The organism is Aurantimonas marina, assembly GCF_017183135.1.
Classification (GTDB): domain Bacteria; phylum Pseudomonadota; class Alphaproteobacteria; order Rhizobiales; family Rhizobiaceae; genus Aurantimonas; species Aurantimonas marina.
This window is the reverse complement of the sequence record NZ_JADDXW010000004.1, coordinates 1-55,926: the sequence shown is the minus strand read 5'-3', so window position 1 is coordinate 55,926 and position 55,926 is coordinate 1. Positions and strand designations below refer to the sequence as shown.

Genomic DNA, 55,926 nt, shown 5'->3' with positions numbered 1-55,926 from the left:
GATGGCGCTCCGGGTGCGCGGCGAGACCGTCGAGGAGATGGCGGGCGCCGTCTCGGTGATGCGCGCCAACATGTTGCCGGTCGCGGCGCCCCCGGCCGCCATCGACATTGTCGGCACTGGCGGCGATCACGCCGGCACGCTGAACGTCTCGACCTGCTCGGCCTTCGTCCTTGCCGGGTGCGGTCTCGTCATCGCCAAGCACGGCAATCGGGCCCTGTCCTCGAAATCGGGAGCGGCGGATGTGCTGGCCGCGCTCGGGGTCGATGTCGACCTGACGCCGGATGCGATCTCGCGGGTGCTCGCCGATGCCGGTCTCTGCTTCATGTTCGCTCCGACGCATCATGCCGCGATGCGCTTCGTCGGTCCCAGCCGGGTCGAGCTCGGCACCCGGACGATTTTCAACCTGCTCGGGCCGATGTCGAATCCGGCGGGCGTGACGAAGTTGCTGATCGGCGTGTTCTCGCCGCAATGGCTGCTGCCGCTTGCCGAGACCCTGCGCGAGTTGGGAACCGAATCCGCCTGGGTCGTGCATGGTGACGGGCTCGACGAAATGACCGTGTCGGGAACGACCGCGGTCGCCGCGCTGAGCAATGGCGAGATTCGCACCTTCACCGTCGAGCCGGAGGACGTCGGGTTGCAGCGGTCGCCCCTTGCCGACATCAAGGGCGGCGACGCAAACGCCAATGCCGCCGCATTGCTGGCGGTTCTCGATGGCACAAAGAATGCCTACCGCGACATCGTTCTTCTCAATAGCGCCGGGGCCTTGGTGATGGCGGGCAAGGCGGAGGATCTGCGTGGTGGCGTGGCGATGGCTGCCAACGCGATCGACGACGGCCAGGCGCGCGCCGCGCTCGGCCGTCTCGTCGCAGCAACGAGGAAAACCGGCGAGGCGTCCGCATGAGCGACATCCTTGAGAGAATCGAGGCATACAAGCGCGACGAGATCGCTGCCGCCAAACAGCACCTGCCGCTCGCCGATCTCGAGGCCTCGATCGATCCCTCGGATACGCCAAGAGGATTTGCGGCGGCGATCCGCAGACGGCATGCCACGGACGGTCTGGCGCTGATCGCGGAAGTGAAGAAGGCCAGTCCCTCGAAGGGCGTGATCCGAGAGGATTTCGATCCGCCGGCTCTCGCGGCGGCGTATGAGCGAGGGGGCGCAACATGCCTCAGCGTCCTCACCGATACTCCCTCGTTCCAGGGTGCGCCAGCCTATCTGACGGCGGCGCGGGCGGCGACCGCGCTGCCGACGCTGCGCAAGGATTTCCTGTTCGACACCTATCAGGTGGCAGAGGCGCGCGCCTGGGGCGCGGATGCGATTCTGATCATCATGGCCGCCGTCGACGATGTGCTGGCGCGCGATCTGGAAGCCGCCTCGGACCATTATGGACTGGATGTCCTGGTCGAGGTCCATGATGCGGAGGAGACCGAACGCGCGCTCAAGCTCCGCACGCCGCTGATCGGGATCAACAATCGCAATCTTCGCACCTTCGAGACCAGCCTGGCAACGGCCGAGCGACTGGCGGCGCTGGTGCCGGACGACAGGATTCTCGTCGGAGAGAGCGGCATCTTCACCCATGCCGACTGCCTGCGCCTCGCCGATCGGGGCATCCGCACCGTCCTCGTCGGGGAAAGCCTGATGCGCCAGGCCGATGTGGAAGCGGCGACGCGCGTGCTGCTCGGCGCGACCCGCCAATCGGGAACCTTGTCATGAGCGACACCAAGCAGGTCGGACTCACCCATCTCGACGCGGCCGGTGCCGCCTCGATGGTCGATGTCGGCGAAAAGGCCCACAGCGTGCGGGTCGCCGAGGCCGAAGGTTTCGTCGCCATGCAGCCGGCGACGCTGGATCTGATTCTCGCCGGCGAAGCCAAGAAGGGCGACGTCATCGGGATTGCTCGGATCGCCGGCATCATGGCGGCCAAGCGCACGCACGAGCTGATCCCTCTTTGTCATCCGCTGATGCTGGAGAAGATCGGCGTCGAAATAATGCCGGATGCTACACTGCCCGGTCTGCGCGTCACGGCACTGGCCAAGGTCAGCGGCAAGACCGGCGTCGAAATGGAGGCGCTCACGGCGGTTTCCGTGGCGTGCCTGACGATCTATGACATGGCCAAGGCTGTGGATCGCTCGATGCGCGTGTCGGGCATCCGGCTGCTATCGAAGTCCGGCGGCCGTTCCGGCGACTTCACGGCAGCCGCGTCGTGAGTCTCCTTCCCGTCGAGGAAGCCTATCGACGATTGGTGAGCAGCGCGTCGCCACTCGCCCGCACCGAAATTCTACCGCTGCTGCAGTTGTCCAGGCGCGTCCTCGCGGAGGATGTTCTAGCGCGCCGCACCCAGCCTTCCTTCGTCGCATCCGCCATGGACGGCTACGCCGTCCGCTCGGCCGATGCAACGGAGCCATTCCGGGCTCTACGGGTCATCGGCGAGTCCGCCGCGGGATGCGCCTTCACGGGGGCCGTGGAACCTGGCGAGGCAGTGCGTATTTTCACTGGAGCACCAGTGCCTAAAGGCGCCGACGCGGTTCTGATCCAGGAAAATACGCGAATGGAAACCGACGGCACGGTGCGTCCGACCGCCTCCGTCGATTTCGGCCAATATGTCAGGGAAGCCGGCATCGACTTCGTCGAAGGCGAGACCCTGTTGGCGAACGGGACCTGGCTGACGTCCGGCGCGATCGCATTGGGCGCTAGCGCCGGTCATACGTCCCTGAAGGTTCTGGCACGGCCGAAAGTGGCGATTCTCGCGACCGGCGACGAACTCGCTTTGCCGGGCGAGCCGCTGGGCGACTGGCAGATCGTCGCTTCCAATTCCTTCGGCGTCGCGGCGATGGTTGCGGACGCCGGCGGCGAGGTCATCGACTGCGGCATCGCACGCGACCGCGCGCCCGACATCGATGCGGGCCTGACGCGGGCAATGGACGAAGCAGCCGACATCTTCGTTACGATCGGCGGGGCGTCAGTCGGCGATCATGACCTAGTCGGCAAGGTGTTTGCCGCACGCGACGTCGCGCTCGACTTCTGGAAGGTCGCGATGCGTCCCGGCAAGCCATTGATGGCGGGGCGGCTCGACGAGCTGACGATTGTCGGACTGCCCGGCAATCCGGCCTCCTCCATGGTCGCGGCAACGTTGTTCCTGGTTCCATTGGTGCGCCGGTTGGCCGGATTTCCGGATCGCCCGCTCTACCGGCATGGGCTGCTTGGTGCGCCGATGCCGGAAAATGGCATGCGGACCGACTTCGTCCGCTCGCAGCTGGAGGTCGGGATGGATGGCGCCGTCCGGGTCATCCCGATGCCCCGCCAGGATTCCTCCCTCCTGTCGACCTACGCAAAGGCGGACGCTCTTCTCGTGCGGCCGTCTTCGGCGGCTCCGGCGAGCGCCGGCGAGGCTTGCCGCTTCGTTATCCTCGACGAATGGAAGGGTCTTGCGGAACACAACTAGAACAGATAGGTTTGTTCAGGTTTTGTTTTAGGGAGTTGCCTTGATGCTGACACGCAAGCAGCACGACCTTTTGTCGTTCATTCACGAACGGCTGAGGGACACCGGCGTGCCTCCCTCCTTCGACGAAATGAAGGACGCGCTGGAGCTTCGGTCGAAATCCGGCATCCATCGTCTGATTACCGCGCTTGAGGAGCGGGGCTTCATTCGGCGCCTGCCCAATCGCGCGCGGGCGCTGGAAATCTTGAAGCTGCCCGAAGCGATGCAGAATGATCGCCCCGCTCCGGTCGGCCGCGCCGGGTTTACGCCGAGCGTCATCGAAGGGAGCCGCGAGGTAACACGCAAGACGTCGGAGCCGGTTTCCCGGCGTGCGACGACGAGAGCTTCGGAATCGGCCACGGTCGCGATCCCGGTGATGGGCCGGATTGCCGCCGGCGTTCCCATTTCGGCGATCCAGCACACCACCCATTCCCTCGCCGTGCCGCCGGACATGCTCGGTGGCGGCGAACATTATGCGCTCGAGGTCAAGGGCGATTCGATGATCGAAGCCGGGATCCTTGACGGCGACACGGTGGTGATCCGTCGGGCCGATACGGCAACGCCCGGGGAGATTGTCGTCGCGCTGGTCGACGAGGAGGAAGCCACGCTGAAGCGGTTTCGCCGCCGCGGCAATACGATCGCGCTGGAGGCTGCCAATCCGGCTTATGAAACGCGGATCTTCGGCTCCGAGCGGGTCAAGGTCCAGGGCCGGCTGGTCGGGCTCATCCGCAAATACTGAGGTCCGGGTCGACAAGTTGGCAATCGATCGCGCCGAGCCAGCTGCCCCGGCGCCTGCCAGTTGGATCTGGCACAGTGTCGACCGGATCGAAGCATCATCATTCATCGAGGATGAGGCGGTCGACCTACTAGAATTTCAGATTAGTATTCAGCTCAGTCCTGTGGACGTACCAGAATATGCGGAACACAGCGTCATTCGTGCTCTGGTGCTTCCGAAGGTTCCCGTCCGCCTCGGGTGCACGGATGCGCAGTCGAAAGACGCTCTCCTCTCCGTCGAACAATCAGAAGAGATGAGTGTTCTACTTCCGGCGCTGGAGCGGCGCTAAGATCTCTGGATGACGTCTATTCTCTGGACTGACTACGACTGCCAAATCCGCGCCGCTGATCAAGGGCCCCTACCAGCCGTCGGATATATGGGGAAAACCAGTATCCGCTGTGGTATCGCTTCAATCGCAAAGGTGGGCTCAGCCAAGTCGACAAGCATCCGGAGCGACCGAGAATGGAGAATCGTGGGTTCCCTCACCGGCGACAGCCGGATCACGCGTCCAAGCTGAACGGCACAGCGTTGGACGAAGGGACGATCATCTGGCATGCGCTCGACCCGGCGGCGGCGCTGGACCAGGCCGACGCACGGCCCGAGGGGCTGTCGACGGTCGAGGCGGCGGCGCGGCTTGAGCGCTACGGTCCGAACGCCTTACCGGAACCGCCGCGACGCGGGCCTCTCGCCCGCTTGCTCGCCCAGTTCAACAATCTCCTCATATACGTTCTGATCGCGTCCGGGATCGTGACGGCGTTGCTCGGCCATTGGACCGATACGCTGGTGATCTTCGCCGTCGTCATCCTGAACGCCGTCATCGGTTTCTGGCAGGAGGGGCGGGCAGAGGATTCGCTAGCTGCCGTGCGCTCGATGCTCTCAGCTCAGGCCTCGGCATTGCGTGAGGGAGCGCGCGTGACCCTACCGGCTGCCGAGCTTGTGCCCGGCGACGTGGTGCTGGTCGAAGCGGGCGACCGCGTGCCGGCTGATCTACGGCTTCTGGAGACACGCGGGCTACACGCCCAGGAGGCGGCTCTCACCGGCGAGTCGGTGCCGGTGGTCAAGGAGACCACTCCGGTGGGACCGGATGCGTCACTGGGCGATCGAACCTCAATGGCGTTTTCCGGAACACTCATCAGCTCGGGTCGTGGCGTCGGTCTGGTCGTCGCGACGGGATCTCGCGCCGAGATCGGACGGATCGGCACGATGCTGGAGGGCATCGACGAGCTCGCCACGCCGCTGCTGAAACAGATCGACCGGTTCGCGCGGTGGCTGACCGCGGTGATCCTCGCCGCTAGCGGCGGCGTCTTCGCTCTCGCAGTACTGGCGCGTGGCTATGCGCCCGAGGATGCCTTTCTGGTCATGGTGGGCATGGCCGTCGCCGCAATCCCGGAGGGCCTTCCCGCTGTCCTGACGATCACCCTGGCGCTTGGCGTACAGCGCATGGCGCGTCGGCACGCGATCATTCGCAAGCTGCCCGCCGTCGAGACGCTGGGCGCCGTCTCGGTCATCTGTACCGACAAGACCGGAACGTTGACGCGCAATGAGATGGTGGTGCGGGCGGTGGTCATGGAGGCGGACGGCGAAGCGATCGCGGTCACCGGCGACGGCTATGCTCCCGACGGTGAATTGCGCGGCGCGGAGGCGCGATCGACCGTCGATGCGGCCGGCGCCCTTGGCAACTTCGCGCGCGCGGCCCTGTTATGCAACGACGCCCATCTGCATCGTGGTGGCGATGGCGCGTGGAGCGTCGCCGGCGACCCGATGGAGGGCGCGCTGATCGCCCTCGCCCACAAGGCTGGTCTCGACCCGGTCTCAGAACGCGCCCGTCATCGCCGGCTCGACGAGATTCCCTTTGACGCCGCCCATCGGTTCATGGCGACGCTGAACGTCGACGGTGCCGGAGGCAACACGATTTTCGTCAAGGGCGCCCCCGATCATGTCATCGCCATGTGCGCCAATCAGATCGCGGGTGGCGAGGTCGCGCCGCTGGAGCATGAGGCATGGTTGGAACGGATCGACGCATTGGCCCGCGAGGGTCAGCGCGTGCTGGCCTTTGCCGTGAGGTCCGTCGGCGACCAGGCGACGCTGGGCATGAACGACATGGCGGAGGGCTTCACGCTGCTCGGCATTGCCGGCTTCATCGATCCACCGCGTCCGGAAGCCATCGAGGCGGTCGCCGACTGCTACCGGGCCGGCATCGACGTCAAGATGATCACCGGCGATCATGCGGTCACCGCGCTCGCTATCGCCGGCCAGCTCGGACTCAATACGCGTGATGGCGTTCTGACAGGCAACCAGATCGAGGCGATGGACGACCGAGAACTGCATCGCCGCGTCGTGGACGTAGATGTGTTCGCCAGGGCCGCGCCGGAGCACAAGCTGCGACTCGTCGAAGCGCTGCAGGCGTGGGGCAAGGTGGTTGCCATGACCGGTGACGGTGTCAACGACGCCCCTGCCCTCAAACGCGCGGATGTGGGGGTGGCGATGGGCATAAAGGGCACCGAAGCCGCCAAAGAGGCCGCGCGCATGGTGCTGGCTGACGATAATTTCGCCTCGATTGTCGCCGCCGTCCGCGAGGGGCGCACGATTTACGACAACATCCGCAAGGTCATCGCCTGGACGCTGCCGACCAATGGCGGCGAGTCGCTGGTGATCGTCGGGGCGATCCTTCTGGGCTTCGTGCTTCCGGTCTCGCCGGTCCAGATTCTGTGGATCAATATGGTCACCGCCGTCGCGCTCGGCCTGACCCTATCCTTCGAACCGGCCGAGCCGACGGTGATGGACCGGCGGCCCAGACCAGGCAATGCGTCGCTGCTCGACATGGAAATGGTCTGGCGGATCGTCCTGGTTTCCATCCTGTTCGCGGGCGCCGTCTTTGCTCTCTTCTTCTGGTCGATCGAACGCGGCGACGAGTTGGCCTACGCTCGAACCCTGGTCGTCAACCTGATCGTCGTCATGGAAATCTTCTATCTGTTTTCCGTACGCTATCTGCACCTGACCTCGCTGACCTTCACCGGTGTCGTCGGCACCCCGGCGGTGCTGCTCGGCGTCGGCCTGACCGTCATCCTGCAACTGGTCTTCACCTACGCACCCTTCATGCGGGCCGTGTTCGAGACGCGGGCAATCGCGCCGGCGGATGGAGCGATCATTCTGGGAATTGGCTTGGGGCTGCTGTTCGTTCTGGAAGCGGAGAAATGGATCCGTCGCATGGTGCTGTGATGGCGGGGCAGCCTATCGTGCCCGCGCAACGCCCTGCAGTCTTTGCGGTCAAAGCGGCGATGCCGGACACCATCCCGCCGAAGGTATTGGTCGGAGCGTGATGGCATACTCGAGGTTGCGATCATGCCGCAGGTTCGCCCGTTCGAGCGTCGTGCATGCACCAAGCCCGCAGCTTCAGGGCAAATCTCGAGTGGTCACGGGAGGCGGTAATGGTCGAAGCGATCTTGACCTTACCGGCCGGGGTCCCCTAACCGAGTGGAGATAGGCCCAGCAGAGGGAAGCCAGAATGAGAAATCGCGCACTCATTTTCACGATCGTTCTCGTGGCGACGGCCCTTGCCATCTGGTGGCGTCTCGGTGGCCGAGGCGGGGACGGTGCCGGCGCTGGAGCAGCCCTGGCGGAGGTGATCGTTCCGGAACTGACCGCCGAGGAGAGCCGAGGTGAGACGCTTTTCAATACCAATTGTGCGACTTGCCATGGCGTCAACGCCGCCGGACGAGGCGGCAAGGCGCCTCCTCTCGTGCATAAGATCTATGAGCCCAACCATCACGCCGACGCAGCTTTCCAACTGGCCGTGCAGAACGGGGTTCGCGATCATCACTGGGGCTTCGGGAATATGCCTCCGATCGAAGGGATTTCGCCAAAGAACGTCAGTCAGATCGCCGCATATGTTCGCGCGTTGCAGCGTGCCAATGGGATCCAATAATCCCGCGGCGGCCGAATGGCATAATTCACGATTCATTGATTAGCTGGGATAGGGAATACTTAAGCGGAGATTGTTACCGTACTGCCATGAGGTTGTTGTTCCTGATCCTGCTCGTGACGGTCTTGGCGATGACGCACAGCGGCGGCGCGGTCGCCGCATCAGCCAGTGTCGCGCATCGCGGCCCGCTCATTGCGGACGTCCCGTCGGCAACGGCTGATGACGGCGACGGTCTCACCAGGGTCGTGGATTGCTGCGACGACGAAATCAATGCTTGGCACAGGATGTCCCAGTGTCCCGTGGACTGCGGGGTCACTCTGTCCGGATTCGCCGCGGCGACCCCCGACGACGGGCGAGAGCGGCTTTTCACCGGCGCCTTGTCGGCAGCTTCAGGGTGCCGTACTGGCTTATTTCGTCCTCCGATCAGCTGACGTTCCGCTTCGGACATCGATCGCGGTGTCCCCTCCCTTTGACGTAAGATGATCAGGATGACGAAAATGCTCTCAAGACGTGCTCTTCTTCTGGCCGGCTTAGGCGGTTTGCTGACCTCCGCGATGCCGGCTCTGGCGCACGGGCCCCGCCAGGCGTTCCAGCTCAATCCGAAATACCTGCCCCAGACGGTGAAATTTGGTGGCTACCAAGCGGGAACGATCGTGGTCGATCCGCGCAACCATTTTCTCTACCTGGTGCTCGGCGATGGTCTGGCACGACGCTACGGCGTCGGCGTCGGCAAGGCAGGACGCGCTTTCAAGGGATCCGCGCGGATCGGACGAAAGGCGAAGTGGCCGAGTTGGACGCCGACCAAGAACATGATCCGTCGTGAGCCGGGCAAGTATGCACGCTATGCCAACGGCGTACCCGGTGGACCAAGAAACCCGCTCGGCGCGCGCGCGCTCTATCTCTATCGCGGCAAGCGAGACACCTATTACAGGATCCACGGTACGACCGAGCCCTGGTCGATCGGACGGTCCGTCTCCAATGGCTGCATCCGGATGATCAACGATCATGTGATCGATCTTTATAACCGTGTTCCGGTCGGCGCACGGGTGGTCGTCATCTAAGCAAACTCGAGTGTCGGTGGCCACGCGGCCGGAAATGGGGTTGCCCGCCTCCGGCGGAATGCCGGGCGGGCCACCATTGCGCGACGGCAAGAGGGTCAGGCTCTCATCGCGGCGGATGTGCCTCGGCCGTCGTGCCCGAAGTCGGACGGCTCGACCCGAATGTCGGCCATTGCTGCTCGGGAACAGGCATTTGCGGTCGCTGGCGAGCACCGGAATCCGCCTATCGTCTTGTCGCGATTCTCGACATGCCCCGAAGATTGCGCCGGGTCAGCTCGACGACCAGCAGCGGCACGACGATCCACTGAAGCAGCGGTGCAAGACCGGTACCGAATGGCGGCACTAGCGGCATCAGTTCGGAATAGGACCAGCGGTTGGATATCTCGACGTAATAGAATTCGAGCCCAACGGTGATGACGAGGCCGACGGCCAGAAAGATCAGCAGCTGCCATCCCTTCTTGTGGCGTATCCAATGTCGCGTTCGCGCGGCAAGCGAGGTGATCCAGAAGGCGGTCAGGGCGATACCCACATCGCCGACGGTGGCGTAGGTGCAGATTTTCACGCCCTCCCAGTGCGGAAGCTCCGCCATTCCTTCGAAGGTTGGAACCTGCAGGAACTCCCAAATGAAATGGAAGGCGAAGGAGAACAGGGCGAACGAGACTTCGGGGACCGCCCATAGCCCCTGCCCCTTATCACACTGCTGCGGGTCTGACGTAATCATTCGGCCCCTTCGATCGGGTCGCTCGCGGCGCATGGGGCCGTCGGTCGGTTCGCTCGGCCCCGCCGGCTAACCTGATCCGTCCCATGCTCTAAACTTGCGTCGTAAATTGCCCCATCATCCCGGCGTCTTCGTGCTCCAGAATATGACAGTGGAATACGAACGGCAGACCCTCGCTGGTTTCAGCGTCGATGGAAACCGCAAGTTCGGCCTCTCCGTTCACCAAGACCGTGTCCTTCCATCCCCGTTCCTCGGGACGTGGTTCGCGACCGCCGTTCTTCAGCACTTGGAACTTCGCGCCATGAACGTGGAACGGATGCGCCATCTGGTTGGCGGCGATCGTCCAGTGTTCCTTTGCACCCACCGGCGTCGAAAAATCAATACGGTCGATCTCGTAGCGCTTGCTGTTGATGGTCATCACCGGGGAGCCGCCGACCAGACCGCGGACCATGTTCATCGGCCCCATGCCTTCGTCCAGGACGAAACGACGCCGCGTGCCGGTTGCCGCAATGGCAACCGCGGAGCTAGTAGGCAGGCGCTGCGGTATGGAGGTCACGGCGGCTTCCCGGCCGTCGTCGGGCGCAAGCGTCAAGAGGACCGCGCTCCCGGCATTACCGCCCATCATGCCCATGGATGATGACTGCGAGGCCGCCATGAGGCGTTCCTCGCCCTGCCCCAGATCGACCAGAAGCTCTATGCGTTCGCCGGGTGCGAGCAAGACCCTGTCCACTTCTATCGGCGCATCGAGCAGGCCTTGATCGACACCGATCAGTACGAGCGGCCGGCCGCTTTCGAGCGACAGATCGAAGGGACTCGAAGTTGCAGCGTTGATCAAACGCAGCCGCACGAGACCGCGCGGCGCCTTGGCGATCGGCCGAAGCTGACCGTTGACGAGAACCGCGTCGCCGCGAAAGCCATGCATGATGTCCATTATGCCCGGCTCGTATACCGCCCTGCCCGACCCATCGAAACGCTTGTCTTGGAGAATGAGGACGAAATCATCGACGCCATAGGTCCGGGGGAGTTCGATGCCGGCCTCGTCGTCGTCCTGCAGGATCACGGCACCGGCGAGCCCGGCATAGACATCAGGGGCCGTGCGGCCGTGAACATGGGTGTGGTACCAGTGGGTCGCGGCCGGTTGCCGGATCGGCAGCTCGACATCACGGCCCGCGCCCGGTGCGATTTCGGTCCCGGGGCCGCCGTCCGCCGAGCTGGGGACTGTCAGGCCATGCCAATGGAGGGTGATCGGTACATCGACGCCGTTCTCGACTCGAACCGGGGGGATCGTTCCGCGCCGCAGCAGAACAGTCGGCCCGAGATAGCTTTGATTGAACCCCATCGTCGAGGATGGGGCGCCGCCGGCGAAAACCGTCGCCCCGGCTTTGGCCTCAAGACGGATCGGGCCGGTGCGCCCGTCCAATAGTGGCGGAAGTCGGATATCCTCCTCCATCTTTCCCGCAACCACCTCGGCATTCGCGGCTGAGGCCAAGCCGGAAGTTGCCAGCCAGGCAAGAAGCGAGGAGCCGCTCACCAAGAGTTCGCGTCTGTTCATCTCAAATCTTTCTCCTCGCGGGACGACCTGCGGATTTGTTGGATTGGTATCGCATCTGAAGGAACCGCCGCCGCGCAGCGGGCCTTTGCGAAAATCGGCTTTGAGGAATTGCCGGCGTCAGAATTCCGTGTCCCGCTCCCCGTGGCGGCAGAATACATCGTAAAGGCTCGTCATGATTGCACGGATCTCCTCGCTCGCGAGCGAGTAGAAGATCGTCTGGGCGTCGCGCCGGGTGGACACCAGTCCCCCCGCCCGAAGCTTTGCCAGATGTTGGGACAAGGCGGACTGACTGAGACCGACCTCGCATACCAGGACCCCGACCGAGGCTTCGTCTTCGGCGAGCCTGCAAAGAATGCGCAGTCGATGGGCGTTGCCCATGAGCGCGAGGATCGCCGCGACACTGGCGGCACGGGCGTCCAATTCCAACATATTAGATTTGACTACTTTAGACATGATTCATATATGGCCCTCCTGCGGCGGTCGTTAAAGGGCCGTTTGTCAGAAGGAATCAAACGATGCCACCTTCCATTATCACCGAATTCACCCCTTGGGGCTCGCTGTTCGGCGGGGTCCTGATCGGTTTGGCAGCCGTCATGGTCATGGCGCTTTTCGGCCGGGTTGCGGGAATTTCCGGGATCACCGTCGGAGCCTTGCCAACCATTCGATCCGATTGGAGCTGGCGTCTGGCCTTCCTGGTGGGCCTTGTCGCCGCGCCGCTGCTGCTCACCTTCATTACTGGTGGGCCGGTTGTCCAGACTGTATCCGACGATCTGGTCGTGATGATCCTGGCTGGGCTCCTGGTCGGCTTCGGGACGATTTGGGGTTCGGGTTGTACTAGCGGTCATGGCGTCTGCGGTCTGGCGCGACTGTCGATGCGATCGCTGGTTGCAGTCGGAACTTTCATGACAACCGCCTTCCTTACGGTCCTCTTCCTCCGACACATCATCGGATAACGAACATGCGATTTATATTGGGACTGACGTCGGGCCTCGTCTTCGGTCTGGGTCTGGTAATTTCCGACATGTCGAATCCCGCGAAGGTTCTGAACTTCCTGGATGTTTTCGGTGCATGGGACCCCAGCCTTGCCTTCGTCATGGGTGGCGCATCCCTGACCACCTTCGTCGGTTACCGGCTGATCTGGCGGCGCGAGCGTCCTTTGATGATGCCGCGCTTCGAAATCCCGACGCGAGCGGATATCGATGCGCCGCTTCTGACAGGCGCGGCGATATTCGGGATCGGCTGGGGAATCGGCGGCTTTTGCCCCGGCCCCGCCTGGACAGCCTTGCCGCTGGCTGCGCCGGGTACGCTCGCTTTCCTGCCGGCGATGGTGGTCGGCATGCTGGCCGGCTTGTGGATCACCTTGCGGCTGAAGGCCAAAAGGCCAAGATTTGCGACCTGACTTCAAGCCGTAGACGTGGCTCATGATTTTTCAACGTGCGGTCAAATCTCGGGCGTCCCGATATTGGCGTTGAACGGCGGCGGACGGTGCGAGCCGCTGCGGAAGCATCAGCGCCGCGCCGCTCATTCCGCGCCGTTGACCGGCGTCTTCAGATAGGCGATGAGATCCGTCATATCCTCGACCCCAATCGACCACCGCGGCATCACCGGATCGAGGCGCTCGCCGCCGGGATCGACGCCGTCGGTGATGGCCCGTCGCAATGTGGCGTCGGTGTAGTCGTCGTGATCGCCGTGACCGTCGTCCTCGACCGCGCCTTCCGCCTCGGCGGCCTCATCGTGCTCGCCGAACAAAGCGGCGGCCGTCAGCGGTGGCACAGACTGCCAGAAACGTGGCATCAGGCGCCCGCCGCCCCGATCCGCGCCATGACAGGCGACGCATCCGCCGCCGGACATCATCATATGCATGTTTCCGCCCTGAGGCGTGATCTGCTGGCCCGAGGCACTGGTCGCGGTGAAATAAATTCGCTCGCCATTGCTGCGAAATTCGGACGGCCATGCGCTGCGATCGGTCAAGGGGCCGGAACCGAACAGCAGCTGCCCTCCCGCGAGCACGACAAGCAGAACCATTGCGATGGCGCCTATCCGGACGATCCGCCACAATAGGAGCCGATGTGGTCGGGTCATTCTGCGTCGTCCTCCTTGCATCGAAACCGGGTGGCTCGTGCCGCCGCTATCGCACCGCCAAACAATCAGCGAGCGAAAATCCGGTCAATGTCTGTTGCCAGTCGATATTTTATGCGTAAACTAATTTTCGTGTGGGGGCGGAAGTTCCGATGTCCACTGATTTCTGCCGCGGATCTTCGACGCTTCTGTCGGTCCGATCTCCGGCTGGGGACGGACCATTGTTAGCGACCTTTTTGAATGGAGATCAAGAGATGAGTTCGATCCGGGCCGCCACCATCGCCCTTTTGACCGCAACGGCCTTGTCCGGCGCGGCGATGGCCCAGACCGCCGACGACGGAAAACTGAAGATCGGCCTGATGTTTACCTTGAGCGGTCCGGCCGCGGTGCTCGGAGAGCAAGGCCGCGATGGCTTTCTGCTGGCGGTCGAGAAGATGGGCGGCAAGCTCGGCGGCCTGGAGACCGAGATCACCACCGTCGACGACGAGCTGAAACCCGATATCGCCGCCAACAAAGCGCGCGAACTGGTTGAGCGCGACGACGCCGACTTTGTCGTCGGGCCAATCTTCTCCAACATACTGATGGCGATCACCAAGCCGGTAACGGACGGCGGCGCCTTCCTGATCAGCCCAAATGCTGGCACATCGAATTTCGCCGGGACCGAGTGCAACAAGAACTTCTTCGTCACCTCCTACCAGAACGATCAGGTGCACGAGGTTCTCGGCAAATACGCCGAGGATACCGGCTACAAGCGCCTGTTCCTGCTCGCCCCGAACTATCAGGCGGGCAAAGATTCGCTGGCCGGCTTCAAGCATTCCTATAAGGGCGAGGTGGTCAACGAGATCTATACGCCGCTCGGCCAGCTCGATTTCTCGGCCGAGCTCGCGCAGATCGCCGCCGAGCAGCCGGACGCCGTCTTCACCTTCATGCCGGGCGGCATGGGCGTGAATCTCGTCAAACAGTACCGTCAGGCCGGGCTCGACAACATTCCGTTCCTGTCCGCCTTCACCGTCGATGAGACCACCCTGCCCGCCCAGCAGGATGCGGCCGTTGGCTTCTATGGCGGCGCCAACTGGGCGCCGGACATGGACAACGAGCAGTCCAAGGCCTTCGTTGCGGCCTATGAGGAAAAATACGGAAGCATTCCCGGCACGTACGCGATGCAGGCCTACGATGCCGCGCAGCTGATTGACAGCGCCATCAAGGCGGCCGGGGGCGATCTTTCCGACAAGGATGCCTTACGTTCGGCGCTTGAGGCTGCCAACTTCCAGTCCCTGCGCGGCGATTTCAAGCTCGGCAACAACCACTACCCGATCCAGGACTTCTACCTGGTCAAGGTGGCCAAGCGCGACGACGGCAAATACCAGACTGAGATCGCCGAAAAGATTTTCGACGACTACCAGGACAATTACGCCGCCGAATGCAAGATGCAGTAGCGGACTGCTGCTGAAGCTGGCGGGGGACCAACCCCCGGCCGGCGCCGAGCGGGTGTCGATCTTGACGTCGAGCGCCGCCGTTCTGGACAGGCGGTGCCAGGATGGCATCATGGCCGTTTGCCGCGATGAACGAGCCGCCGAAGGGCACGGATGTTCAACCTTTTCCTTCTCCAGGCGCTGAACGGGATCCAGCTCGGCATCCTGTTGTTCCTCGTCGCTGCCGGGCTGACCCTGATCTTCGGGGTCATGGACCTGATCAATCTCGCGCACGGCGTTCTGTACATGGTCGGCGCCTACCTCGCGGCGACCTTCACGGCCTTCACCGGTGATTTCTTCCTCGGGCTCGCCCTTGCCCTGCCGGCGACGCTCGCCTTCGGTATCGTTCTGGAATTCCTGATCTTCCGACGTCTCTATGACCGCGATCACCTCGATCAGGTACTCGCCACCTTCGGGCTGATCCTGATCCTCAATGAGGGCGTGAAGATCATCTGGGGCGCGGCGCCGATGAGCGTGCCGATCCCCAACATTCTGTCCGGCTCGATCCCGCTGATTGGCAACATGCGCTATCCATTCTTCCGCGTGGCCATCATTGCGGCTGGCCTGCTTACCGCGCTCGGACTTTATCTGATGGTCAATCACACGCGGATCGGCATGCTGCTCCGCGCCGGCGCCACTAACGCGCCGATGGTGTCCGCGCTCGGGGTCGACATCGGGCGGCTGTTCATGGTCGTCTTCGGCCTTGGAGCGATGCTGGCGGGCTTTGCCGGCGCCATGGTCGCGCCGATCCTCTCCGTCGAGCCCGGCATGGGTGACAGCGTCCTGATCCTCGCCTTCGTCGTCATCGTCATCGGTGGCGTCGGTTCGGTTCGAGGCGCCTTCGTTGCGGCGATCCTGATCGGTCTGGTCGATACGCTCGGCCGCACCTTCGGGCCGATCCTGCTGCGCAGCCTGATGGACCCGGCGGCCGCCTCACAGACCGGCCGAACCCTGGCGCCGATGTTGATCTACATCCTGATGGCTGCCGTGTTGTTCTTCCGGCCGTCCGGTCTGTTCCCGGCCAAAGGGGCGGCCGCATGACAACCGGCTTGTCGGACCTTGCCGCCCCCGCTTCGCGGATCGACATCGGCCCCGTTCGTCGCCCGCTTCTCGGGCGTCACGGTGCCAGTGTCGCGGCCGCTGTCATCATCGCCGGTCTCGGGCTCCTGCCATTGCTGGCATGGGCGCTCGACGACCCGTTCCTGCTCGTTACCGCGACGCGCCTGACGATCTTCGCGATCGCGGCGCTCTCTCTTGATCTCGTGCTCGGCTACGGCGCGATGGTTTCCTTCGGCCATGCGGCCTTCATCGGTCTGGGTGCCTATTCTGTCGCGATCCTGGCGGCGAACGGCATCGAGGACATTTTGCTTCAGACACTCGCCGCTATCCTGGTTTCAGCGTTCTTCGCCCTGATCACCGGGGCGATCTCGCTGCGGACCAAGGGCGTCTATTTCATCATGATCACCCTCGCCTTCGGTCAGATGGCATATTTCTTCATGGTCTCGCTGTCGGCCTATGGCGGCGATGACGGCATCACTCTCTCCAACCGTTCGACGCTGTTCGGCGCAGACTTGCTGGAGAGCGATCTCGTCCTCTTCTACGGCGCCCTCGGTTTCCTTGTCCTGGCCTTTGTCGGACTGAGGGCCTTGGTCGCCTCACGCTTCGGCAGGGTGCTGCGGGGAACCCGCGACAATCGGCTTCGCATGCAGGCGATCGGCTTTGCCCCCTTCCCGTACCAACTGACCGCCTATGTCATCGCGGGCGCGATTGCCGGCGTCGCCGGGGTCTTCCTCGCCAATCAGGCGGAGTTCGTCTCGCCCGCCTACATGACGTGGCAACGCTCGGGCGAGCTCATCGTCATGGTTGTCTTCGGCGGCATGGGAACCCTCGTCGGCGCAATCGCCGGGGCGATCGCCTTTCTGCTGCTGGAGGATTGGCTGGCGCAGTTTTCCGAACACTGGAAGCTCTGGCTCGGCATTCTCCTCGTGCTCCTCGTCCTCTTCACTCGAGGCGGCATCGCCGGCTTCGCTTCCCGTCTATTCGGGGGCGCGCGGTCATGACGACACCGTTGCTCGACGTTCGGAATCTCAGAAAATCCTATGGTGCGCTCGCTGTTACCGATGATGTCAGCCTCGTTGTCGCGCCCGGCGAACTCCATGCGATCATCGGCCCGAACGGGGCCGGCAAGACGACGCTGATCCATCAACTTTCCGGAAGCCTCCGCGGCAATTCGGGCACCGTCCGCTTCGCCGGCAAGGACGTCACCCGTCTTGGCATGGCCGAGCGAGTGCACCGCGGTCTTGCGCGATCCTTCCAGATCACCTCGATCCTCGACGGCTTCACCGTCCTGGAAAACGCCGCGATGGCCGTCCAGGCGCGGTCGGGCTCGAGCTTCCGCTTCTTCGCGCCAGCGGCGCGCGAAGCCCAGCTCAACGACGAGGCGATGGCGGCGCTGGCGCGCGTCCGGTTGGACGACCGGGCGGACCGCCGCGCCGGCAGCCTGTCGCACGGCGAAAAACGCCAGCTCGAAATCGCTATCGCCTTGGCCACCGGGGCGCGATTGCTGCTGCTCGACGAACCGCTCGCGGGTACCGGCCACGAGGAATCCGCCGTGCTCGTGGATCTCGTGCTGGAGCTGAAGTCCACGCACACCGTCGTTCTCGTCGAACACGACATGGAGGCGGTGTTCGCTCTCGCCGACCGGGTGAGCGTTCTCGTCTATGGCCGATTGATCGCCACCGGCACGCCCGAGGCGGTGCGCTTGGACCCCGAAGTGCGCAGTGCCTATCTCGGCGAAGAGGAGGCCGCCTGATGTTGGCGATCGAAGGTCTCGAAAGCGGCTATGGCGACTCCCGCGTCCTGTTCGGGATCGATCTGACGGTCGCCGCGGGCGAGGTCGTCACGCTGCTCGGCCGCAACGGCATGGGCAAGACCACGACCGTCAAATCGCTGTTCGGGCTCTTGAAGCCGCGCGGCGGCCGAATTCTCATCGACGGCGACGATGTCACCGGGCGCGCGCCCCACGTCATTGCCAAGCACGGCCTTGGCCTGGTGCCGGAAGGCCGGCAGATCTTTCCGACGCTGTCGGTCGAAGAGAACCTCGTGGCTACCCATCGCGCCGGTACGGGGTCCGCCGAATGGACGCTGATCAAAATTTACCGGCTGTTCCCACGGCTTCAGGAACGTCGGCGCAATATGGGCAATCAGCTGTCCGGTGGTGAACAGCAGATGCTGGCGATCGGCCGCGCGCTGATGACCAATCCCCGTCTCGTCGTCCTCGACGAGGCCACCGAAGGGCTGGCTCCGCTCATTCGCGAGGAAATCTGGACTTGCCTTGCCGCCATCAAGGAGGCCGGGGCGGCTATCCTCGTCATCGACAAGAACGTCGATGCGCTCGCACGCTTCGCCGACCGTCACGTCGTTATCGAGAAGGGCCGCATCGCCTGGACCGGAACGACGGACCAACTCAGGTCGACGCCGGAGATCAAGGACCGGTTTCTGCATGTCTGACACTGACCAACACGCCATGTCGAAGGGAGATATGCGATGACGATCATGACCGCCGGGGTGACCAAGGCCGAGGAAGGCATCGACGGCATCCGATGGAACATCCTTGGCCAGACCTACATCCCGAAACAGCACTGCGAGAGTTCGCTGTCCTGGCATGCGACGTTTCCCGTCGGCACCTTCGTGCCGCCGCATATCCATCCGACCCAGGACGAGTTCATCTACATGTTGCAGGGTCGGTTGGATTTTGTCCTCGACGGCCAGGAGACTTTCGCTCAACCAGGCGATACCATCCGCCTGCCACGCGGCATACCGCACGGTATCTTCAACCGCAGCGATGCCGACGTGAAGTGCCTCTTCTGGGTTTCGCCGGCGCACCGGCTCTACGATCTTTTCTGGGCGCTGCACAATCTCGGGCCGGAGGCAGATCCGGCCGAGGTCGTTGCCATCTCCGCCAAGCACGAAGTGGATTTCCTGCCGCCGCCGGATGCCGAGTGATCCACACGGCCGAGGGACTGGAGGACAGACCATGAAAGTGCTCATCGTCGGGGCCGGCATCGGCGGTCTGACCGCCGCGCTGATGCTGCACAAGCGCGGCATACGCGCCGAGGTCTACGAGCAGTCTGCCGAGATTCGCGAAGTGGGGGTCGGGATCAACACCCTCCCCCATGCGATCCGGGAACTCGCCGAGATCGGGCTGCTGCCGGCGCTCGACAAGGTCGGCATCCGCACCCGCGAGCTCGTCTACTACAACCGCCAGGGCCAGGAGGTCTGGCGCGAGCCGCGCGGCACCGACGCCGGCCACCCCGTGCCGCAATTCTCGATCCATCGCGGACGGCTGCAGAAGGTCATCCACGACGCCGTGATCGAGCGGCTCGGACCGGACGCGGTGAAGACAGGGCTGAGCCTTTCCGGGTTCATGCAGGACGAAGGCGGCGTGACCGCGCATTTCACCGACGCGGTGAAGGGCGACGCGGGAACGACGGTGCGGGGAGACATCCTCGTTTGCGCCGATGGCATCCACTCGGCCGGCCGCCGTCACTTCTATCCTGACGAGGGAGCGCCTTGCTGGAACGGCGTTCTGATGTGGCGCGGCGCGACCGAATGGAGCTCATGGGGCGACGGCCGGACGATGGCGATCGGCGGCGGCATGGGCGCCAAATTCGTGCTCTATCCCATCGCCGAACTCGGCGACGGCAAGCAGCTGATGAACTGGGTCGTCAACGTTAAGATGGCTGACGGCAAGACCTCGCCACCGCCGAAGGAAAGCTGGTCGCGACCGGCGTTGCGCTCCCTGGTGCTGCCCTACGCCAAGCGCTTCACCATTCCCGATTTCGATGTCGCCGCGCTCGTGGAGGCGACGCCGCAGGCGTTCGAGTATCCTATGTGCGACCGCGCCCCCCTGCCCCGCTGGACCTTCGGCCGGATTACGCTGCTCGGTGACGCGGCCCATCCGATGTATCCGGTCGGCTCCAACGGCGCCTCGCAGGCGATCCTCGACGCCCGCTCCCTCGCCGACGCTCTGCATCGCGCCGAACACCCCTGCCAAGCCCTATGGGAATATGAACGGGAGCGGCTGCCGACGACCGCCGAAGTCGTGAGGCTTAACCGCAAGGGCGGACCCGAGCGGGTCATCGACGAAGTCGAGAAGCTGGCGCCGGGTGGCTTCGATCACGTCGATGCCGTGCTGACCCGCGCCGAACGCCAGGCAATCGTCAGCTTCTATGCGGGCAAGGCCGGCTTTGCCGCCCAATCGAGTGGTCAGGCGGAGCGCAAGGCCGCCAACGCCTGAGACAAGTTCTCCAAGGGGAGGACGAGTCATTCACGATGCTGATTGCAAGTGCGATTTATTAGTTTAATGTTAAAATAGTTTCCGGATGCAGGATGATCCCGTGACCATCGAACGACGGCCCCGACATATCCTCGTCACCGGCGCCTCCCGCGGCATCGGGCGGGCGACAGCCGAGCGCCTTGTCGCTTCGGGCGATACGGTGACAGTGCTGGCACGCTCTCAAGACGGAGCCGAACAGGTTCGCGCCGAACTCGGCGCCGCGGTCGTCGTCGCGGCGGATGTCACTGACGCCTCCGCATTGGAAGAGGCGCTGGGCACGGCCGCCAAACGGTCTGACCCCATCCACGTACTGGTCAACAATGCCGGCGGAGCCGAGACTGCGCTGGTCTCCCGGCTTGATGTCGACCAGCTGCGGCGGATGATGGCGCTCAATGTCGAGCCGGTCCTGAACGCCATCCGTTCGGTACTACCGGCCATGAAGGAGCACGGCTTCGGCCGGATCGTCACCATCGCGTCGACGGCCGGGCTCAAGGGCTATCCCTATGTCGGGGCCTATTGCGCCGCCAAACACGCGGTCGTCGGGCTCACCCGGGCGCTGGCGCAGGAACTCGCGCCGACGGGTGTTACCGTCAACGCCGTCTGTCCGGGTTACACGGACACCGACCTCGTGTCGGGGTCGCTCGACCGGCTGGAGCAGAAGACCGGGCGGGCGCGCGCCGACCTGCTCGCCGAATTTACCGGCGCCAATCCTCTCGTTCGGCTGATCCGCCCAGATGAGGTGGCCGATTGTGTGCGTTGGCTGGCTGGCGCCGGCGCCTCGTCGATCACGGGCCAGGCGATCGCGGTCGTGGGAGGCGAGCTATGAGCAATGCCCGACGCGAGACGGCCAACCCTATCGACGCCGAATCCAAGGTGCGCGAAAGTCCGCAATACCACCGCGCCGAGTTGCGCCTGTGGCTGCGGCTTTTGACCTGCGCCAATCTGATCGAGGGCAAAATCCGCAAACGGCTGCGTGAGGAATTCGACACCACCCTTCCGCGCTTCGATCTGATGGCGCAGCTCGAGCGCTCGCCGGACGGCATTCTCTTGGGCGAGCTGTCCCGCCGGATGATGGTGTCGAACGGCAATGTGACAGGGCTCGTCGAGCGTCTCGTCCAGGAAGATCTCATCGAACGTCAGGTCTCCGAGACCGATCGCCGTGCAGTCCGTGTCCGCCTTACAGCCAAGGGGCGATCGGTTTTCGCGACGATGGCGGAGGCGCATGGCAACTGGATCGCCGAGATGCTCGGGGAACTCGCTCCGACCGAACAGGAGGCACTCTGGAACCAGCTGGGCGATCTCAAGGCGTCCGTCCGCAAGACCGGCCACAGCGCACGGACGCCGACCGTCCGCAGGGAGACATCATGAAACGCCAAAACGCCGTCGCTGTGCCACCCGCCGACTTCGCGCCGGAGCATTTTCGCCTCTCGATCGAGGGCGGGATCGCTACTGTGACGCTGAACCGGCCGGAGCAGAAGAATCCGCTGACTTTCGAGAGCTATCCCGAGCTGCGCGACACCTTTCACGCGCTGCGCTTCGACGACACGGTGACAGCCGTCGTGCTGACCGGCGCGGGCGGCAATTTTTCCAGCGGCGGCGACGTTTTCGAGATCATCGAGCCGCTGACCAAAATGACACCTCGCAGCTCCATGCCTTCACGACGATGACGGGCGATCTGGTCAAGGAGATGCGGCCACATTGGCGGAGACCGGATGGCCAATGTGCTGGTCGGCAAGCTCAACCTCGTTCCCGGTAACAGGGTGCTGCTGCGCTCGGCGAACAATCCGACGCTGGTGGCGCCCTACACGGCGGTCATCAAGTCCCGCGGTGTGGTCGTGGCAACGATGCCGCTTTTGCGGATGAAAGAACTCGTCAAGATCATCGACAAGGCGCGGATCGGTCTCGCCTTCTGCGATTCATCGCTCGTCGACGAGATGGAAAAAGTCGCCTCCGAGTCGCCTTTTCTCGACCGCGTCGTGACGTGGTCCGGCCGGGCGCCACCGGCAAGCCGGTTCCAGGTTACGAAGCGCGGGTGATCGACGCCGATGGCAAGCGCTGCCCGATGGGGACGCCCGGCCAGCTCGCGGTGCGCGGGCCGATCGGCTGCCGCTACCTCGCCAACGATCGTCAGGTGGCGTATGTCCAAAGCGGCTGGAACGTCACCGGCGACACCTATGTCGAGGACGCCGACGGCTATTTCTGGTTCAAGGCGCGCAATGACGACATGATCGTGTCCTCGGGCTACAACATCGCCGGGCCGGAGGTCGAAGCCTCGCTCCTCGCCCATCCGGCCGTCGCGGAAGCCGGTCGTCGGTGCCCCGGACTCGGATCGCGGCTGTATCGTGAAAGCCTATGTGCTGCTGGCGGACGGCCAAGCCGGGGATGCGGCCTTGGTCAAGGCGCTGCAGGACCATGTGAAACAGGACCTCGCACCCTATAAATACCCCCGGTCGATCGTCTTCGTCGACGCGCTGCCAAAGACCGAGTCCGGCAAGCTGCAACGTTTGACGCTACGCCAACAGGCTGAGCGAGAAGCCGGCCAGGGAGAAATGGCGTGAACCTGACCCGTCCGATCGTCGGCGAGGCCGCAACATCCGATCGCCCGACCGCCGAAGGCGACCTCACCGCTTTGCAGCCAGCGGGTTGGCCGACGCCAAAAGGCTACGCCAACGGCGTGATGGGACGGGGCAACACGGTCCTGACCGGCGGGCTGATCGGCTGGGACGAGAATGAGGAATTCCCCGAGGGTTTCGTCGCCCAGGTCGAACAGACCCTGACGAACGTGCTCGCCGGCGTGGCGGAAGCCGGTGGCGGACCCGAGCACATCGCGCGGCTGACATGGTATGTCCGGAGCATTTCCGCCTACCGTGCTTCGCTGGCTGAGCTCGGGCCCATCTATCGCCGGGTCATGGGGCACCACTATCCGGCGATGGCGCTAGTCGAGGTCTCCGACCTGGTCGAGCCAAGAGCGCCGGTCGAGATCGAAGCCACGGCCGTCGTGCCGGTCTGACCAAGGATCACCACACCACATGACGCACAGTTTCTGGCAGCCCGGCGCCGAGCCTTTGACCGACTTGGACGCGGCCTATGCCAACAGTGCCGCGATCGCCGGATCGCAGTCCTATCCGCCGCGATGGGCGGCCGCGGCTGCTGCCTTCCGGGGACATCTGGCGTCGATCGGGCGAGCCCGGCTCGATTGCGCATATGGCCAAGCGCCGCGCAACTGCTACGATCTGTTTCTCCCGTACGGGGCTCCGATCGGCCTCGTCGTCTTCGTCCATGGCGGATACTGGAGAGCCTTCGACAAATCGCTCTGGTCGCATCTGGCCGAAGGCGCGCTGCAGCGCGGCCACGCGGTCGCGATGCCGAGCTATACGCTCTGCCCCAACGCGACGATCGGCGCGATCACACGGGAAATCGGCGCGTTCCTCGACCACGTCGCCGGCGAGGTTCCCGGGCCGATCCGCCTCTCCGGTCATTCGGCGGGCGGCCACCTCGTCTCGCGCATGCTCTGCACCGATGCGCCGATCGCGCGCGCCACGGCAGACCGCATTGACCGGACCGTTTCGATCAGCGGCGTTCACGACCTTCGCCCGCTGCTCGCGACCGACATGAACGACATCCTACAGCTCAACCTCGCCGAGGCACGAGCCGAGAGCTCGGCGCTTCTCGAGCCGCGCGCGAACATCGACATCACCTGTCTCGCCGGCGGCGCCGAGCTTGACGAATTTCGCCGCCAGAACGCGCTGCTCGCCAATGTCTGGCATGGCTTCGGCGTGAGGACGCGAGCGGTAGAACGGCCGGGAAAGCATCATTTCGACGTCATCGACGAACTCCGCGATCCGGCGAGCGAAATCGTCGCGATCTTGACGGGCGCCCCGAACTCCTGAAACCGTCGCATCCAGAAACAACGAACCACCGCTTGCCCCGGCAGGAGCCTTCATGAAACCGATCTTCGTCCAGTTCAAATGCAAGCCGGGCATGGCCTACAGGGTCGCCGATAGCCTCATCCAGGACGTCGAGGAAATTTCCGAGGTGTTTTCCACCTCCGGCCATTACGACCTGATCGCCAAATTCTACCTCGACGACGACCAAGACATCGGCCACTTCGTCACCGAGCGCCTGCAGGTGACCGAGGGCGTCGCCGACACGTTCACGCTGGTCGCCTTCAAGGCGTTCGGCTGAGGCGCCGGACGCGGCCAATCGGATCATGGTCTCCTCTCATTGAGCATCGCCGACGCGCCTTTGTCTTCGCGCCCGGTTGTCGGGGCGAAGGGATCGGGAAGCGGACGCATGGCGAACGTCGCTATGCTGATGAGTGAATGACGCTTGCCATGCGCCCGCCGGCTGCTTGCCCCGGACCCGACGCTTCGCTTGTGGCGAAGCCGGTCTGCAAAGGGCCCGGATGTGGGGGTTCATCACCCAGCCGCGCCACCGCAGCGCGACCCATCCGGCACCGTCCTCCCTCCACGCGCATCCGGTTCATGACCCGTGTTCCCGCGAGGGCGATGGGAGAAGGATACGGCGAGTGCTGGGGGTGGGGAGAGATTTTTTCGATGGGGCGGCTTTTTCGGGGGTGCGCGGACATGTTCTTCACCGTCGAAGACGGGGGCGCCGACCTTCCCGCCTCGTCATCCCGGCCTTGAGCCGGGATCCACGCCGCGACATTTATCCCATCCTCTCCGGTGACGGATTGGCGGTTCCCACGGCTTGGAATAGATCCCGGCTCAAGGCCGGGATGACGACCATAGCAGGATGGCCAGAGTGACGAGCGTGGCTGAGCCAAGGCGGGATCACGACCTTAGGGGATGGCACCTTTGTTAAAGCACCGCCCGCCCCTACTCCGCCGCCTCGCGCCGATCCCGTGGTGACGGAGCGTCGCCGGAATCACGCGGGCGCGGTCTTGCCTGCGCCGGGTCTCGATGTCTTGCTCGCGTTTTTTGGCGAATTCGCGATGGGCCTGGTCGCGTCCGGCAAGATAGCGTTTCAGCCAATGTTGGTTGTGCGTGTCGTACCAGGCGGCGGCCTCACGGGTGAAATACGGATGCCACAGGTGCGGACGACCCAGCGCGACGAGGTCGGCGCGGCGCGTGTGCAGAATCGTGTTGACCTGCGCCGGCTCGGTGATCGCCCCGAGGCCATCACCGCCAGTTTCGGCACGTTGCGGATCGCCTCGGCGAACTGGACCTGGAACATGCGGCCAGACCGGTTTCTGGCCGGAGAGCGTTTGTCCGGCTGAAACGTCGATCAGGTCGCAGCCCGCCTCGGCAGAGACCTTTGAGATCGCGACGCTGTCGGCCTCGTTGATTCCCCCCTCTTGCCAGTCGGTCGCGGAAATGCACACCGACATCGGCTTTTCCGACGGCCACACCGTGCGTCGCCGCGAACCTCCAGCGGACAGCGCAGCCGGTTTTCGATCGCGCCGCCATATTCGTCGTGGCGCGTGTTGGTCAGCGGCGACAGGAACGAGGCGAGCAGATAGCCATGGGCGCAACGGAGTTCGACCATGTCGAAGCCGGCCCGTTCCGCCCGCTCCGTCGCCTGAACGAAATCCTCGCGGATGCGGTCCATCGTGACGCGGTCGAGCTCCGCCGGGACCTGGCTGACACCCTCGAAATACGGGATCGGCGAAGCCGAATAGATCGGCCAGTTCTTCGCCTCGTCCTCCAGCGGCCGGTCCGTATTCTCCCAGCCAAGCTGCGTCGCGCCCTTGCGGCCAGCATGGCAGAGCTGCATCACCATCCTGGTCGTGGTGTTTGCGTGGACGAAGTCGACGATCCGCTTCCACCAGGACCGCCACCGATCACCGTGATACGCATGGGCTCTCTCCTGTCGGGTCGAACGGGTCGTCTCCAAGATATTTTATAGTTAAACTATCTCATTGCAAGCGTGGACTTCGGCGCGTGATCTCCCCTTAGTCAGGACTCATCGCAACGGACGTTATGCCGACCGCGATGCCTGTCTGCCAAGCTTCGGTCAGCGTTCGCCGCGCCGATAGGGTTGCATCAGCGCCTGCGGCACCCGGGCACGCCGGGCCATCACAACCAGCGCCACGACCGACAGGACGTAAGGGACCATCAGAAAGAGCTGGTACGGCACCGCATTGCCGATGATCGCCTGAAGGCGAAGCTGGTAGGCGTCGAACAGGGCGAACAGGATCGCGCCGAAAAGCGCCCGGCCAGGCTGCCAGGATGCGAAGACGACGAGCGCGATCGCTACCCAGCCGCGTCCCTGCACCATGGTTGGAAAGAAGCTGTTGAAGGCCGACAGCGTCAGGAATGAACCGCCCAGTCCCATCAGCGCGCTGCCCGCGACGACCGCGCCGATTCGTATCTTGATCGGGTCGAGCCCTTGCGCCTCGGCCGCGTGGGGGTTCTCCCCGGTCATGCGAATGGCGAGCCCAAGCGGCGTACGCGCCAGTATGTAGGCAAGCAGCAGCGCGAAGAAGATCGCGAGATAGGTTGGCGTCGTCTGGTTGAACAGCGTGGAGCCGAGAAGCGGCAGATCGGACAGGATCGGGAAATCAATCGGCTGGAATGGCTCGATGGTCGGTGGCGTCCCCTGGACCGGCACGACCAGCCGGAACACGAAGTAGGCGAGACTTGAGGCAAACAGTGTGATGCCCAGCCCGGTGACGTGTTGGGACAGCCCCAGCGGGACTGTCATCAGCGCATGCAGCAGCCCGAACATCGCGCCGCCGAGCGCCGCGGCCAGAAGCCCGAACCACAGGCTGCCGCCCTGAAACACAGCCAGCCAGCCAATCATCGCGCCGAAGGTCATGATCCCCTCGATGCCGAGATTGAGAACGCCGGCCCGCTCGCACAGGAGCGCGCCGAGCGTCCCGAAGATCAGCGGCGTTGCGATCCGCAGGACCGCCGCCCAAAGGCCCGCCGACGCGAGGATGTCCAATGCCTCGCTCATCGGCGGATCCGGTAGGTGGTGAAGAACAGCGCGACCAGCATGGTCAGCAGCGACAGTGCAACGGTGACGTCGGCGATGAAACTCGGCACGCCGAGCGCGCGGCTCATGCCGTCGGAGCCGACGAACATCGTTGCCGCGAACAGCGCCGCGGCGACGACGCCGAGCGGATGAAGATTGGCCAGCATCGCCACGACGATGCCGGCATAGCCGTAGCCCGGCGACAGATCCGTCGTCACATAGCCCTTCACGCCCATCACCTCGATCGCTCCCGCCAGCCCCGCCAGACCGCCGGACCAGCAGGCGACCTTCACGAGGGTGGCGCTGAGGGGCACTCCGGCGAAACGCGCCGCCGACGGATTGAGACCCGCCGCCCGCGCCTCCATGCCGAACACGGTCCGGGACTGGACGATGAAGACGATCACGGCGGCGATGACAGCGAACACAAGGCCGATATGAAGGCGCGAGCGCTCGACCAGCTTCGGCAGCAGCGCGTCGCCGACGACCGGCACCGACTGCGGCCAGCCGAAGGCGAGCGGGTCCTTCATCGGTCCCTCGATCATCATCGAGACGAACAACAGGACGACAAAGTTCAACAGCAGCGTGGTCACTACCTCATCGACCCCGAAACGCAGGCGGAGCGCCAACGGCAGGAGCAGGAGAACCATTCCCGCGACCGCGCCGGCCAGCATCAAGGCGGGGACGAGCGCATAGCCCGGCAGCGCGAGCCCATGCTGCGAACCGAGCGCCGCCGCCGCCAGCGCACCGACATAGAACTGGCCTTCGGCGCCGATGTTCCAGACCCGCGCCCGAAACGCGACGGCGACGGCGAGGCCGGTGAGGATCAGTGGCGTCGTCCGCGTCAGCGTCTCGGTCGCCGCCAGCCGCGAGCCGAACGCCGATACCAGAATCCGCTGATAGGCCTCCAGCACCGGCGCGCCAGCCAGCGCGATCAGGATGCCGGACAGGCCAAGGGCGGCCAGGATCGCGATGATCGGCGCCGCGACAAGCAGACCGATCGGGCGATGTTCTCGCCGTTCCAGACGCATCAGGCGGCCTTCGCCCATTCGCCGGCCATCATCAGCCCGAGACGCCGCGCGTCGATCGCGTCCGCGACGACCGGATCGGAGAGGCGCCCGTTGACGATCGCCTGAACACGGTCGGCAAGCGCCAGCACCTCGTCGAGATCCTCCGATATGAGCAACACGGCCGTGCCGGCCCGCCGTGCCGCCAGAATCTCTTCATGGACGGCGGCGATGGCCCCTTCGTCGAGGCCACGGGTCGGCTGGGCGGCCAGAAGGATTTTCGGCGCCGTCGCCAGATTGCGGCCGAAGATCAGCTTCTGCATGTTGCCGCCCGACAGAAGCCGCGTCCTTGTGTCGCTGGTTCCGCCGCGAACATCGAAGCGTTCGATGACGCCGGCGCAAAAAGCTTTTGCCGCATCGCGCCGGACGAAACCGAAGCGGGAGAAGCGCGGCTGGCGGACACGTTCCAGCACCGCGTTTTCCCACAAGGCAAAATCCCCGATCATGCCTTCGCTGTTGCGATCTTCCGGAATGCGGCCAATGCCGAGGGATACCAGCCGCCGCGGGTTCTCCCGTCCGCGGCCGACGCCGAACATCGTCAGCGCGCCCTCGTCGGCGTGGACGAGGCCGGATACGAGATGGGCCAGCGTGGTCTGACCATTGCCCGAGACGCCGATGATGCCGAGCGTCTCGCCGGCCCGCAGCGTGAAGTCCAGATCGACGAGCCGGCGCTCGCCGTCGACCCTGACCGTGACACCCTCGGCGGTCAGCATCACCTCGCCCGGCGTCCCTGTTTCGCGGACGGGCCGGGAGACCCGGCGGCCGACCATCAGCTCGGCCAACTCGTTCTTGGAGGTATCCTTCGCCGCCCGCTCGGCCACCACGCGGCCGGCCCGCAGCACGACGACCCGGTCCGCCGCGGCCAGAACCTCGTGCAGCTTGTGAGAAATGAAGATCAGCGACAGCCCCTCGGCCGCCATGACGCGCAGGATCTCGAACAGACGCTGTGCCTCGGGCTGCGTCAACACGGCGGTCGGCTCATCAAGGATGAGGATACGTGCGTCGTTATAAAGGGCTTTCAGGATTTCGACGCGCTGCTGCTCGCCGACGGACAGATCGCCGACCCTGGCGTCGAGATCGACCTTGAGGCCGAAGCGCTCCGCCAGGGAAGTCAGCTTGTCTCGAGCCGGGCCGGTCCGCGAGCGCCAGCCGAGCAGGCTTTCGGTGCCGGTCATGACATTTTCCAGCACGGTCAGATTGAGCGCCAAGGTGAAATGCTGATGCACCATGCCGACGCCGGCGTCGATCGCCGCGCGAGGCAGGCCGGCCGGCAGCTCCCTGCCGTCGACGAGAACACGCCCCGCATCCGGCACGTAATGGCCGAAGAGCACGTTCATCAGCGTTGTCTTACCGGCACCGTTCTCGCCGAGCAGAGCGACGACCTCCCCGCGCGCAAGTTCGACCATTATGTCGTCATTCGCCGCGAAGGAACCGAAGCGTTTGGTGATCCCTTCGAGCCGCAGGACCGGCGAACCGGTCACGGACGCCGCCCCCTCGAGGCGAAATCACCGCCCTGCCCTTTTCGCATGTCCAAGCCCTCGTCAGGCGGGCTCGTCGAAATTGATCGGCACGTCAAACTCGCCCGCCTTGATCGCCGCGCGCTTTTCCTCCATCGGGCCGATCGCGTCCTCCGGCACCATGGATTTTTGGAAGACGATGTCGTTGCCGCCCTCCTTCATCAGGCTGAAGGGGGTGTAGTTCTTGCCGGTCGGGTTGCCGGCCTGCGTGTCGGCGATGGCGGCGTCGAGGATCGGCCGGAAATACCACATGGCGTTGGCGAAGACCGTGTCGGGGTAGCGCGGCGTATAGTCGATCAGCGATCCGATCGCCTTGATGCCGCGCTCCTTCGCCGCGTCCGCGGTACCAATCCGCTCGCCGAACAGGATATCGGCGCCGGCGTCGATCTGCGCCAGGCCCGCCTCGCGCGCCTTCGGCGGATCGAAGAACGTGCCGATGAAGCCGATGAGATGCTTGGCGTCGGGTCGAACGGCGTCGACCCCGGCCCGGAAACCGTTGATCAGCATATTCACCTCGGGGATCGGGATCGCCCCGACCGAGCCGAAGATGCCGCTCTCGCTCATCTTGCCGGCCAGCATCCCGGCGAGATAGGCGGCCTCGTGGTTCCATGTGCCGAAGGTGCCGAAATTGTCGCCGGCCGGGCCGCCGCTCGACCCCATCAGGAACGCCGTGTCAGGATAGTCGGCCGCCACCTGGCGTGCTTCGGATTCGACCGCGTAGGACTCGCCGACGATCAGCTTGGCGCCTTGCTCGGCGTATTCGCGCATGGCGCGGGCGTAGTCGGTGCCGCCGACCCCCTCGGAGAAGACATAGTCGATGGCGCCGTCCCTGGCCGCTTCCTGAAGCGCCTGATGGAGACGCGAATTCCAGGCGTTTTCGACTGGCGAGGCATGTAAGCCCGCAACCTTCAGCGGTGCTTGCGCGAAGGCGCGCGGCAAGACCAACCCGGCGCCGAGCGTGGCGCTCCCGAGCAGAAAGCCGCGCCGTCCGATCGTGCCGAGTGTGGTCATGCCTTGTCCCTCCACCGAGCCACAATGGCTCATATTGGCCGCAATTTTGACGGACTGCCCAATTCGTTGTCAACCGCGATCATCGCTTATCAAGTGATCAATCGGCATCGAGTCCGGCTTGCGGGGCGTAGGCGGCCGCATCGACAATCGCGTTGCGGTCGTCGAGGAACAATTGGCTCACCCGCGGCTCCGATCGCACGATGATCTGCCCGCGACGCACAACCGCCAAACGATGCGCCTTGAGGCGGATGGCCTCGATCGGATCTTGCGCTTGCAGGACGACGAAATCGGCCTTGGCGCCGACATCAAGGCCGTAACCTTGCAGTCCCATAACCCGTGCGGAGTTGACGGTGACCGCGTCGAAGCAAGCCCGCATTGCCTCGCGCGAGGTCATCTGGCCGACATGGATGGCCATATGTGCGACCTCGAGCATGTCGGCGGAGCCGAGCGAGTACCAAGGGTCCAACACGCAGTCGTGGCCGAAGCCCACATTGATGCCGGCCGCCATCAGCTCCGGCACCCGGGTCATGCCCCGGCGCTTGGGATAGCTGTCGTGGCGCCCTTGCAACGTGATGTTGATCAGCGGGTTCGGAATGACATGCATTCCGGCGTCGAGGATCAAGGGGATCAGCTTCGAGACGTAGTAATTGTCCATCGAATGCATGGAGGTGAGGTGCGAGCCAGTGACTCGCCCTTGCAGCCCGTGCCGGATGGTTTCGGCCGCCAGGGTCTCGACATGGCGCGACAGCGGGTCATCGGATTCGTCGCAATGCATGTCGACAGGAAGGCCGCGCTCGGCCGCGATCCGGCAGAGCGCGACGACCGAGGCGGCCCCCTCCGCCATCGTCCGCTCGAAATGCGGGATGCCGCCAACGATATCGACGCCCATGTCGAGGGCGCGGGCGAGCGCGTCGGCAGCGCCGGACGCGCGCAGATAGCCATCCTGCGGAAAGGCAACGAGCTGTAGATCGAGATACGGCCTTACGCGGTCCTTGACCTCGAGCAGCGCTTCGACGGTGACGAGGCGCGGATCGCTGACGTCGACATGGCTGCGGATGGCGAGCAGGCCTTGCGCGACCGCGAGATCGCAGTAGCGGAGCGCCCGCTCGACCAGGGCCTCGCGGGTCAGGAGCGGCTTCAACTCGCCCCACAGCGCGATGCCCTCCAGCAGCGTCCCGGACCGGTTCATCCGTGGCAGCCCCAGGGACAAAGTCGCATCCATGTGGAAATGCGGATCGACGAAGGGCGGCGAGACCAGGCGATTGGAGGCGTCGATCGTCTCGCCTGCCTCGGCCTCTATGTTGCGCTCGACAGCCGCGATCCGGCCCTCACGAACCGCGATGTCGATCCTTGTGCGGCCATCGGGCAGATTGGCGTTGGTGACGATGAGGTCGAACATCGGATTGCTCCAGCGCGCGGGGATTCCGTCCTGGCGGCCCCCTGTCGGGGCGTAGGCAAGGCCTCCGACCGAAGTGGCGCCGCCGCAAATCCTTCGCGACGGCATCCTCGGTCCAGGAGCAGACGGCTAGATCGTCAGGACGGTCGCGCCGGTGGTCTTCCGCGCTTCGAGATTGCGGTGCGCCTCGGCCGCTTCCGAGACCGGATAGGTCTGGCCGATGGTAATCTTCACGGCGCCCGAGCCGACCACGTCGAACAATGCCTTGGCCGAGGCGTCGAGTTCCTCGCGATTGGTGTTGTAGCCGAACAGGCTCGGCCGGGTTACGTAGAGCGATCCCTTCTGGTTGAGAATGCCAAGATCGATCTCGGGCAGCTTGCCGGAGGACTGGCCGAAGGTGACCCACAGGCCGCGATTCTTCAGGCAATCGAGGCTTCCGGGAAAAGTGTCCTTGCCGACCGAATCGTAGACGACGTCGCATTTGCGTCCGCCGGTGATCTCCCGCACTCGCTCGACGAAATCCTCCTCGCGATAGTTGATCACGTGATCGTAGCCGTTCTCGCGGGCCAGCTTGCACTTTTCTGGCGTGCCCGCTGTTCCGATGACGGTCGCGCCGAGATGCTTGGCCCATTGTCCGGCGATCAGTCCCACGCCGCCGGCCGCGGCGTGGAACAAAAGGACCGTGTCCGGCCCGACCTTGAAGGTCCGCCGCAGAAGATATTCTGCCGTCATGCCCTTCAGCATGATCGCCGCGGCGGTCTTGAAGTCGATCGTGTCGGGCAGCTTCACGGCCTTGTCCGCCTCGGTCACAAGCCGCTCGGCATAGCTGCCGGTAACGCCGTTATAGGCGACGCGGTCGCCCACCCGGAAACCGTCGACCCCCTCCCCGACTTCGGCGACGACGCCCGCGCCCTCCTTGCCGAGAACGAAGGGCATGGTCGGCGACTTGTAAACGCCGGTGCGAAAATAGACGTCGATGAAGTTGAGGCCGGCGGCCTTCTGATCGACCAGAATCTGACCGGGACCCGGCCGACCCGGATCGTGATCCTCCCACTTCAGGACCTCCGGGCCACCCACTTCGTGAACGACGATCGCCTTGCTCATGCTTCACTCCCGTTATTCGCAGATCACAATGAAATCGTATCGTTCGCTCCGGTGTCATCGTGATCGAATCCACAAAGTCGGCGCGGAATGCGCGCGGGAAGCCGGTTCCCACTCTTCTTCATTCCGCGCTAGTCGTGTGACACGCCCCGCAGCCGGTCGATGATCTGAAGGACGCCGCCGATGGCGAACAGATAGAGGCCGGAGGCGACAAGTCCCCATTCGACCCACCAGGGCGAGGCGAAATTCATGAACAGTGCCGCGAGCCCCAACACCGACCAGACGGCGAAAACGCCGAGATTGACCGGGCGCAACCGCTCGACGCGCACAGGGTGCAGAAACTTGATCGGCAGGAACGTCGCCACGGAGCAGAACGCCACGAAGGCGAAGGCGGTCCACTCGTTTGGCTGGATGGCGAAAAACGTGAAGATGACCATGTTCCAGGCGACCGGAAATCCGCGAAAGAAATTGTCCTTCGTCTTCATGCGCAGATCGGCATAGTAGATCGCGCTGGATATGACGATCAGCGCCGCGGCGACGAACGACCATGGCCGGCCGATCATGCCCGAGAGATAGAGCGCGACGGCGGGAATCATGACAAAGGTCGCATAGTCGATGATCGAATCGAGGAGATCGCCCGACCAGTTCGGCAGTACGCGCTTGATCTCGATCCGGCGAGCCAGAGGGCCATCGATGCCGTCGACGAACAGCGCGAATCCCAACCAGCCGAACATCGCCACCCAGCGCTGTTCGGCCGCCGCAATGACCGACATGAACGCGAGAAACGCCCCGCTGGCGGTCAAGAGATGCACGCCGAAGGCACGCCACTTATCGAAGGCGCTGACTGCGTCTGTCATGAATCCCCACGCTGCGCCGTTGCATTTTGCCGCCCCTCGGCAAACCACCATTGCCATCCGCTGTAACCGGCGTATGTCGGGATTCCAAGTGAAACGAGCGACATCGTTCGCAGTTTCGGACCATTTCACTGGACAAGCCGGCGGGAGATTGTGCAATTGGCAACAGAGCGTAGAGAGATCGCCGTCGTTGGAGGCGGATTGGCGGGAACGGCCACCGCGCTGGCTTTTGCCGACCGCGGCTTCGACACCGTCCTGATCGCGCCGAAATCGACGCCGGATGCGCGCAGCACCGCGCTTCTAGGCGATTCCGTCGCGTTTTTGGCCAACCTCGGCGTCATCGATCGACTCGGCGCCAAAGCGGCCCCTCTGGCAGTGATGCGGCTCATCGACGACACCAGGCACCTGTTTCGTGCGCCGGTCGTGGAGTTTCGCGCCAGCGAGATCGGCTTGGCTTCGTTCGGCTACAATGTTCTCAATTCCGATCTCCAGGCGGCGCTGAACGCCGGCGTCGCGGAGGCGCAAAGGCTGGAGGTTCGCGAGACGGCGGCGCGGGGCTTCACGATCGATGGCGACCGCGCCGTGGTGACGCTCCAGGACGGTGGGAGCTATCGCGTCGGTCTGGTCGTTGCGGCGGACGGACGGCGCTCGCCGATGCGCGAGGCGGCCGGCATCGGCGTGCGGCAATGGATCTATCCGCAGAGCGCCATCGTCTTCAACTTTCGCCATCGCATCGATCATCATTCCGTCTCGACGGAATTCCATACGCGGGCCGGCCCGTTCACGCAGGTGCCGCTGCCCGGCCGGCGTTCATCTCTCGTTTGGGTCGAGGAGCCCAACCTCGCCGAGCTCTACGTCGATCTAAAGCTGGACCGTCTCGCGCGCACGGTCGAAGACAAGATGCATTCGATCCTCGGCTCGGTTGAAATCGAGGAACCGATCCAGCGTTTTCCGCTGTCCGGCGCTTCGGTCGACCGGATGACCGGCGAACGCCTCGCTCTCGTCGGGGAAGCCGGCCATGCATTTCCGCCGATCGGTGCACAAGGGCTCAATCTCGGCTTGCGCGACTGCGAGGCGATCGTACGGTTCGCCACCGAAAGCCGCGACGATCCCGGGCAGCGGGCGACGCTGTCACGTTATGAAGCGGCCCGCCGGGTGGATGTACGCTCGCGCACCGTCGGCGTCGATCTTCTCAACCGCTCGCTTCTCGCCGATTTCCTGCCTACGCAGCTCGCACGGACCGTGGGACTGGCCGCGATGCGAAGCGTTCCGTTTCTGCGCCAGTTCGCCATGCGGGAGGGTTTGTCACCCGGCGCGGGACTGACCGGGGTGCCCCGCTCAATACGCGAAGGGGTCGGCCGGAACGATCCCTGAGGAGATCAAGAAGAGCAACAGCGTGACCGAAGCGACGGAGAACACCGTCGTCACCAGGACCGAAGCCGAGGCGCGCTCCACCCACACGCCGTATTGCTGCGCGATGACGAAGACGTTGGTTGCCGTCGGCAGGCTGGCGAGCAGGATCGCGCTCTTCACCCAGACCGGATCGAAGTCACCGAACAATCCCAGCAGCAGCCAGACGGCGGTGGGATGCAGCACAAGCTTGATCGGCACGATATAGCCGAGTTCCACCGGCACCCGTTTCAACGGTCGCAACGCCAGCGTCACGCCCATTGCGAACAGCGCGCAGGGTGCCGCCGCATTGGCGAGAAGCTGGAGAAAGCGATCGACAGGCTCCGGGGGTGCGGCCCCTACGATCGCGGCCGCGACCCCGAGAACGGTGGCGATGATGAACGGATGCGTGACGATCTTGAGCACCACACCGAGGGCGATCTTCGCGGGCGATCCCTTGCGGTCGCCGCCCAGCGCCATCATCAGCGGCGCCATGGTGAAGTGTAGGGTATTGTCGAAGCAAAAGATCAGCGCCACCGGAACTGCCGCTTCCGGGCCGATGGCGACAAGGGCCAGTCCCGGCCCCATATAGCCGATATTGCCATAGGCCCCGGCAAGCCCCTGAATCGTCGCGACGGGAATGTCGCCCCGCGTTCTCGCCAACGCCACCGCGAAGCCGAGGGCGAAGATGAGGAAGGTCGCCAGCGTGGTCGCGACGATAAAACCGCCGCTGGCGAGCTTTTCGACCGGGGTTTTCGACAACAGCTGGAAGAACAGCGCCGGCAGCGCGATATAGATGATGAAGACGTTGAGCCAGGCGAGCCCGTCCACCGGATGGCGGACGATCCGGCCGGTGGCAAATCCGAGCGCGATCAGACCGAAGAACGGCGAGATCAGACCGACGATCGCGATCAACGGGCAGTCCGGGGCATGAGGGAAAGCGTCATCGGTGTGCGGTTCGTCGGCAGCGGCGACGGACGCGCTTGCGTTGTCGCTTCGAGATTGGCTATTGCCGGTCCCTTAAGGGAGTCGTGAATTTGATGCAAACTGCCCGCTTCTTCATCGGACAAGTCGTCTGCCACCGCATGTATCCGTTCCGCGGTGTCATCTTCGACGTCGATCCGGAGTTCGACAACACCGAAGAATGGTATAATTCGATCCCCGAGGATGTCCGGCCCCGCAAGGACCAGCCGTTCTACCATCTCTTCGCCGAGAACGCGGAGAGCGAATACATCGCCTATGTCTCCGAGCAAAACCTCCTGCCTGACGAGACCGGGGTTCCGGTTCGCCACCCTCAGATCGGCGAAATCTTCGACGGTCCCGTCGATGGTTCGTATCGGCTGAAAGGCACCCACCGCAATTGACCCTGCCTTGGCCGCAGAGCGGCGCGCGGACAAGCAAACGGCGGCTGACGCCGCCGTTTAATCCTTCAGGGAGTGGCTTGGCCGCGGCAGGACCTATTGCGCGGCGGGCTTTGCCTCGCCGGCGTTGTCCTTGGCAGCCTTTTGGGCCTCCTCGAACTTCTTGCGCCGCTCCTCGGCCTGCTTCTGCAGGGCCTCGTTCAGCTCCTTCTGGCGCTGGGCGAGTTCGGGCTGCGCCTTCGGAGCTCCATCATAGGCCTGGGTGAAGCCCGATAGACTGATCGGGATCGGGTTCGCCTGGCGCTGGAAGTTGATCGACGTCACCGTCATCTGCTTGCCGCGCTTCATCGAGGCCACCATGGCATCGGTCAATTCCGCTTCGGCGATGCAGCGGTCCGCGAAGCAGACCGAATAATTCAGCGTCTGCGGCTTTTCGTCGTCGACCTTCATCTGAACACCAGCGGGAATCACTCGACCGGTCGGAACCACGGCCTGGATCACCTTCTGGTTCACCTTGCCCTTGACGTCGATCAGATTGACTGCGGTAAGCAGTTGGCGCGTAGCGGCGATCAACGTGTACTGCGTATTGCAGATCTCGTTTTCGCCCTGCGTCGAGCAGACCTTGAACCATTCGGCGGGAATCGCCTGACTTTGGGCTGGACTGGCAGGCTGCGCCTGGCCGGCGGCGGGCTTCGCGTCCTGGGCGTTCGCCCCTGAAACGCCGAAAGCAAGCGTCGCGAGCCCGACCAGCCCGGCGGCGAGCATCGTGGTGGAAGCGTTCGACAAACGGTGCGTCACAGGCCTCAAATCCTCTCGGCATGACAAAATCATGAAACGGTGTTCCTTAACGGGCCACGACCTGTTTCGCAAATGCGGCCGTTTAAAGACCCTCGATCCATATCCCGGTGCTTCCGGATGGTAGGCAAAGCAAGGCTTTACGGTTAGAATCCCATCCGAGATACGTCAATCGGGAGCCTGTCGGTCCGCATGCGGAGCATTCCTTCAGCCCATGGTCGCGCGGGCTACATGGTCGCGGCTACCCTCGCTATTCTAACCCCTTTCGCGGGACCGGCGACGGCCGAGCCCCGGCACGCCATCGCCATGCAGGGCGAGCCGGCCCTTCCCGCGGACTTCGAGCGCCTGCCCTTCGTGAACCCGGACGCGCCGCAAGGCGGCACGATGCGCTATGGCGTCTTCGGGACCTTCGATAATCTCAACCCGGTGATCGTGCGCGGCGCACTGACCACGGCGCGGGGCATCTGGTTCGACAAGGAGTTTGGCAATCTGGTCTTCGAGCCCTTGATGCAGCGCTCGGCAGATGAACCCTTCACCATGTACGGGCTGCTTGCCGAAACCGTCGAAACCGACGCCGAACGCAGCTCCGTCGAGTTCCAGCTCAATCCGGCGGCGAAATTTTCCGATGGCGAGCCGGTCCGGCCGGAGGACGTGCTGTTCACCGTGGAGATGCTGCGCGCGCACGGCCGGCCGATGTACGCCAACTGGCTGCGGCCGGCGGTCAAGATCGAAAAGGCCGGCGCAAATGGCGTTCGCTTCACCTTCGACGAGACCGCTGACCGGGAAACCCCGCTCCTCATATCGGGGCTCCCGGTGCTTCCCGAACACGCCTTCGATCGCGAGACCTTCGAGCAGACGACCTTGGAGCCGGTGATCGGCTCGGGTCCGTATCTGATCGACAAGGTCGAGCCCGGCCAGCGCATCACCTACAAGAAGAACCCGGATTATTGGGGCCGCGACCTGCCCATCAAACAGGGCATCGACAATTACGACACCATCGTCATCGAGTATTTTCGCGACTCCAACGCCCAGTTTGAGGCGTTCAAGAAGGGCCTGTCCTACGTCTATATCGAGGGCGACCCGAACCATTGGCGCACCGCCTATGATTTCCCGGCCGTGACCAATGGCGACGTCGTCAAGGAGACTTTCACATCCGGTGCGCCGTCGAACATGCTGGCCTTCGTGTTCAACACCCGCCGGCCGGTTTTCCAGGATCGCGCGGTCCGCAAGGCGCTGTCGATGCTGTTCGACTTCGAATGGGCCAATCGCAACTTGTACTACGACGCCTACAAGCGGACGGGCAGCTTCTTCCAGAATTCCGAGTTGTCTAGCGCGGGCGGTCCGGCATCGGAGGCCGAAAAGGCGCTGCTTTCGGACTATGCCGATCAGATCGATCCGGACGTCATGGACGGATCCTATGCGCCCCCGGTGACCGATGGCAGCGGCAGCGACCGCAAGGTACTCCAGGCCGCGGCCAAGGCTTTCCAGGAAGCCGGCTACCGCTTCGAGGGGCGCTCGCTCGTCGGTCCCGACGGCAAACCGTTGTCGTTCGAGATTTTGGTGCAATCGCCGGAGCAGGAGCGGATCGCGCTCGCCTATAAGCGGACCCTTGACCGCATCGGCGTCCAGACGACGGTTCGGCAGGTCGATGACGCCCAGTATCAGGCGCGTAAATCGGCTTACGACTTCGACATGATCATCGCGACCTACAGCGCCTCGCTGTCGCCGGGCGCCGAGCAGGTCTATCGCTGGGGATCGATCTCGAAGGACGCCAACGGCACGTTCAACTTCGCCGGCGTTGCCGACCCGGCCCTCGACAAGCTGATCGACGAGATCGTCTCGGCGCGCAGCCGTGAGGCCTTCGTCGACGCGGTGCGCGCCTATGACCGGGTGCTGATTTCGGGACACTATGTCGTGCCGCTGTTCCACCTGCCGGAGCAATGGCTGGCCCGCTGGAAGTTCATTGAGCACCCCGACACGACGCCGCTCTATGGCTATCAGCTGCCGACGTTCTGGAAGGCGCCGGACGCAAAGTAGCGCAGCCTCGGGCGGCGAGCGGTCGTTATCGCTCGTCGCCCGACGGCCGAGCGGCCGGCGGCGTCCTCTTGGCGGTATCGGCGTCCGGCGACACTGCGGCGTCGACCGGATTATCCGCACCGACGGGCGCGGCGGTCCCAGTCTTCGACCCTGTCGTCTGCGCCGAGGCGGCCGGAACTACTACGGCCAGCTGCATCGGCAAAAGCCGTCCGACCTTGTCCGACAGGCCGATGATGGTCGTGGCCAGAAGCTTGCCGACCTTTCCCTCCGCCGTGCAGACCAGCGTATCGAGGTCGCCGTTCGCCATCCGCCCGCCTTTGCAGGACACTGTGTCGTCGAGCCGAACCTTGTCGGGCGACAGGCCGAGATAGTCGAGAACCGCACCATTGGTGCTCGGTTGGCACCCCATTCGGAAATCCAAGACGACATCGGTCGGCGTCGACGCGAAACGCGTCACCCGATGGCGGTTCTGATCCCATCGAAGATTCGTGTCGATCGGAATGAAGGCGGGAATCGGGAAGCCGACAAGCGATGAAACCGTGCGCAGATCGAACTGCAGCGGCTGGCAAATGTCTGCCGCGTTCAAGCGATCCTCGATCGCGACAAGCGTTGCGAGATCGGCATTGACAAGTTGCTCGCCAACGCGGTTCTGGGCATGCGCGTTGGATGCGACCGCAAGGGATACACCGATCGCGGCGAGAAGGCTCTGTCTGAGGGCGGGCCGAGAGAGCGAGAGGAGATTTTTGATCATCCTTGCGCTTTCGCCCGCCCAGACGGCCAAATTGTGGGAGGGGTTTCGGGAATCCGATGCCCACCCCACTCGCCTACGCCGCTTTTTTCTGAACCTCGTCGGCGAAGCGCGCCAGCTGGGTCGCCACCGTCGCTGCGCCGTTGAGCCGCTTGTCCGCCGTCGGCCAGTCGCGGATGAGGACGACCGACTGATCGGCGCGGATCTTCGCCGACGCACCCTGCTCGGCGATGTAGCGGACGAGTGCGCCGGGGTTGGGGAAGGTCTTGTCCCGGAAGGTGATGACGATGCCCTTCGGCCCGGCGTCGAGCTTCTCGATATTGGCCTTGCGACACAGCGACTTGATAAAGACGACCTTCAGGAGATGTTCGACCTCGGCCGGCATCGGCCCAAAGCGGTCGATGAGCTCGGCGCCGAAGGCGTCGATCTCGCGCGCGTTCGAGAGGTCCGCCAGCCGCCGGTAGAGCGTCATGCGGAGCTGGAGATCGGGCACGTAGCCTTCCGGGATCATCACCGCAGTGCCCAGCGCGATCTGCGGCGACCATTGGCCGTCGCTCTCCAGCTCTTCGCCTTTCATCTCCGCGACCGCCTCTTCCAGCATCTGCTGGTAAAGCTCGAAGCCGACCTCTTTGACGTGGCCGGACTGCTCGTCGCCAAGCAGATTGCCGGCGCCACGCTGGTCGAGATCGTGGGAGGCGAGCTGGAAGCCCGCGCCGAGCGTATCGAGCGACTGCAAGACCTTGAGCCGGCGGTCGGCGCCCTTGGTCGGCGTCTTGTTCGCCGGGATGGTGAGCAGCGCGTAGGCGCGCACCTTGGAGCGGCCGACGCGACCGCGAAGCTGATAGAGCTGCGACAGGCCGAACATGTCGGCCCGGTGGACGATCATCGTGTTGGCCGACGGAATGTCGAGGCCGGATTCGACGATCGTCGTCGACAGGAGCACGTCGTACTGGCCCTCGTAAAAGGCGTTCATGATATCGTCAAGTTCGCCTGCCGCCATCTGGCCGTGGGCGACGGCCACCTTCAGCTCCGGCACCTCCGAGTCGAGAAATGCCTTCACGTCGGCCAGATCGGAGACGCGCGGACAGACATAGAAGCTCTGCCCGCCGCGATAGCGCTCGCGCAGCAAGGTCTCCCGCACGACCAGCGGATCGAAGGGAGAGACGAAGGTACGCACCGCCATGCGATCGACCGGCGCGGTGGTGATCAACGAGAGTTCGCGAACGCCGGTCAGGGCCAGTTGCAGGGTACGCGGGATCGGCGTCGCCGACAGCGTCAGCACGTGGACGTCGGATTTCAGCTCCTTGAGCCGCTCCTTGTGCTTGACGCCAAAATGCTGCTCCTCGTCGATGATCAGCAGCCCCAGATTCTTGAAGCTGATGGCCTTGCCGAGCAGCGCGTGGGTGCCGACGACGATATCGACCGTGCCCTCGGCGACGCCCTTCTTGGTCGCCGCGAGTTCCTTCGAGGTCACCAGTCGCGAGGCCTGCGCGACATTCAGCGGCAGGCCGCGGAAGCGTTCCGCGAAAGTCTTGAAGTGCTGGCGGGCCAGCAAAGTGGTCGGCACGACGACGGCGACCTGCAGGCCATTCATCGCCGCGATGAAGGCCGAGCGCATCGCCACCTCGGTCTTGCCGAAGCCGACGTCGCCGCAGATCAGCCGGTCCATCGGCCGCCCGAGTGCCAGATCGTCGGCCACCGCGTCGATGGCGTTCATCTGGTCCTCGGTTTCCTCATAGGGGAACCTTGCGGCGAATTCGTCAGTGAGCCCTTCCGGCGGCACCAGCTTCGGCGCGCCGCGCATCTGCCGCGCGGCGGCGATGCGGATTAGCCCGTCGGCCATGTCGAGCAGGCGCTTCTTCAGCTTGGCCTTGCGGGCCTGCCAGGCGCCGCCGCCGAGCTTGTCGAGCATCGCCTCCGAGCCCTCGCCGCCATAGCGCGACAACAGCTCGATGTTTTCCACCGGCAGGAACAGCCGGTCCTCGCCGGCATAGCGCAATTCCAGGCAATCATGCGGCGCGCCGGCCGCCTCGATGGTCTTCAGGCCGACAAAGCGGCCGATGCCGTGATCGACATGCACGACGATATCGCCCTCGTCGAGGCCGGAGACCTCGGCGATGAAATTCTTGGCGCGCTTCTTGCGGCCGCGCCGCACCAGCCGGTCGCCGAGAATGTCCTGTTCGCCGACGACGGCGAGATGGGGGGTCTCGAAACCCGCCTCGATACCGAGAACGGCCGTCACGACGAGGTTCTTGGGCGCCTCGTTCAGCTTCTTCAGGCTGTCGACGGGCTTCAGGCCTTCGAGGCCGTGCTCCTCGACGACCTGGCTCAGGCGCTCGCGCGAGCCCTCGCTCCAGGCGGCCAACAACACGCGCTTGCCGTCGGCGCGCAGCCGGCCGATATGATCGACCGCCGCCTGAAATACGTTGACGTCGCCGCTGGCGCGCTCCGCCGCGAAATTGCGGCCTCGGCTGATGTCGAGATTGAAAACGTCGTGATTGGCGGCGTCGCTCGCGCCATAGGCCGACAGGCGGATCGGATCGGCGACGGCGAGACCGCCCGCGAGTTCATCCTCCGACAGATAAAGATCATCTGGATCGACCGGATGATAGGGAATGGACTCCCCGCTGGCTTCGCCGGCATTGCGTTTGCGCGACTCGTAGTGATCGCCGATCGTCTCGCGTCGCTCGCCGACCGCTTCGAGCGCCAGATGATCGAGAACCATCGGAAAGCCTTGGCAATAGTCGAACAGCGTGTCGAGCTTGTCGTAGAACAGCGGCAGCCAGTGCTCCATCCCGGAGAAGCGCTTGCCCTCGCTGATCGAGCTATAGAGCGCGTCGTTGCGCTGTGCCGCGCCGAAGCGCTTGACGTAATTGGTCCGGAAGCGGCTGACCGTCTCCTCGCGCAAGGTGATCTCGGAGACCGGCGCCAGTTCGAAGCTTTGCAATTGCCGTGTCGTGCGCTGGGTCGCTGGGTCGAAGCCGCGGATCGTCTCCAGCGTATCGCCGAAGAAGTCGAGGCGCACCGGCTCCTCCTCGCCGGGCGCGAAAAGATCGAGAATGCCGCCGCGCACTGCGAATTCGCCGCGCTCGCGCACGGTCGCGACCCGCTCAAAACCGCCGCGCTGCAGGGCGCGCACGATGTCTTCCATGGCGATGCGGTTGCCGGCCCTGGCCGCGATCGTTTCCTCGCCGAGAACCGCTGCCGGCGGCATCTTCTGGAGCAGCGCGTTCGCCGTCGTCAGGATCAGCGCGCGGTGCGGCTCGCGTTGCAACTGCCCGAGCGCGGCCATCGCCGATAGCCGGCGCGCCGCCACCTCGCCCGAGGGCCCGACCCGGTCGTAGGGTAGGCAATCCCAGCCCGGCAGCGTCAGCACCGGCAGCTCGGGCGCCACGAATTTCAGCGCGTCCTCAAGTTCGCCGATCCGGTTGCCGTCGCGCATGACATAGACCACCGGCTTCTTCGCGCCGCGAAGGCGCGCGATGTCGGCGAGCAGAAACGCCTCGTAGCCGTCGAGGACATTGCCGATCGCAAGGCCCGCGCCTTTCGTCAGCGCTCTTTTCAAGGGCTCTGGCAGACTCATGGCCGAGGCTCCTCCTCCGCGACGTGGAAATCCCTAATCCGCCGGAACACGCCGGTGTCGAAATTTGCCGGCGTTGCCGTTTCGCCGGTCAGCCATTGGAATATGTCCCGGTCGGGCGCTTCCATCAGCTGCTCGTAGTCGTGAAGCTCGGCGTCGGTCAGCCGGTCGATCTCGGCGTCGGCGAAACGGCCGAGCACCAGATCCATCTCGCGGATGCCCCGATGCCAGGACCGGAACAACGCCTTGCGGCGGCGGACGTCGAGATCGCTCGAAGAGCGCTGCATACCAGTCATGTCGAACCTGTTGTGTGAGTGAGGCTTCTATATAGGGTGAGACCGGGCCTGTCAGCCTTGCCATCGGCGCGCATCCGACTAAACCTCGCCGACGATGCGCCCTTCGATCCTCGACCCGCTGTTTGCCCCCGTGACGACGCTGGAAGGCGTGGGACCGAAGGTCGCGGCGCAATTCCAGACGCTGCTGGTCGGAACCGGCGAGGCCGTGCGCGTCCGCGATCTCCTGTTCCATTTGCCGACCGGCCTGATCGACCGGCGCAAGCGCGCCCAAATCGCGACCGCGCCGGAAGGCGGGATCGTGACGCTGACCGTTCGCATCGACCGCCATCAGGCGCCTGGACGGGCGGCGAAATCGGCGCCCTACAAGGTGTTTGCCCAAGACGAGACCGGCGAGATCGCCCTCACCTATTTTCGCGGCCAGCCCGGCTGGCTGGAAAAGCTCCTGCCCGTCGGCGAGACGATGATCGTGTCCGGCCGGGTCGAGTGGTTCAACGGCCGCCCGTCGATGGTGCATCCCGACTTCGTGGCGTCGGTCGACGAAGCCGAATCGCTGTCCCTGGTCGAACCGGTCTATCCGATGACCGCCGGGCTCTCGCCGAAGATCCTGCGCAAGGCGATCGCCCAGGCGGTTGAGCGCCTGCCGACGATGCGGGAGTGGATCGACCCGTCGATCGCTGCCAAGCACGGCTTTCCGGATTTTGGAGGCGCGCTGAAGCGCCTGCACGATCCGTCCGACGAGCGCGATCTGGTGCCCGACGGCGCCGCCTTCAGCCGCCTCGCCTATGACGAGTTCCTGGCCAGCCAATTGGCTCTGGCGCTGTCGCGGCAGCGCATGAAGAGGGTGCGCGGCCGCCCGCTCACCGGCTCCGGCGCCCTTGCGGCGCGGCTTCGGGCGGTGCTTCCCTTCGTTCTCACCGATGCCCAGCAAGCTGTCATCGCCGAGATCCTCGCCGACATGGCGGACGAGGACCGGATGCTGCGCCTGCTGCAGGGCGATGTCGGCGCCGGCAAGACGGTGGTCGCGTTGATTGCGATGGCGACGGCGGCCGAGGCCGGGGCGCAATCGGCGCTGCTTGCCCCGACCGAAATTCTGGCGCGCCAACATTTCGATGGGCTCTCGAAGCTCTGCGAGGCGGTCGGGCTGCAGATCGTCCTCCTCACCGGCCGCGATACCGGCAAAACGCGGGCGGCCAAGCTCGCGGTCATCGCCTCGGGCGAAGCGCAGATCGTCGTCGGGACTCATGCGCTGTTTCAGGAGGAGGTCGCGTACCGCGATCTCGGCCTCGTCGTCGTCGACGAGCAGCACCGCTTCGGCGTCCACCAGCGGCTGAGCCTGACCGGCAAGGGCCGCGCGGCGGATCTGCTGGTGATGACCGCGACGCCGATTCCGCGCACCCTCGTTCTTGCCGCCTTCGGCGACATGGACGTCTCGCGGCTCGAAGGCAAGCCGGCCGGGCGCAAGCCGATCACCACCGTTGCCGTACCGATGGAGCGGCTCGACGAGATCATCGATCGCGCCGGCCGCGCCATGGGGGCGGGCGACCGGCTCTATTGGGTCTGTCCGCTGGTCGAGGAATCGGAAAAAAGCGACCTGATGGCGGCCGAGGAGCGGTTTCGCCAACTCAAGGGTCTGTTCGGGGACATGGTCGGGCTCGTCCATGGCCGCATGAGCGGCGAGGAAAAGGACGCCGCCATGGCGGCCTTCAAGGCCGGGCGCACCAAACTCGTCGTCGCGACGACGGTCATCGAAGTCGGCGTCGACGTGCCCGACGCCTCGATTATCGTCATCGAACACGCCGAGCGCTTCGGTCTGTCGCAACTGCACCAGCTGCGCGGCCGGGTCGGGCGCGGCGAGAAAGCCTCGTCCTGCGTGCTTTTATACCGCGCGCCGCTCGGCGAGACGGCGGCGGCCCGCATCGCGGTGATGCGCGAAACCGAGGACGGATTCCGCATCGCCGAGGAGGATTTGAAGCTGCGCGGCGAAGGCGATCTCCTCGGCACCCAGCAGTCGGGCATGCCGTTCTTCCGCATCGCCTCGATGGAACATCACGCCCATCTGATGGAGATCGCCCGCGACGACGCGCGGTTGATCCTCGCGACCGACGGCGATCGGAAATCCGAGCGCGGCGAAGCGCTCCGCACGCTCCTCTATCTGTTCGGCAAGGACGAGGCGGTGCGGCTGCTACGCTCCGGCTAGAGCATCGGACTTCGCTACTCGGCCGGCTCGATCGGCCGCTCGGTCCGCTGCTCGCGCCCGGCGACCATGCGCGAGGCTTTCGCCATGCTGATGGGCTTGTCGCGGCGGACCACCTCATCCGGCGACACCAGCCCCGCCGAAATGACCAGCCGCAACGCCGCCTCGATGCTCATATCGAGCACCCGCACGTCCTCGCGTGGCACGAAGAGCAGGAAGCCCGAGGTGGGATTGGGCGTCGGCGGCAGGAACACGGCCAGCATTTCCTCGCCCTGGTCGGAGAGCACCGTCGCGATCTCGCCGCGAGCCGTCGTCGCCACAAAGACGAGGCACCAGACGCCCTTGCGCGGATATTCCATCAATCCGGCGGTCTTGAAGGAGGAGGAGCGGTCGGCGAGGACCGTCTCGAATATCTGCTTGAGCGCCGTGTAGACGGACCGGACCAGCGGGGTCCGGCTGAGCAGATGTTCGCTCCATCGGACCACGGTCCGGCCGATGAAATTGGCGGTCAGGAAGCCGACCACAGTGATCAGCACCAGCGCGACGATCAGGCCGAAACCCGGGACGGCAAAGGGTAGATAGGAATCGGGGAGATACTGTGCGGGAATGTAAGGTTTCACCCAACCATCGACCCAGCCCATAAACGACCAGGTGATCCAGGCGGTGATCGCCAACGGTGCGCAGACGATGAATCCTGTGAGGAAGTAGTTGCGCAGGCGGGCCATCGCCGTCGTTATCCTCTAGCGCATTAAAGCGTTTTGCTATTGGCGCCGAATACCTCCGGCGCCTGGACCATCGGGGCCGAGTGCGGCAATTGCAAGATGATTTTTCGCGAGTGCGAAGAAGATGGCGTCGCTACTCGACGGTAACGGACTTCGCCAGATTGCGCGGCTGGTCGACATCCGTGCCCATATGGATTGCTGTGTGATAGGCGAGCATCTGTAACGGGATCGCATAGACGATCGGAGTGAGGATTTCCGGCATGTCCGGCAGGACGATCATCTCGGCGCCCTCGACCGCGCCACTGGCCGCGCCTTTGGTGTCGGTGATCAGGATGATCTCGCCGCCGCGCGCTGCGACCTCCTGCATGTTGGAGACCGTCTTCTCGAAACTCCGGTCGTGGGGCGCGATGACGACGACCGGCATCGTCTCGTCGATCAAGGCGATCGGCCCATGCTTCAACTCGCCGGCCGCATAGCCTTCGGCGTGGATATAGCTGATCTCCTTTAGCTTCAGCGCCCCTTCCATGGCCAGCGGAAAGGAGAAGCCGCGACCGAGGAACAGCGCGTGCCGCTTCGTCGCCATGTCCCGCGACAGTACTTCGATCCGGTCCTCGAGCTGGATCGCCTCGTTGGTCAACCGCGGTGCCTCGGCCAGAATGCGCGTGAGTTCCATTTCGCGGTCGGGCGAGATCACGCCCCGATCGACGCCGGCCTTGATGGCCAACGCGGCAAGCGCCATCAACTGACAGGTGAAGGCCTTGGTCGACGCGACACCGATCTCGGGGCCGGCCAGTGTCGGCAGGACGAAGTCGGATTCCCGCGCGATGGTCGATTCCTGGACGTTGACCACCGACGCGGTCTGAAGTCCTTCGGCCTTTGCGTAGCGCAGCGAGGCGAGCGTGTCCGCCGTCTCGCCGGATTGCGAGACGAACAGCGCCAGATCGACGTCGCCGAGCGGGCTTTCACGGTAGCGGAATTCCGACGCCACATCGAGATCGCAGGAAATCCGGGCATAGCGCTCGAAGTAGTAACGGCCGACCAGGGCTGCATAATAGCCGGTGCCACAGGCCGACAGCGCCATGCGGTTGACCTTGGCGAAATCGAGCGACTGTCCGTTCGGAATCCGCGTCCGGCCGGTCGTCATATCGACGAAAGCGCCAAGCGTGTGGGACAACACCTCCGGCTGCTCGTAGATCTCCTTCTGCATGAAATGCCGGTGGTTGCCCTTGTCGACATAGAACGCCTTGCCGACCGAGCGCCGGATCTCGCGTGTGACCGGCCGTCCATGCTCGTCGAAGATCTCCACCCGGTCATGGGTCAGGACCGCGAAATCGCCTTCCTCAAGATAGCGGACCGTGTCGGTGAAGGGCGATAGCGCGATGGCGTCCGAGCCGAGGAACATTTCGCCCTCGCCCTCGCCGACCGCCAGCGGACTGCCGCGGCGCGCGCCGATCAGGATGTCCTCGTTGCCGTTGAACAGGAAGCCGAGCGAGAAGGCGCCTTCCAGACGGCCCAGCACGGCATGGACCGCGTCCTTCGGCGACAGGCCACGCGCGAGTTCGCGCGTCACCAGATGGGCGACCGTCTCGGTGTCGGTCTGGCTTTCGAAGGTTACGCCCTCGGCTTCGAGCTCGGCCTTCAGGTCGCGATAGTTCTCGATGATGCCGTTATGGACGATAGCGAGCGCCTTCGTCGCGTGCGGATGGGCGTTCGGCTCGGTTGCAGCGCCGTGGGTCGCCCAGCGGGTGTGGCCGATCCCGATCGTGCCCTTGAGCGGCGCGTCGTCGAGACGCTTGGCCAGGTTGACCAGCTTGCCCTCGGCCCTGCGGCGGGTCAGCACGCCCGCCTCGAGCGTCGCAACGCCGGCCGAATCATAGCCCCGGTATTCCAGGCGCTTCAAAGCATCGACGAGACGATCCGCGACTGGTTGGCGACTGATGATTCCGATGATTCCGCACATGGGATGGTCCTTGGATGTGTCGCTCGAACGAAGCGGCGGGACGACGAGATGGACGACGTTCTAACGCCCACGGCCGCTCGCCGGGATTCACGTTTGGTGTCGAGAGATTACGCCGGGTCGGATTGTTTGGCGGCGGTCTTGGCGGCTTTCGCCGCCGCGTTGCGTTCGGTGATCTGGCGGCCGCGATCGGGCATGGTCACCTGACGCCCGCGCGCGATGGCCAACGCCCCGTCCGGCACGTCGTCGGTGACCACGCTGCCGGTCCCGACATAGGCGCCGTCGCCCACCCGCACTGGCGCGACGAGCGCGGAGTTCGATCCGATGAAGGCGCCTTCGCCGATCTCGGTGAGATGCTTCAGCGCGCCGTCATAATTGCAGGTGATCGTGCCCGCGCCGATATTGGCCCTCGCGCCCACGGTCGCATCGCCCACATAGCTCAGATGATTGAGCTTGGCGCCGGCGGCGAACTGGGCGTTCTTCACCTCGCAGAAATTGCCGACCTTGGTGTTTTCCGCGAGTCGGGTGCCGGGGCGCAAGCGCGCGAAGGGTCCGATCGAGGCTCCCTCGCCGATGGTGGCGCCCTCAATGTGAGAGAAGGCGTGGATCACGGCACCGGCAGCCACCGTCACGCCTGGACCGAACACGACATTTGGCTCCACGAAGGCGTCGGCGGCGATCTCCGTGTCATGGGCAAAGAACACGCTCGCCGGATCCATGAGCGTCACCCCGTCGAGCATCGCCTGGCGTCGCCGCGCAGTCTGCCAAAGCGCTTCGACGGCGGCGAGTTCCAGGCGCGAATTGACACCAAGCACCTCGTCTGCGTCCGCTTCGATGGCCTTGACGGTCCGGCCGGCCCGGCGGGCGATCTCGACCATGTCGGTCAGGTAATATTCGCCTTTGGCGTTGTCGTTGCCAATCGCCTCCAGCATTTCGAGCGCGCGTTCGCCGGCGAACGCCATGACGCCGGCATTGCAGAAATCGACGGCGCGTTCGGCCTCGTTGGCATCCTTCTCCTCACGGATCGCGACAAGCTCGCCGCCCTCTTCGATCAGCCGGCCGTAGCCGGTCGGGTCCGCGGGGCGGAAACCAACAACGCAAATTTCGGCACCGGCGGCCAGGGTGGCTCGGGCCCGCGCCAGGGTTCGCGGCCGGATCAGCGGCGTATCGCCGAACAAGATGAGGACGTCGTCGCAACCTTCGGCAAGTCCTGCGCGCGCGGCGAGCACGGCGTGGGCCGTGCCCAGCCGCTCGGTCTGCGGATAGGTCGCGACTTCGGCGATATCCTGGCGGACGGCCGCCTCGACGGCCTCGCCGTCACGCCCGACCACGACGGCGACGCGGTTCGAGCCGGCATCTCGCGCCGCACGAGCGACGTGCCGGATCATCTCCAGGCCCGCTACCGCGTGCAGCACCTTGGACTTGGACGATTTCATCCGGGTGCCTTCGCCGGCAGCCAGAATGATCGACAGGCAGCTTCTCGCCATCGGTTACTCGCAAAAAATCACAGACGGCGAGGCCTTAGCACAGGCTGAATCAAAATGGAGGTGGCGGCCTCGATCAGCCGATGGTCTGAAATACCGGAAAATTCTCCAGCAGCCAGAACGACATCGCCTGCATGCTGCCGGTGAGGAACAGGACGCCGGTGACGACCAAAAGGCCGCCCATCACCTTCTCAACCGTTGCGAGATGCGCCTTGAAGCCATTCATCCAGCGGAAGAAAGCCCCGGAGAAGGCTGCCGCGAGGATGAACGGAATGCCGAGCCCGGCCGAGTAGAAGGTGAGCATCAGCGCCCCCTCCCCGACCGTGCCCTTGGCGCCGGCCAGACCGAGAATCGCCCCGAGCACCGGCCCGATGCACGGTGTCCAGCCGAAGGCGAAGGCCAGCCCCATCAGATAGGCGCCGACGACGCTGCGCGGCTTGTCGGGCGCGGTCAGCCGGGCTTCCTTCGACAGAAAGGACAGGCGGAAGACGCCAAGGAAATTCAGACCCATGATGATGATCGCGACGCCGGCGACGATGCCGAGCCAATCGAGATTTTGTCGAAGAATCTGTCCGATCGTGCTGGCGCCGGCGCCGAGCGCCACGAACACCGTCGAAAAGCCGAGCACGAAGACGAGCGAAGTCGCGATCAGCCGCGTGTAGCGGGCCGAGCCGAGCTGCGGCCCGGCCCGCAATTCGTCGGCGGAGACGCCCGCCATGTAGCACAGATAGGGCGGCACCAGCGGCAGGACGCAGGGCGACAGGAACGAGAGCGCTCCCGCGAAGACGGCTGTCGGGTAGGAAAGTTCGGCGAGCAAGGCATGCCTCGGTTCTATCGCATTGATCCGATTCGCGGGTCGCCCGACCCCGGCCCGGCGTCATCGCACGCGAAACTGCCGTTGGAGGGCGACGATCTGGGAGGCGAACCGTCGGCTCGCTCTTAATTGCCCGAGCACCGCGCGGCAAATCGCAAATCCGTTAGCGGGAGCGCGATTTCCGGTTGACCGGCATATGCCGCCTTTCTATGTTCCGCCCATTCCCGCCGGGTCGCTTGCGCCCCGGCGGTTCGAGCGCGTAGCTCAGTTGGTAGAGCAACGGACTTTTAATCTGTAGGTCCAGGGTTCGAATCCCTGCGCGCTCACCAAATTCTCCAGTAAAATCAGATACTTCCGAGTGATCGGCAACTGATTTATGTCGCGAATAGGTTTCGGGGTTCCGTGGGGGTTCTGAGGTTTTTATAGGATCTACGCTACACGCTCGCGACATAGATCCGGGCGCGATTAGCCCGGCGGCCACTTCCCTTGGCTGCGCCCTTTCCGTTCGACGGCGGACATACCGTTATAGCCCCACCACGTGTGGTCGGGATCAACGGGATCCCCTTTCACGTCCGTCCACAGCAATTCATCTGCCGTTGGTGCGTCAATCTCCAGAGCTTGCGCCACGCCAAATTCGCGGAGCCGGAAGGCTGCCGATTCGTCGCCATAGCGCGCGACCAACTGAGCGTCGCGCCAACGTGACAGGTCTGCGAGCCGATTTTCGTCCATGCTTTAAGCCTCCGACTATCCGGCCATTTGGTCTAGAGCGTAGGGAAGCACGCAATAGTCCGATGGTGCGAGCCAAATCTTAGGTCGCAGGCGGCGCGCATCGGTGCCGGGCGGAACAGCGCGACGAGCAAAAGCGAACGCGCCGCGACTTCGGCGTGAACTCGGTGCCGCACCATTCGCAGGGCTTGGGCTGGATCAGGTAGACGCTATTCCAGCAGGCTTGGGAACAGAACCGCTTGCCGGCGCCCGGCCCGCTGGCGTGGTACAGCTCGCCGCACGCCTCGCACGGCTTCATGATCTTGCGTTGCGCGCCTTTCGTCTTCGCCGCGCAGCTTCGCGAACAATGGGCGATGTCGTCGACGATGTTGCGCGGGATGAATGGCGTTCCGCACCACTGGCACGGCCGCTCGCGCTGGAGCTTCTTCGCTTCGCCGGTCACGGCCATTGCAGCCCAGTATTCCGCCTGCGTGCGCCGCTCGCCGGAAACCCGCTCCCATTTCAGCCGGTCGCTACTCCGGCACATGTTGGAGCAATAGCGGCGCTCCCATCCGTTTTGCAGATCGTCGTCGGGCATATTCCCGCCGCACCGAACACAACGGGTGCGCTCGATCGGGGAAAATCCTTCCTGGGTATGTTCCGGCTGGCCTTCCATCCATGTCGGCCGTTTGGCGCCGATGAACCGGAGCGCCGTCGCCACGATGTCGAGCGCCGTCGCGTCCGCGTCGCGCCATGTCCAGCCGTCGCTGCAGAAAGCGCTTCGCAGCCCGTGCCGACAAGCGGCCTCATAGGTAAAGGGCGTTGGCTGGCCGGTCTTGAGGATTTCAATCGTGTTTTCGACCAGCCGGCGGCGGCGGTCCCGGTTTATCTTCCGGGGCTTAGGCTTCGGAGTGGGCTGGCGAGCACCTAGTCTTTTGAGCCATCCATCTTGGGTGCCGCGAAGCCTGCGCCGGGTCGCGTCGTCCAGATAGAGCATGGCTCATTCCGCCCAGTCGATGAACTGCATCGCGTCCTTCACGGTCGCGGGGTCCAGTCCTGCCTCCTTCGCGGTTGCCATCGCCTGCAGCATCGTCGAGACGGCGCGGGCCTTGCCGCCGTGGTCGAAAGCTTGCATCGGCCGCACCACGTCGATCGCGACGGTGGCGCCGATCTTCTCGGTGACTTCCTCGGCCATGATGTTGGCGATCGGCTGCAGGACCAACTGCGCCAGATGCCGCTGCGCCTCGCGGACCATCGGGCCGGTCGTCGCGGGATTGAGCAATCCGGGCAGGATGCCGAACACGCCGTAGATTTCGGCCTTGGCGCTGGCGAGCAACTTGTCGGCGAGCGTGCGCTGCAGATCGGGCGATAGCTGGTCCGGTGACTTGCCGAGTTGCGGGTGCATCCCTGCCCCGACCGCCTGCGCTACGCCTTCGATGACGAGAGCGGCGCCACGCCGCCCGCGAAAGCCGGATCGCAGCCCGGCCATGTCATCGGATGACCCTTCAGGGACTGGCACGATTTGCGAGCCGATCGGCGCGTCCCGGAAGACATCGCGCAACGCGGTCTCGACTTCCTCCAGCAATTCCGCCGAGAGCCGGGCGCGGCGCAACGGTGCGCTGCCCGCCCATGGGGTCGAAGGATCGACGCCGATACGAAAGTGCAGGACTTCGGCCGCAAGCGCCGTCTGCGATCGTCCGCCGCTGATTTCTGGGATGCCAACGCGATAGGCGCGCGGCTCGCCGAACCGGGTCGACATATCCCAGTCGGTCGCCGGGATGAGCCGATCGGCGATCAGAAAGACCGCCTCGCCCCGTAGCGCCAGCGTGCGCGCCGTCATTGCCATGGTGCGGCGGGTCAAGAGATCGGTGCCGGCCACGTCCGCGAGCGCCAGCCCGCTTTCCCACATGCTGACGGATGTCTGCACCGCCGCCGTGATTTCGGCGAGACCGGAATGCCCGCTGATCCAGCCCTCGCGAGCCGCCATCAGCGCAGCGGTGTAGCTGACAGGCGCGGATCGCGTTTCGACGGGCTTGCGTCGGAATATGTCGAGCATTCCCATCAGAGCCTCCAGCGATTGAGCGGATGTGACTGTCCCGGCGTCGAGACAACTTCGGAACGTTCCGAGACTGCCCATGCCCGCGCCTCGATCTGCGCAGCGGGATAGGCCGGGCGGGTCACTGCCGAGACCTCGAACAGCGCCGCCGCCGTCACGGTGCGCAGCAAGCCCTTGGCGCGCCGCTCGATCCGTTCGCCGCCGTTCTGTACGCGGAAGCCGGGCGACAGGCCGCGAATAAGACCGGCGGCATGTGCGGCGAGGAAATCGCGTGCCCATGATGTGCTGCCGTCGATCGTGGCCTCGATCATCAGCGCCTGATCCGTTTCGGAAACCTGCATGGTGCCGGCGGCGCGGGACGCCAGCGGCTTGTTGTAGTCGTGGCCGGAAAGCAGGTGGATGTCTTCGCCCGCCTCGATCCTGCCCGCGAAGGCGCGAGGGGCGACGACCTCAAGCCGCCCCTCTGCCAGTTCGGTTTCGACGCCATAGGGGAACGTCGCGCGAAGGTGGGTTGCCCCGCCCTCCGTGCGCAGTTCCAATGCGCCGTGCGACGAACCCCAGAGCATCAGATCACCGGCTCGGCGATGCCGGTCAGGATGCGGGTCTGCAGACCGCGCGGCACGGTGAAGTCGGCCGTAACGAGACCAGTCAGGACAAGGGAGCCCGAACCGGCCTTGGTGTACGGGTCGCGGATCAGATCGACGCCGCCATAGATGCCGAGATAGCCGGGCGCGATGCCCTGCACGGTCGAGGTCATGATGGCAGTCTCGGCCGGGATGACGTTGCTGATGGCCGGCGTTCCGACATGCTTCGTCAGGCGATCCCATTCGGAAACCGCCGTGCCGGTGATCAGCGCCTCGTCGAGTTCGGCCCAGATCGTCGGATCGAAGCCGAGATTGACCTGGCTGGCGGACGTGATGGCGTTCGCCTGCATGAACGCGACGACTTCGGCCCGGAACGCTGCCCACGTCGCGGCCGCGCCGACTGCCGTCGAAGCGATGCCATAGGTCGCCGCGCCGGCGATGATGCCGAGCGGTTGGCCGGCAGCACCGGAGCCGTTGACCACGACACGATCCAGTTCGGCGCCGATGACGGCATTCAGGTCGCGGCGGATGGCCGCTTCCAGACCTTCGCCCGATTGTTTCAGCGCCTTGCGGCTGATGACCATCTGAGCGCCGCCGGTGTGATCCGGGTTCAAGCTGCGCTCGACGGTCTGATATGCGGACGCCGCGCCGACATTGGCGAGTTCGTCGGTCTGCCAGCCGAACACGGCGCCAGCGGTCGCCACCGGGAACGCCAGTTCGCCGGACGTGATGTTGATCCGCTGAATGCCGAGCCGTTCCGCGACACTGCCGGGAAAGATACGATCGATGATCGGCCGGATCGTTTTCGGGTTCGGCACGTCCGCCGCAATGGTCTCGCCGGCTCGGGTTTCGAGAGCGGCCAGCGGAATCGGGATGCCCTGATAGCCGCCACGGGTGCGCAGTTCGTCGACGATCTCTTTCGTCGCGCCT

At 64.6% G+C, this 55,926-nt stretch carries 57 protein-coding genes, 1 tRNA gene and 1 pseudogene (1 of these 59 only partly in view); 31 read left to right on the top strand and 28 right to left on the bottom strand.

Annotated features, from left to right (window positions below):
- From trpD to ING15_RS06100, 7 genes are all read left to right on the top strand, one after another.
- Positions 1-901, top strand: partial view of an anthranilate phosphoribosyltransferase gene (gene trpD, locus ING15_RS06130; RefSeq protein WP_206453913.1) — the 3' portion only. The gene continues 131 nt to the left of window position 1, outside the view; only the last 901 of its 1,032 coding nucleotides appear in the window; its start codon lies beyond the left edge, outside the window; it ends in the stop codon at positions 899-901.
- Complete coding sequence (gene trpC, locus ING15_RS06125; RefSeq protein ID WP_206453912.1) at positions 898-1,713, top strand: indole-3-glycerol phosphate synthase TrpC; 816 nt, start codon at positions 898-900, stop codon at positions 1,711-1,713. The genes trpD and trpC overlap by 4 nt, the downstream gene beginning before the upstream one ends.
- Positions 1,710-2,207, top strand: a complete 498-nt coding sequence (gene moaC / locus ING15_RS06120; RefSeq protein WP_206453911.1) for a cyclic pyranopterin monophosphate synthase MoaC — start codon at positions 1,710-1,712, stop codon at positions 2,205-2,207. Before trpC ends, moaC begins: the two co-directional genes overlap by 4 nt.
- A complete protein-coding gene (locus ING15_RS06115) occupies positions 2,204-3,442 on the top strand; it encodes a molybdopterin molybdotransferase MoeA (protein ID WP_206453910.1) in 1,239 nt (412 codons plus the stop codon). The genes moaC and ING15_RS06115 overlap by 4 nt, the downstream gene beginning before the upstream one ends.
- A gap of 43 nt (positions 3,443-3,485) precedes the next feature.
- Positions 3,486-4,217: a transcriptional repressor LexA gene (gene lexA / locus ING15_RS06110; protein ID WP_206453909.1), complete on the top strand. Its 732-nt coding sequence runs from the start codon at positions 3,486-3,488 to the stop codon at positions 4,215-4,217.
- A 498-nt stretch (positions 4,218-4,715) separates the two neighbouring features.
- Positions 4,716-7,472, top strand: coding sequence for a cation-transporting P-type ATPase (locus ING15_RS06105; RefSeq protein ID WP_206453908.1), 2,757 nt, complete (start codon positions 4,716-4,718; stop codon positions 7,470-7,472).
- Between the two features lie 322 nt (positions 7,473-7,794).
- A complete protein-coding gene (locus tag ING15_RS06100; RefSeq protein ID WP_332873784.1) occupies positions 7,795-8,178 on the top strand; it encodes a c-type cytochrome in 384 nt (127 codons plus the stop codon).
- A 73-nt stretch (positions 8,179-8,251) separates the two neighbouring features.
- Here ING15_RS06100 and ING15_RS06095 read toward each other — a convergent pair whose 3' ends face one another.
- Entirely contained in the window at positions 8,252-8,623 is a 372-nt protein-coding gene (locus ING15_RS06095) for a hypothetical protein (RefSeq protein WP_206453906.1), read from the bottom strand.
- Between the two features lie 49 nt (positions 8,624-8,672).
- Between ING15_RS06095 and ING15_RS06090 the strand changes: the two genes are divergently transcribed.
- Positions 8,673-9,236, top strand: a complete 564-nt coding sequence (locus ING15_RS06090; RefSeq protein WP_206453905.1) for a L,D-transpeptidase — start codon at positions 8,673-8,675, stop codon at positions 9,234-9,236.
- A 220-nt stretch (positions 9,237-9,456) separates the two neighbouring features.
- Here the strand turns inward: ING15_RS06090 and ING15_RS06085 are convergent, their stop codons facing one another.
- The 3 genes from ING15_RS06085 to ING15_RS06075 all read right to left on the bottom strand — a co-directional run bounded on the left by ING15_RS06085 (position 9,457) and on the right by ING15_RS06075 (position 11,932).
- Positions 9,457-9,954: a hypothetical protein gene (locus ING15_RS06085; RefSeq protein WP_206453904.1), complete on the bottom strand. Its 498-nt coding sequence runs from the start codon at positions 9,952-9,954 to the stop codon at positions 9,457-9,459.
- Between the two features lie 88 nt (positions 9,955-10,042).
- Positions 10,043-11,503 carry a multicopper oxidase family protein gene (locus ING15_RS06080; RefSeq protein ID WP_206453903.1) on the bottom strand — a complete coding sequence of 487 codons (1,461 nt, stop codon included), beginning with the start codon at positions 11,501-11,503 and terminating at the stop codon, positions 10,043-10,045.
- A gap of 117 nt (positions 11,504-11,620) precedes the next feature.
- Positions 11,621-11,932, bottom strand: coding sequence for an ArsR/SmtB family transcription factor (locus ING15_RS06075; RefSeq protein ID WP_232845602.1), 312 nt, complete (start codon positions 11,930-11,932; stop codon positions 11,621-11,623).
- 86 nt (positions 11,933-12,018) lie between these two features.
- On the opposite strand from ING15_RS06075, the gene ING15_RS06070 reads away from it, so the two are divergent.
- On the top strand, positions 12,019-12,456 hold the full coding sequence (locus ING15_RS06070; RefSeq protein ID WP_206453901.1) for a YeeE/YedE family protein: 438 nt from the start codon (positions 12,019-12,021) through the stop codon (positions 12,454-12,456).
- A gap of 5 nt (positions 12,457-12,461) precedes the next feature.
- Positions 12,462-12,902: a DUF6691 family protein gene (locus ING15_RS06065; protein ID WP_206453900.1), complete on the top strand. Its 441-nt coding sequence runs from the start codon at positions 12,462-12,464 to the stop codon at positions 12,900-12,902.
- Between the two features lie 122 nt (positions 12,903-13,024).
- Here ING15_RS06065 and ING15_RS06060 read toward each other — a convergent pair whose 3' ends face one another.
- Positions 13,025-13,585, bottom strand: a complete 561-nt coding sequence (locus ING15_RS06060) for a c-type cytochrome (protein ID WP_206453899.1) — start codon at positions 13,583-13,585, stop codon at positions 13,025-13,027.
- Positions 13,586-13,836: 251 nt separating this feature from the next.
- Here ING15_RS06060 and ING15_RS06055 point away from each other — a divergent pair, with 251 nt between their 5' ends.
- The 16 genes and pseudogenes from ING15_RS06055 to ING15_RS05990 all read left to right on the top strand — a co-directional run bounded on the left by ING15_RS06055 (position 13,837) and on the right by ING15_RS05990 (position 24,577).
- Entirely contained in the window at positions 13,837-15,018 is a 1,182-nt protein-coding gene (locus ING15_RS06055; RefSeq protein WP_206453898.1) for an ABC transporter substrate-binding protein, read from the top strand.
- A 150-nt stretch (positions 15,019-15,168) separates the two neighbouring features.
- Positions 15,169-16,095 carry a branched-chain amino acid ABC transporter permease gene (locus ING15_RS06050; protein ID WP_206453897.1) on the top strand — a complete coding sequence of 309 codons (927 nt, stop codon included), beginning with the start codon at positions 15,169-15,171 and terminating at the stop codon, positions 16,093-16,095.
- Entirely contained in the window at positions 16,092-17,114 is a 1,023-nt protein-coding gene (locus ING15_RS06045) for a branched-chain amino acid ABC transporter permease (RefSeq protein WP_206453896.1), read from the top strand. Before ING15_RS06050 ends, ING15_RS06045 begins: the two co-directional genes overlap by 4 nt.
- On the top strand, positions 17,111-17,866 hold the full coding sequence (locus ING15_RS06040) for an ABC transporter ATP-binding protein (RefSeq protein ID WP_206453895.1): 756 nt from the start codon (positions 17,111-17,113) through the stop codon (positions 17,864-17,866). The genes ING15_RS06045 and ING15_RS06040 overlap by 4 nt, the downstream gene beginning before the upstream one ends.
- Entirely contained in the window at positions 17,866-18,564 is a 699-nt protein-coding gene (locus ING15_RS06035; protein WP_206453894.1) for an ABC transporter ATP-binding protein, read from the top strand. Before ING15_RS06040 ends, ING15_RS06035 begins: the two co-directional genes overlap by 1 nt.
- Before the next feature lie 36 nt (positions 18,565-18,600).
- Positions 18,601-19,059, top strand: a complete 459-nt coding sequence (locus tag ING15_RS06030) for a cupin domain-containing protein (protein ID WP_206453893.1) — start codon at positions 18,601-18,603, stop codon at positions 19,057-19,059.
- Between the two features lie 31 nt (positions 19,060-19,090).
- Positions 19,091-20,353 (top strand): flavin-dependent oxidoreductase, encoded by a 1,263-nt coding sequence (locus ING15_RS06025; protein WP_206453892.1) that lies wholly within the window; start codon positions 19,091-19,093, stop codon positions 20,351-20,353.
- A 100-nt stretch (positions 20,354-20,453) separates the two neighbouring features.
- Positions 20,454-21,218: an SDR family NAD(P)-dependent oxidoreductase gene (locus ING15_RS06020; protein ID WP_332873783.1), complete on the top strand. Its 765-nt coding sequence runs from the start codon at positions 20,454-20,456 to the stop codon at positions 21,216-21,218.
- Complete coding sequence (locus ING15_RS06015) at positions 21,215-21,760, top strand: MarR family winged helix-turn-helix transcriptional regulator (protein ID WP_206453890.1); 546 nt, start codon at positions 21,215-21,217, stop codon at positions 21,758-21,760. The genes ING15_RS06020 and ING15_RS06015 overlap by 4 nt, the downstream gene beginning before the upstream one ends.
- Positions 21,754-22,130, top strand: a pseudogene (locus ING15_RS06010) (enoyl-CoA hydratase-related protein); the annotation flags it as partial. The gene ING15_RS06015 and the pseudogene ING15_RS06010, both read left to right, overlap by 7 nt.
- Positions 22,105-22,428, top strand: coding sequence for an AMP-binding protein (locus tag ING15_RS20020; protein WP_456298350.1), 324 nt, complete (start codon positions 22,105-22,107; stop codon positions 22,426-22,428). The pseudogene ING15_RS06010 and the gene ING15_RS20020, both read left to right, overlap by 26 nt.
- Entirely contained in the window at positions 22,425-22,832 is a 408-nt protein-coding gene (locus ING15_RS20015) for a hypothetical protein (RefSeq protein ID WP_456298351.1), read from the top strand. The genes ING15_RS20020 and ING15_RS20015 overlap by 4 nt, the downstream gene beginning before the upstream one ends.
- Positions 22,735-22,950 carry an AMP-binding enzyme gene (locus tag ING15_RS20010; protein ID WP_456298349.1) on the top strand — a complete coding sequence of 72 codons (216 nt, stop codon included), beginning with the start codon at positions 22,735-22,737 and terminating at the stop codon, positions 22,948-22,950. Before ING15_RS20015 ends, ING15_RS20010 begins: the two co-directional genes overlap by 98 nt.
- A gap of 14 nt (positions 22,951-22,964) precedes the next feature.
- On the top strand, positions 22,965-23,402 hold the full coding sequence (locus ING15_RS06000) for a RidA family protein (RefSeq protein ID WP_332873789.1): 438 nt from the start codon (positions 22,965-22,967) through the stop codon (positions 23,400-23,402).
- Positions 23,403-23,421: 19 nt separating this feature from the next.
- Positions 23,422-24,282, top strand: a complete 861-nt coding sequence (locus ING15_RS05995) for an alpha/beta hydrolase (protein ID WP_206453889.1) — start codon at positions 23,422-23,424, stop codon at positions 24,280-24,282.
- 52 nt (positions 24,283-24,334) lie between these two features.
- The gene (locus ING15_RS05990) at positions 24,335-24,577 is read left to right on the top strand and encodes an Lrp/AsnC family transcriptional regulator (RefSeq protein ID WP_206453888.1); all 243 of its coding nucleotides are present in this window, start codon (positions 24,335-24,337) and stop codon (positions 24,575-24,577) included.
- Between the two features lie 616 nt (positions 24,578-25,193).
- Here the strand turns inward: ING15_RS05990 and ING15_RS19435 are convergent.
- The 9 genes from ING15_RS19435 to pcsA all read right to left on the bottom strand — a co-directional run bounded on the left by ING15_RS19435 (position 25,194) and on the right by pcsA (position 34,277).
- Positions 25,194-25,742, bottom strand: coding sequence for a hypothetical protein (locus ING15_RS19435; RefSeq protein WP_232845601.1), 549 nt, complete (start codon positions 25,740-25,742; stop codon positions 25,194-25,196).
- The gene (locus tag ING15_RS19430) at positions 25,640-26,128 is read right to left on the bottom strand and encodes an oxidoreductase (RefSeq protein ID WP_232845600.1); all 489 of its coding nucleotides are present in this window, start codon (positions 26,126-26,128) and stop codon (positions 25,640-25,642) included. The genes ING15_RS19435 and ING15_RS19430 overlap by 103 nt, the downstream gene beginning before the upstream one ends.
- 240 nt (positions 26,129-26,368) lie before the next feature.
- On the bottom strand, positions 26,369-27,313 hold the full coding sequence (locus tag ING15_RS05980) for an ABC transporter permease (RefSeq protein ID WP_206453887.1): 945 nt from the start codon (positions 27,311-27,313) through the stop codon (positions 26,369-26,371).
- Entirely contained in the window at positions 27,310-28,359 is a 1,050-nt protein-coding gene (locus ING15_RS05975) for an ABC transporter permease (protein WP_206454117.1), read from the bottom strand. The genes ING15_RS05980 and ING15_RS05975 overlap by 4 nt, the downstream gene beginning before the upstream one ends.
- Positions 28,359-29,876, bottom strand: coding sequence for an ABC transporter ATP-binding protein (locus ING15_RS05970; RefSeq protein WP_206453886.1), 1,518 nt, complete (start codon positions 29,874-29,876; stop codon positions 28,359-28,361). The genes ING15_RS05975 and ING15_RS05970 overlap by 1 nt, the downstream gene beginning before the upstream one ends.
- A 60-nt stretch (positions 29,877-29,936) precedes the next feature.
- Complete coding sequence (locus ING15_RS05965) at positions 29,937-30,923, bottom strand: BMP family protein (protein ID WP_206453885.1); 987 nt, start codon at positions 30,921-30,923, stop codon at positions 29,937-29,939.
- A 97-nt stretch (positions 30,924-31,020) separates the two neighbouring features.
- Positions 31,021-32,322: an amidohydrolase family protein gene (locus ING15_RS05960; RefSeq protein ID WP_206453884.1), complete on the bottom strand. Its 1,302-nt coding sequence runs from the start codon at positions 32,320-32,322 to the stop codon at positions 31,021-31,023.
- Between the two features lie 126 nt (positions 32,323-32,448).
- Positions 32,449-33,423, bottom strand: a complete 975-nt coding sequence (locus tag ING15_RS05955; protein WP_206453883.1) for a quinone oxidoreductase family protein — start codon at positions 33,421-33,423, stop codon at positions 32,449-32,451.
- A 128-nt stretch (positions 33,424-33,551) separates the two neighbouring features.
- Positions 33,552-34,277: a phosphatidylcholine synthase gene (gene pcsA, locus ING15_RS05950; RefSeq protein ID WP_206453882.1), complete on the bottom strand. Its 726-nt coding sequence runs from the start codon at positions 34,275-34,277 to the stop codon at positions 33,552-33,554.
- 150 nt (positions 34,278-34,427) lie between these two features.
- On the opposite strand from pcsA, the gene ING15_RS05945 reads away from it, so the two are divergent.
- Positions 34,428-35,648, top strand: coding sequence for a UbiH/UbiF family hydroxylase (locus ING15_RS05945; RefSeq protein ID WP_332873782.1), 1,221 nt, complete (start codon positions 34,428-34,430; stop codon positions 35,646-35,648).
- Here the strand turns inward: ING15_RS05945 and ING15_RS05940 are convergent.
- On the bottom strand, positions 35,613-36,578 hold the full coding sequence (locus ING15_RS05940; protein ID WP_206453880.1) for an AEC family transporter: 966 nt from the start codon (positions 36,576-36,578) through the stop codon (positions 35,613-35,615). The two genes, ING15_RS05945 and ING15_RS05940, sit on opposite strands and share 36 nt — an antisense overlap.
- A gap of 125 nt (positions 36,579-36,703) precedes the next feature.
- Here ING15_RS05940 and hspQ point away from each other — a divergent pair, with 125 nt between their 5' ends.
- Complete coding sequence (gene hspQ / locus ING15_RS05935; RefSeq protein WP_206453879.1) at positions 36,704-37,027, top strand: heat shock protein HspQ; 324 nt, start codon at positions 36,704-36,706, stop codon at positions 37,025-37,027.
- Between the two features lie 93 nt (positions 37,028-37,120).
- Here hspQ and ING15_RS05930 read toward each other — a convergent pair whose 3' ends face one another.
- Complete coding sequence (locus tag ING15_RS05930; RefSeq protein ID WP_210348808.1) at positions 37,121-37,789, bottom strand: invasion associated locus B family protein; 669 nt, start codon at positions 37,787-37,789, stop codon at positions 37,121-37,123.
- A 222-nt stretch (positions 37,790-38,011) separates the two neighbouring features.
- Here ING15_RS05930 and ING15_RS05925 point away from each other — a divergent pair, with 222 nt between their 5' ends.
- Positions 38,012-39,856 carry an extracellular solute-binding protein gene (locus ING15_RS05925; RefSeq protein WP_408628679.1) on the top strand — a complete coding sequence of 615 codons (1,845 nt, stop codon included), beginning with the start codon at positions 38,012-38,014 and terminating at the stop codon, positions 39,854-39,856.
- Positions 39,857-39,881: 25 nt separating this feature from the next.
- Here the strand turns inward: ING15_RS05925 and ING15_RS05920 are convergent, their stop codons facing one another.
- From ING15_RS05920 to ING15_RS05910, 3 genes are all read right to left on the bottom strand, one after another.
- Positions 39,882-40,607: a hypothetical protein gene (locus ING15_RS05920; protein WP_206453878.1), complete on the bottom strand. Its 726-nt coding sequence runs from the start codon at positions 40,605-40,607 to the stop codon at positions 39,882-39,884.
- A gap of 73 nt (positions 40,608-40,680) precedes the next feature.
- Positions 40,681-44,187 (bottom strand): transcription-repair coupling factor, encoded by a 3,507-nt coding sequence (gene mfd, locus ING15_RS05915; protein ID WP_206453877.1) that lies wholly within the window; start codon positions 44,185-44,187, stop codon positions 40,681-40,683.
- Positions 44,184-44,480, bottom strand: a complete 297-nt coding sequence (locus ING15_RS05910) for an FAD assembly factor SdhE (RefSeq protein WP_206453876.1) — start codon at positions 44,478-44,480, stop codon at positions 44,184-44,186. The genes mfd and ING15_RS05910 overlap by 4 nt, the downstream gene beginning before the upstream one ends.
- A 94-nt stretch (positions 44,481-44,574) precedes the next feature.
- Between ING15_RS05910 and recG the strand changes: the two genes are divergently transcribed.
- Positions 44,575-46,677: an ATP-dependent DNA helicase RecG gene (gene recG, locus ING15_RS05905; RefSeq protein ID WP_206453875.1), complete on the top strand. Its 2,103-nt coding sequence runs from the start codon at positions 44,575-44,577 to the stop codon at positions 46,675-46,677.
- A 14-nt stretch (positions 46,678-46,691) separates the two neighbouring features.
- Here the strand turns inward: recG and ING15_RS05900 are convergent, their stop codons facing one another.
- From ING15_RS05900 to ING15_RS05885, 4 genes are all read right to left on the bottom strand, one after another.
- Entirely contained in the window at positions 46,692-47,399 is a 708-nt protein-coding gene (locus ING15_RS05900) for a DUF502 domain-containing protein (RefSeq protein ID WP_206453874.1), read from the bottom strand.
- A gap of 130 nt (positions 47,400-47,529) precedes the next feature.
- On the bottom strand, positions 47,530-49,356 hold the full coding sequence (gene glmS / locus ING15_RS05895; protein ID WP_206453873.1) for a glutamine--fructose-6-phosphate transaminase (isomerizing): 1,827 nt from the start codon (positions 49,354-49,356) through the stop codon (positions 47,530-47,532).
- Positions 49,357-49,463: 107 nt separating this feature from the next.
- Positions 49,464-50,840: a bifunctional UDP-N-acetylglucosamine diphosphorylase/glucosamine-1-phosphate N-acetyltransferase GlmU gene (gene glmU, locus ING15_RS05890; protein ID WP_206453872.1), complete on the bottom strand. Its 1,377-nt coding sequence runs from the start codon at positions 50,838-50,840 to the stop codon at positions 49,464-49,466.
- 73 nt (positions 50,841-50,913) lie between these two features.
- Positions 50,914-51,654: a cytochrome c biogenesis CcdA family protein gene (locus ING15_RS05885; protein WP_206453871.1), complete on the bottom strand. Its 741-nt coding sequence runs from the start codon at positions 51,652-51,654 to the stop codon at positions 50,914-50,916.
- 250 nt (positions 51,655-51,904) lie between these two features.
- On the opposite strand from ING15_RS05885, the gene ING15_RS05880 reads away from it, so the two are divergent.
- Positions 51,905-51,980, top strand: a tRNA-Lys gene (locus tag ING15_RS05880).
- A gap of 136 nt (positions 51,981-52,116) precedes the next feature.
- On the opposite strand, the gene ING15_RS05875 is transcribed toward ING15_RS05880, so the two are convergent.
- The 5 genes from ING15_RS05875 to ING15_RS05855 all read right to left on the bottom strand — a co-directional run.
- Complete coding sequence (locus ING15_RS05875) at positions 52,117-52,380, bottom strand: hypothetical protein (RefSeq protein WP_206453870.1); 264 nt, start codon at positions 52,378-52,380, stop codon at positions 52,117-52,119.
- 79 nt (positions 52,381-52,459) lie between these two features.
- Positions 52,460-53,353 (bottom strand): hypothetical protein, encoded by an 894-nt coding sequence (locus ING15_RS05870; RefSeq protein WP_206453869.1) that lies wholly within the window; start codon positions 53,351-53,353, stop codon positions 52,460-52,462.
- A gap of 3 nt (positions 53,354-53,356) precedes the next feature.
- Entirely contained in the window at positions 53,357-54,418 is a 1,062-nt protein-coding gene (locus ING15_RS05865; protein ID WP_206453868.1) for a phage portal protein, read from the bottom strand.
- The gene (locus ING15_RS05860) at positions 54,418-54,978 is read right to left on the bottom strand and encodes an HK97 family phage prohead protease (RefSeq protein ID WP_206453867.1); all 561 of its coding nucleotides are present in this window, start codon (positions 54,976-54,978) and stop codon (positions 54,418-54,420) included. Before ING15_RS05860 ends, ING15_RS05865 begins: the two co-directional genes overlap by 1 nt.
- The coding region (locus tag ING15_RS05855; protein WP_206453866.1) for a phage major capsid protein at positions 54,978-55,926 on the bottom strand (949 nt) is incomplete at its 5' end. The genes ING15_RS05855 and ING15_RS05860, both read right to left, overlap by 1 nt.

Bases quoted from the DNA above. Each gene is read 5' to 3' on its own strand.
- trpC (WP_206453912.1), top strand. From the start codon at position 898: ATGAGCGACATCCTTGAGAGAATCGAGGCATACAAGCGCGACGAGATC.
- moaC (WP_206453911.1), top strand. From the start codon at position 1,710: ATGAGCGACACCAAGCAGGTCGGACTCACCCATCTCGACGCGGCCGGT.
- lexA (WP_206453909.1), top strand. From the start codon at position 3,486: ATGCTGACACGCAAGCAGCACGACCTTTTGTCGTTCATTCACGAACGG.
- ING15_RS06105 (WP_206453908.1), top strand. From the start codon at position 4,716: ATGGAGAATCGTGGGTTCCCTCACCGGCGACAGCCGGATCACGCGTCC.
- ING15_RS06095 (WP_206453906.1), bottom strand. From the start codon at position 8,623: ATGTCCGAAGCGGAACGTCAGCTGATCGGAGGACGAAATAAGCCAGTA.
- ING15_RS06090 (WP_206453905.1), top strand. From the start codon at position 8,673: ATGCTCTCAAGACGTGCTCTTCTTCTGGCCGGCTTAGGCGGTTTGCTG.
- ING15_RS06085 (WP_206453904.1), bottom strand. From the start codon at position 9,954: ATGATTACGTCAGACCCGCAGCAGTGTGATAAGGGGCAGGGGCTATGG.
- ING15_RS06080 (WP_206453903.1), bottom strand. From the start codon at position 11,503: ATGAACAGACGCGAACTCTTGGTGAGCGGCTCCTCGCTTCTTGCCTGG.
- ING15_RS06075 (WP_232845602.1), bottom strand. From the start codon at position 11,932: ATGTTGGAATTGGACGCCCGTGCCGCCAGTGTCGCGGCGATCCTCGCG.
- ING15_RS06070 (WP_206453901.1), top strand. From the start codon at position 12,019: ATGCCACCTTCCATTATCACCGAATTCACCCCTTGGGGCTCGCTGTTC.
- ING15_RS06065 (WP_206453900.1), top strand. From the start codon at position 12,462: ATGCGATTTATATTGGGACTGACGTCGGGCCTCGTCTTCGGTCTGGGT.
- ING15_RS06060 (WP_206453899.1), bottom strand. From the start codon at position 13,585: ATGACCCGACCACATCGGCTCCTATTGTGGCGGATCGTCCGGATAGGC.
- ING15_RS06055 (WP_206453898.1), top strand. From the start codon at position 13,837: ATGAGTTCGATCCGGGCCGCCACCATCGCCCTTTTGACCGCAACGGCC.
- ING15_RS06050 (WP_206453897.1), top strand. From the start codon at position 15,169: ATGTTCAACCTTTTCCTTCTCCAGGCGCTGAACGGGATCCAGCTCGGC.
- ING15_RS06045 (WP_206453896.1), top strand. From the start codon at position 16,092: ATGACAACCGGCTTGTCGGACCTTGCCGCCCCCGCTTCGCGGATCGAC.
- ING15_RS06040 (WP_206453895.1), top strand. From the start codon at position 17,111: ATGACGACACCGTTGCTCGACGTTCGGAATCTCAGAAAATCCTATGGT.
- ING15_RS06035 (WP_206453894.1), top strand. From the start codon at position 17,866: ATGTTGGCGATCGAAGGTCTCGAAAGCGGCTATGGCGACTCCCGCGTC.
- ING15_RS06030 (WP_206453893.1), top strand. From the start codon at position 18,601: ATGACGATCATGACCGCCGGGGTGACCAAGGCCGAGGAAGGCATCGAC.
- ING15_RS06025 (WP_206453892.1), top strand. From the start codon at position 19,091: ATGAAAGTGCTCATCGTCGGGGCCGGCATCGGCGGTCTGACCGCCGCG.
- ING15_RS06015 (WP_206453890.1), top strand. From the start codon at position 21,215: ATGAGCAATGCCCGACGCGAGACGGCCAACCCTATCGACGCCGAATCC.
- ING15_RS20020 (WP_456298350.1), top strand. From the start codon at position 22,105: ATGGCCAATGTGCTGGTCGGCAAGCTCAACCTCGTTCCCGGTAACAGG.
- ING15_RS05995 (WP_206453889.1), top strand. From the start codon at position 23,422: ATGACGCACAGTTTCTGGCAGCCCGGCGCCGAGCCTTTGACCGACTTG.
- ING15_RS05990 (WP_206453888.1), top strand. From the start codon at position 24,335: ATGAAACCGATCTTCGTCCAGTTCAAATGCAAGCCGGGCATGGCCTAC.
- ING15_RS19435 (WP_232845601.1), bottom strand. From the start codon at position 25,742: ATGTCGGTGTGCATTTCCGCGACCGACTGGCAAGAGGGGGGAATCAAC.
- ING15_RS19430 (WP_232845600.1), bottom strand. From the start codon at position 26,128: ATGCAGCTCTGCCATGCTGGCCGCAAGGGCGCGACGCAGCTTGGCTGG.
- ING15_RS05980 (WP_206453887.1), bottom strand. From the start codon at position 27,313: ATGAGCGAGGCATTGGACATCCTCGCGTCGGCGGGCCTTTGGGCGGCG.
- ING15_RS05975 (WP_206454117.1), bottom strand. From the start codon at position 28,359: ATGCGTCTGGAACGGCGAGAACATCGCCCGATCGGTCTGCTTGTCGCG.
- ING15_RS05965 (WP_206453885.1), bottom strand. From the start codon at position 30,923: ATGACCACACTCGGCACGATCGGACGGCGCGGCTTTCTGCTCGGGAGC.
- ING15_RS05960 (WP_206453884.1), bottom strand. From the start codon at position 32,322: ATGTTCGACCTCATCGTCACCAACGCCAATCTGCCCGATGGCCGCACA.
- ING15_RS05955 (WP_206453883.1), bottom strand. From the start codon at position 33,423: ATGAGCAAGGCGATCGTCGTTCACGAAGTGGGTGGCCCGGAGGTCCTG.
- pcsA (WP_206453882.1), bottom strand. From the start codon at position 34,277: ATGACAGACGCAGTCAGCGCCTTCGATAAGTGGCGTGCCTTCGGCGTG.
- hspQ (WP_206453879.1), top strand. From the start codon at position 36,704: ATGCAAACTGCCCGCTTCTTCATCGGACAAGTCGTCTGCCACCGCATG.
- ING15_RS05930 (WP_210348808.1), bottom strand. From the start codon at position 37,789: ATGCTCGCCGCCGGGCTGGTCGGGCTCGCGACGCTTGCTTTCGGCGTT.
- ING15_RS05925 (WP_408628679.1), top strand. From the start codon at position 38,012: ATGCGGAGCATTCCTTCAGCCCATGGTCGCGCGGGCTACATGGTCGCG.
- ING15_RS05920 (WP_206453878.1), bottom strand. From the start codon at position 40,607: ATGATCAAAAATCTCCTCTCGCTCTCTCGGCCCGCCCTCAGACAGAGC.
- mfd (WP_206453877.1), bottom strand. From the start codon at position 44,187: ATGAGTCTGCCAGAGCCCTTGAAAAGAGCGCTGACGAAAGGCGCGGGC.
- ING15_RS05910 (WP_206453876.1), bottom strand. From the start codon at position 44,480: ATGACTGGTATGCAGCGCTCTTCGAGCGATCTCGACGTCCGCCGCCGC.
- recG (WP_206453875.1), top strand. From the start codon at position 44,575: ATGCGCCCTTCGATCCTCGACCCGCTGTTTGCCCCCGTGACGACGCTG.
- ING15_RS05900 (WP_206453874.1), bottom strand. From the start codon at position 47,399: ATGGCCCGCCTGCGCAACTACTTCCTCACAGGATTCATCGTCTGCGCA.
- glmS (WP_206453873.1), bottom strand. From the start codon at position 49,356: ATGTGCGGAATCATCGGAATCATCAGTCGCCAACCAGTCGCGGATCGT.
- glmU (WP_206453872.1), bottom strand. From the start codon at position 50,840: ATGGCGAGAAGCTGCCTGTCGATCATTCTGGCTGCCGGCGAAGGCACC.
- ING15_RS05875 (WP_206453870.1), bottom strand. From the start codon at position 52,380: ATGGACGAAAATCGGCTCGCAGACCTGTCACGTTGGCGCGACGCTCAG.
- ING15_RS05870 (WP_206453869.1), bottom strand. From the start codon at position 53,353: ATGCTCTATCTGGACGACGCGACCCGGCGCAGGCTTCGCGGCACCCAA.
- ING15_RS05865 (WP_206453868.1), bottom strand. From the start codon at position 54,418: ATGGGAATGCTCGACATATTCCGACGCAAGCCCGTCGAAACGCGATCC.
- ING15_RS05860 (WP_206453867.1), bottom strand. From the start codon at position 54,978: ATGCTCTGGGGTTCGTCGCACGGCGCATTGGAACTGCGCACGGAGGGC.